The 57671-nt window shown below is 45.3% G+C and carries 43 protein-coding genes and 5 tRNA genes (1 of these 48 running past the window's edge); 35 read left to right on the top strand and 13 right to left on the bottom strand.

The annotated features are described in order from the left end of the window. The 4 genes from L2717_RS08600 to ettA all read right to left on the bottom strand — a co-directional run. Nucleotides 1-1662: the 5' portion of a multidrug efflux RND transporter permease subunit gene (locus L2717_RS08600; RefSeq protein WP_220773338.1), read on the bottom strand. Its footprint begins 1479 nt before the window's first position; 1662 of the gene's 3141 nt are visible here — the first part of the coding sequence; its start codon is at nt 1660-1662; the stop codon falls past the left edge of the window. Next, on the bottom strand, nt 1662-2789 hold the full coding sequence (locus L2717_RS08595; RefSeq protein WP_220773337.1) for an efflux RND transporter periplasmic adaptor subunit: 1128 nt from the start codon (nt 2787-2789) through the stop codon (nt 1662-1664). The genes L2717_RS08600 and L2717_RS08595 overlap by 1 nt, the downstream gene beginning before the upstream one ends. A gap of 195 nt (nt 2790-2984) precedes the next feature. Then, entirely contained in the window at nt 2985-3803 is an 819-nt protein-coding gene (locus L2717_RS08590; RefSeq protein ID WP_220773336.1) for a substrate-binding periplasmic protein, read from the bottom strand. 521 nt (nt 3804-4324) lie between these two features. After that, entirely contained in the window at nt 4325-5992 is a 1668-nt protein-coding gene (ettA, locus tag L2717_RS08585) for an energy-dependent translational throttle protein EttA (RefSeq protein WP_220773335.1), read from the bottom strand. Nucleotides 5993-6181: 189 nt separating this feature from the next. Here ettA and glyA point away from each other — a divergent pair, with 189 nt between their 5' ends. The 9 genes from glyA to L2717_RS08540 all read left to right on the top strand — a co-directional run bounded on the left by glyA (nt 6182) and on the right by L2717_RS08540 (nt 13850). Beyond that, nucleotides 6182-7435 (top strand): serine hydroxymethyltransferase, encoded by a 1254-nt coding sequence (gene glyA, locus L2717_RS08580; protein ID WP_107883474.1) that lies wholly within the window; start codon nt 6182-6184, stop codon nt 7433-7435. Nucleotides 7436-7704: 269 nt separating this feature from the next. Then, on the top strand, nt 7705-8154 hold the full coding sequence (gene nrdR / locus L2717_RS08575) for a transcriptional regulator NrdR (protein ID WP_076496475.1): 450 nt from the start codon (nt 7705-7707) through the stop codon (nt 8152-8154). 132 nt (nt 8155-8286) lie between these two features. After that, on the top strand, nt 8287-9441 hold the full coding sequence (gene ribD, locus L2717_RS08570; protein WP_220773334.1) for a bifunctional diaminohydroxyphosphoribosylaminopyrimidine deaminase/5-amino-6-(5-phosphoribosylamino)uracil reductase RibD: 1155 nt from the start codon (nt 8287-8289) through the stop codon (nt 9439-9441). Nucleotides 9442-9452: 11 nt separating this feature from the next. After that, nucleotides 9453-10109, top strand: a complete 657-nt coding sequence (locus L2717_RS08565; protein WP_220773333.1) for a riboflavin synthase — start codon at nt 9453-9455, stop codon at nt 10107-10109. 66 nt (nt 10110-10175) lie between these two features. Beyond that, entirely contained in the window at nt 10176-11279 is a 1104-nt protein-coding gene (gene ribBA, locus L2717_RS08560; protein WP_220773332.1) for a bifunctional 3,4-dihydroxy-2-butanone-4-phosphate synthase/GTP cyclohydrolase II, read from the top strand. A gap of 130 nt (nt 11280-11409) precedes the next feature. Then, nucleotides 11410-11889 carry a 6,7-dimethyl-8-ribityllumazine synthase gene (gene ribH, locus L2717_RS08555; protein ID WP_006082639.1) on the top strand — a complete coding sequence of 160 codons (480 nt, stop codon included), beginning with the start codon at nt 11410-11412 and terminating at the stop codon, nt 11887-11889. A gap of 11 nt (nt 11890-11900) precedes the next feature. Further along, nucleotides 11901-12305: a transcription antitermination factor NusB gene (gene nusB / locus L2717_RS08550; protein WP_076496480.1), complete on the top strand. Its 405-nt coding sequence runs from the start codon at nt 11901-11903 to the stop codon at nt 12303-12305. Between the two features lie 78 nt (nt 12306-12383). Continuing rightward, entirely contained in the window at nt 12384-13340 is a 957-nt protein-coding gene (gene thiL / locus L2717_RS08545) for a thiamine-phosphate kinase (protein WP_248938031.1), read from the top strand. Nucleotides 13341-13355: 15 nt separating this feature from the next. After that, nucleotides 13356-13850, top strand: coding sequence for a phosphatidylglycerophosphatase A family protein (locus L2717_RS08540; RefSeq protein WP_220775044.1), 495 nt, complete (start codon nt 13356-13358; stop codon nt 13848-13850). Between the two features lie 80 nt (nt 13851-13930). Here L2717_RS08540 and recN read toward each other — a convergent pair whose 3' ends face one another. Together recN and L2717_RS08530 are read right to left on the bottom strand one after the other, a co-directional pair. Next, nucleotides 13931-15589 (bottom strand): DNA repair protein RecN, encoded by a 1659-nt coding sequence (gene recN / locus L2717_RS08535; protein ID WP_220775046.1) that lies wholly within the window; start codon nt 15587-15589, stop codon nt 13931-13933. A gap of 127 nt (nt 15590-15716) precedes the next feature. Beyond that, entirely contained in the window at nt 15717-16679 is a 963-nt protein-coding gene (locus L2717_RS08530) for an AEC family transporter (RefSeq protein WP_220773485.1), read from the bottom strand. A 316-nt stretch (nt 16680-16995) separates the two neighbouring features. On the opposite strand from L2717_RS08530, the gene L2717_RS08525 reads away from it, so the two are divergent. Further along, the gene (locus tag L2717_RS08525; RefSeq protein WP_220773486.1) at nt 16996-17895 is read left to right on the top strand and encodes a LysR family transcriptional regulator; all 900 of its coding nucleotides are present in this window, start codon (nt 16996-16998) and stop codon (nt 17893-17895) included. A 17-nt stretch (nt 17896-17912) separates the two neighbouring features. Here the strand turns inward: L2717_RS08525 and L2717_RS08520 are convergent, their stop codons facing one another. The 3 genes from L2717_RS08520 to barA all read right to left on the bottom strand — a co-directional run bounded on the left by L2717_RS08520 (nt 17913) and on the right by barA (nt 21664). Beyond that, nucleotides 17913-18146 (bottom strand): DUF3319 domain-containing protein, encoded by a 234-nt coding sequence (locus L2717_RS08520; protein WP_220773487.1) that lies wholly within the window; start codon nt 18144-18146, stop codon nt 17913-17915. Between the two features lie 139 nt (nt 18147-18285). Beyond that, a complete protein-coding gene (locus L2717_RS08515; protein WP_220773488.1) occupies nt 18286-18885 on the bottom strand; it encodes a YjaG family protein in 600 nt (199 codons plus the stop codon). Continuing rightward, complete coding sequence (gene barA / locus L2717_RS08510; protein ID WP_220773489.1) at nt 18860-21664, bottom strand: two-component sensor histidine kinase BarA; 2805 nt, start codon at nt 21662-21664, stop codon at nt 18860-18862. The genes L2717_RS08515 and barA overlap by 26 nt, the downstream gene beginning before the upstream one ends. Nucleotides 21665-21764: 100 nt before the next feature. Here barA and rlmD point away from each other — a divergent pair, with 100 nt between their 5' ends. Together rlmD and relA are read left to right on the top strand one after the other, a co-directional pair. Then, nucleotides 21765-23117, top strand: coding sequence for a 23S rRNA (uracil(1939)-C(5))-methyltransferase RlmD (gene rlmD, locus L2717_RS08505; RefSeq protein WP_220773490.1), 1353 nt, complete (start codon nt 21765-21767; stop codon nt 23115-23117). A 149-nt stretch (nt 23118-23266) separates the two neighbouring features. Then, entirely contained in the window at nt 23267-25480 is a 2214-nt protein-coding gene (relA, locus tag L2717_RS08500) for a GTP diphosphokinase (protein ID WP_220773491.1), read from the top strand. A gap of 392 nt (nt 25481-25872) precedes the next feature. Here relA and L2717_RS08495 read toward each other — a convergent pair whose 3' ends face one another. Further along, nucleotides 25873-30642, bottom strand: coding sequence for a DUF3320 domain-containing protein (locus L2717_RS08495; RefSeq protein ID WP_220773492.1), 4770 nt, complete (start codon nt 30640-30642; stop codon nt 25873-25875). Between the two features lie 686 nt (nt 30643-31328). Between L2717_RS08495 and L2717_RS08490 the strand changes: the two genes are divergently transcribed. Both L2717_RS08490 and L2717_RS08485 read left to right on the top strand, forming a co-directional pair. Then, a complete protein-coding gene (locus L2717_RS08490) occupies nt 31329-32303 on the top strand; it encodes a DUF1852 domain-containing protein (protein ID WP_220773493.1) in 975 nt (324 codons plus the stop codon). 119 nt (nt 32304-32422) lie between these two features. Beyond that, nucleotides 32423-33484: a methionine synthase gene (locus L2717_RS08485; protein WP_220773494.1), complete on the top strand. Its 1062-nt coding sequence runs from the start codon at nt 32423-32425 to the stop codon at nt 33482-33484. Nucleotides 33485-33666: 182 nt separating this feature from the next. Here L2717_RS08485 and L2717_RS08480 read toward each other — a convergent pair whose 3' ends face one another. After that, nucleotides 33667-35373, bottom strand: coding sequence for an amidase (locus L2717_RS08480; protein ID WP_220773497.1), 1707 nt, complete (start codon nt 35371-35373; stop codon nt 33667-33669). Between the two features lie 74 nt (nt 35374-35447). Then, nucleotides 35448-36560, bottom strand: coding sequence for an agmatine deiminase (gene aguA, locus L2717_RS08475; RefSeq protein WP_220773495.1), 1113 nt, complete (start codon nt 36558-36560; stop codon nt 35448-35450). A 477-nt stretch (nt 36561-37037) separates the two neighbouring features. Between aguA and mazG the strand changes: the two genes are divergently transcribed. The 11 genes from mazG (at nt 37038) to rpoS (ending at nt 47466) form a co-directional block, all read left to right on the top strand. Next, nucleotides 37038-37934, top strand: coding sequence for a nucleoside triphosphate pyrophosphohydrolase (gene mazG / locus L2717_RS08470; protein ID WP_220773496.1), 897 nt, complete (start codon nt 37038-37040; stop codon nt 37932-37934). Between the two features lie 116 nt (nt 37935-38050). Then, nucleotides 38051-39688 carry a CTP synthase gene (gene pyrG / locus L2717_RS08465; protein ID WP_107883454.1) on the top strand — a complete coding sequence of 546 codons (1638 nt, stop codon included), beginning with the start codon at nt 38051-38053 and terminating at the stop codon, nt 39686-39688. A 223-nt stretch (nt 39689-39911) separates the two neighbouring features. Next, the gene (eno, locus tag L2717_RS08460; RefSeq protein WP_220774879.1) at nt 39912-41207 is read left to right on the top strand and encodes a phosphopyruvate hydratase; all 1296 of its coding nucleotides are present in this window, start codon (nt 39912-39914) and stop codon (nt 41205-41207) included. Between the two features lie 99 nt (nt 41208-41306). Next, on the top strand, nt 41307-41606 hold the full coding sequence (ftsB, locus tag L2717_RS08455; RefSeq protein WP_220774880.1) for a cell division protein FtsB: 300 nt from the start codon (nt 41307-41309) through the stop codon (nt 41604-41606). A gap of 12 nt (nt 41607-41618) precedes the next feature. Further along, nucleotides 41619-42371 carry a 2-C-methyl-D-erythritol 4-phosphate cytidylyltransferase gene (ispD, locus tag L2717_RS08450; protein WP_220774881.1) on the top strand — a complete coding sequence of 251 codons (753 nt, stop codon included), beginning with the start codon at nt 41619-41621 and terminating at the stop codon, nt 42369-42371. A gap of 31 nt (nt 42372-42402) precedes the next feature. After that, nucleotides 42403-42888: a 2-C-methyl-D-erythritol 2,4-cyclodiphosphate synthase gene (ispF, locus tag L2717_RS08445; RefSeq protein WP_220774882.1), complete on the top strand. Its 486-nt coding sequence runs from the start codon at nt 42403-42405 to the stop codon at nt 42886-42888. A gap of 20 nt (nt 42889-42908) precedes the next feature. Further along, nucleotides 42909-44042: a tRNA pseudouridine(13) synthase TruD gene (gene truD, locus L2717_RS08440; RefSeq protein WP_220774883.1), complete on the top strand. Its 1134-nt coding sequence runs from the start codon at nt 42909-42911 to the stop codon at nt 44040-44042. Continuing rightward, nucleotides 44039-44788 (top strand): 5'/3'-nucleotidase SurE, encoded by a 750-nt coding sequence (gene surE, locus L2717_RS08435; RefSeq protein WP_220774884.1) that lies wholly within the window; start codon nt 44039-44041, stop codon nt 44786-44788. The genes truD and surE overlap by 4 nt, the downstream gene beginning before the upstream one ends. Continuing rightward, nucleotides 44785-45420, top strand: coding sequence for a protein-L-isoaspartate(D-aspartate) O-methyltransferase (locus L2717_RS08430; RefSeq protein ID WP_220774885.1), 636 nt, complete (start codon nt 44785-44787; stop codon nt 45418-45420). The genes surE and L2717_RS08430 overlap by 4 nt, the downstream gene beginning before the upstream one ends. Nucleotides 45421-45511: 91 nt before the next feature. Then, nucleotides 45512-46408, top strand: coding sequence for a peptidoglycan DD-metalloendopeptidase family protein (locus L2717_RS08425; RefSeq protein WP_248938028.1), 897 nt, complete (start codon nt 45512-45514; stop codon nt 46406-46408). A gap of 80 nt (nt 46409-46488) precedes the next feature. Continuing rightward, on the top strand, nt 46489-47466 hold the full coding sequence (rpoS, locus tag L2717_RS08420; RefSeq protein WP_220773576.1) for an RNA polymerase sigma factor RpoS: 978 nt from the start codon (nt 46489-46491) through the stop codon (nt 47464-47466). A gap of 152 nt (nt 47467-47618) precedes the next feature. Here rpoS and mutS read toward each other — a convergent pair whose 3' ends face one another. Next, complete coding sequence (gene mutS, locus L2717_RS08415) at nt 47619-50189, bottom strand: DNA mismatch repair protein MutS (RefSeq protein WP_220773575.1); 2571 nt, start codon at nt 50187-50189, stop codon at nt 47619-47621. A 398-nt stretch (nt 50190-50587) separates the two neighbouring features. Between mutS and recA the strand changes: the two genes are divergently transcribed. The 10 genes from recA (at nt 50588) to L2717_RS08365 (ending at nt 57659) form a co-directional block, all read left to right on the top strand. Next, complete coding sequence (gene recA / locus L2717_RS08410) at nt 50588-51655, top strand: recombinase RecA (RefSeq protein WP_220773574.1); 1068 nt, start codon at nt 50588-50590, stop codon at nt 51653-51655. 17 nt (nt 51656-51672) lie between these two features. Next, nucleotides 51673-52143: a regulatory protein RecX gene (locus tag L2717_RS08405; protein ID WP_373316151.1), complete on the top strand. Its 471-nt coding sequence runs from the start codon at nt 51673-51675 to the stop codon at nt 52141-52143. Nucleotides 52144-52652: 509 nt separating this feature from the next. Next, a complete protein-coding gene (gene alaS / locus L2717_RS08400) occupies nt 52653-55277 on the top strand; it encodes an alanine--tRNA ligase (protein ID WP_220773573.1) in 2625 nt (874 codons plus the stop codon). Nucleotides 55278-55286: 9 nt separating this feature from the next. Beyond that, a complete protein-coding gene (locus tag L2717_RS08395; protein WP_220773572.1) occupies nt 55287-56543 on the top strand; it encodes an aspartate kinase in 1257 nt (418 codons plus the stop codon). A gap of 118 nt (nt 56544-56661) precedes the next feature. Beyond that, complete coding sequence (gene csrA / locus L2717_RS08390) at nt 56662-56859, top strand: carbon storage regulator CsrA (RefSeq protein WP_076496509.1); 198 nt, start codon at nt 56662-56664, stop codon at nt 56857-56859. 204 nt (nt 56860-57063) lie between these two features. Next, a tRNA-Ser gene (locus tag L2717_RS08385) sits at nt 57064-57155 on the top strand. Between the two features lie 22 nt (nt 57156-57177). Next, nucleotides 57178-57254, top strand: a tRNA-Arg gene (locus L2717_RS08380). 38 nt (nt 57255-57292) lie between these two features. Next, nucleotides 57293-57369: transfer RNA gene (locus tag L2717_RS08375), tRNA-Arg, on the top strand. An 87-nt stretch (nt 57370-57456) separates the two neighbouring features. Beyond that, nucleotides 57457-57533, top strand: a tRNA-Arg gene (locus tag L2717_RS08370). 49 nt (nt 57534-57582) lie between these two features. Then, nucleotides 57583-57659: transfer RNA gene (locus tag L2717_RS08365), tRNA-Arg, on the top strand. The last annotated feature ends 12 nt before the right edge of the window (nt 57660-57671 follow it).

The following is a 57671-nucleotide window of genomic DNA, read 5'->3' as shown; positions in this document are numbered from 1 at the left end:
TTCCTGTGGTGCGAGTTGCGCCGGTACTTGTTGCATTAACCAAGCGCTACCACCAATACAGGCGAGGATGACCAAAGGCGCGAGTAGACGTAGTTTAATCGCCTTGGTTACCGCCACACGATAGACTCTTTCCATGCGGGCAAAACCGCTATCAACCCAGCGGTTAAAGCGATTGGGTTTGACGTTGGCCTTGAGTAACTTGCTGCTCAACACAGGTGTAAGTGTTAGAGCGACGAGGGATGAAAACAGTACCGAGACTGCCAACATCACCGAAAACTCAGTAAATAGCAGACCGACCATGCCATCCATAAAGGAAATAGGTAGAAACACCATGACCAAGACTGCCGTGGTTGCAACAACGGCAAAGCCAACTTCACGGGTACCTTTATAGGCTGCGAGTAAGGGCTCTTCGCCTTTTTCGATATGGTGAAAAATGTTCTCAACCACCACAATTGCATCATCGACCACCAGTCCGATAGAGAGGATTAATGCCATTAGTGTGAGTAAGTTAATCGAATAACCTAGCATATTGGCGGCAATAAACGCCGATATTAATGAGACGGGTACTGTCACGGCAGGGATTAAGGTCGCCCGTGCTTGCCCGATAAATATATACAGCACCAGTACAACTAAAGCACCCGTCACATAGAGGGTGCTATAAACCTCGTTAATGGAACGGTCGATAAATACGGTTGAATCAAAGTCGACAATAAGGTTCGTACCTTCTGGTAGAAAGTCCTGCACCCGATCCACTTCTTTATGTACTTCTTGGGCGACGAGTAGCGGGTTGGCATCGGATTGAGAAATAATGCCTAAGCTGATATTAACTATGCCATCGCTTTTAAAGGTAGAGTTTTCGTTTTGTGCACCTACGGCAACATCGGCAACATCTTTTAAATAAATCGGGGTGCCGTCACTTGCCGTGCGCACAACCAGATAGTCAAAATCCTTTGCAGTGTAGTATAAGCGTTTAGTGCGGACTGACATCACAGTGGTGTCGTTACGTACTTGGCCGCCGGGTGTCTCGATGTTTTCCTTACGCAAGGCACTGGTTATATCTGTCACGGTAACATTGCGCCCAGCCATTTGCTCAGGCCTGAGCTTGACGTACATCACCTTGTACAAACCGCCGGAAATACTGATCGAACTTACGCCATTGATAAGGCTAAATCTATCTTCTAATACACGTTGGGCGTAGTCAGTTAATTGCGTGCGATCCATCACGCTGGAGCTTAAGTTTACATAAACCGAGGGTTCTCCAGAGCCATTGTCCTTGGAGACGATAGGATCTTTCGCATCCTCAGGAAGCCTACGCTGGGCACGGGCTACTGCATCACGTACGTCACTGACCCCTTCGGTTAAGTTCCAACCGAGGAGGAATTGAACTGTGATACGTGAGCTACCATTACGTGTGGTCGAAGTGATTTCGTCGATACCACTGATGCCTGTCAATTCATCTTCTAGGGTCTTAGTGATCTGGCTTTCCATAATTGCCGCTGATGCACCCGAGTAACTGGTGCTGATAGTGACCACAGGGCTTTCAACATCGGGCATTTCCCGTATCGACAGTTTAGTGAATGATACGATACCAAATACACACAGCAGTAAGCTTAAAACGATGGCAACGACGGGGCGTTTAACTGAAACATCGGACAGCCACATTATTTAGTCTCCGCAGCTTTAGTGCCTGAAAGTTCGGCGGTATTTGAGGGTTTTGCGGCATTGGCTGATGTTTTGGTATCAAGCGTCACTTCATTAATAAGCAAGCCATCGCGCATATTAACCAGACCTTGCACCACAACTTTATCTCCGACGTTTAACCCTTTTTCAATTAAGACTTGGTTGTCGATACGTGCGCCGAGCGTCACTTCGGTGCGGTGAGCAATATGATCGGCACTCACTACGTATACATAGCGTTTAGTTCCTGAGTATTCAAGCGCTTGTACCGGCACCATAGGCGCTGAAATAGCAGGGAAGGTGATAGTCGATGACATCATCATGCCCGGTTTTAAGCGATTATTAGGATTATCAAATTGCACTCGCACTTTAAGGTTTAAGGTTTCTTCATTAACACGGGGATCAATGGCGACAACTTTGCCGGTAAAGGTTTCACCTGGCCAAGCACGGCTGGTCGCTGACACTTGCATGCCAATACTCAACTGCGACAAAAAATGTTCTGGCACGTGTAGGTCAAGGCGCATGCTGGATAGGTCATCCAAAGACATTAGCTCAGTCCCCACGCTAACCATTTTGCCTTCGCTGAAATTAATCAGACCTGTGTTACCTGCAAACGGCGCTGTGAGGTAGTGATAATGTAAATCAGCTTGGGTTGAGGCTAAACGAGCTTGCGCGACATCGACACTGGCTTTTTGGGCATCAATCTCGGTTTGGGTAATGGCGTTGCGGCTAATGAGTTTCTGAAATTCTGTGAGTTTACGTTTTTCATCATTGAGGAAAGCATTCGCCTCAGCCACAGCTGCTTGGGCTTTAATATCGTCGAGTTCGACGAGTAACTGACCTTTTTTTACCGCTTGATTTGAGGTTACCGCGATTTGTTTAATCTTACCTGTCACCTGCGGCGCGATGATCACAGCGCGCTCGGCAGCAAGCTTGCCTATTAATGAAACGGATTGTGCCAGCGGATATTCAATCACTTCCCCCGTGACCACTGGGACGGTGCGCATTAAATGTGCTGCACTTTCAGGTTTAGCTGCTTGCAAGACATCACTGAAACTCACCGCAGTGACGATAACTGCAAGCAGGGCAATGGCAATAATGGTTTTTTTCATTGTAATTATTATCTCGTGCAAAGGCAGTTAAAAAAGACGATCACTTTAATGCCGCTATTCTAGTGAATAACGTCTGCGAGTTGGGTAAAAGTTTGTAAATTTTAGCGAACGAAAATGAAAGAAATTGTGTTTTTTGGCATTAAGCGCCATAAAACGTCTATTTAGCCACCTTTGGACAGCTGATTATGAATAGCGTTATGGGCGGTTCTCGGGAGAAATTTTAATGATGGGCTGGATAGGCTTTTTTTCGATAGGAGGTTGAACGGTATCAAGTTGCGAATATTGGCTTAATATTTCAGCTAAACGACCATCCTTACGCATACTCTCTAGACCTTTATTAAACTCAGCGACCAGTTGCGAGTGGTCGGCTACCGCTAACGAAATACCTAAGTGGAACACTTCATTTGCAACAGGCTGACCCACTTGCTCAAAGGCATTGGCATATTCAGCTGGACCTTCTTCGATTAAATACCTTGCGATATTATGCGCGACTAAGACTAAATCAATCCGTTTTAATAATAGCCTTTTGAAATTCATCTCATCGGAGTTGGCTTCTTCAGTCATCAGGCCTGCGGCAAAAATTTCGGGCGGATTAGCATAACCGCGACCAATCCCAATCGTATAAGGTTTGAGTTCGGCAAGTTTACTGAAGCTTAACGCGCTATCTTTACGTTTGTAAAAGACAATCTGCACGGGTTGAATTGGCGCTGAAAAGTCGACCCATTGTTCACGGTCTTTGCGATACCACATTCCTATCATCCCATCAGCTTTACCATTTTTAACCAGTAATGTCCCTCGCGCAAAAGGATAAAATTTAATGTTGGCACGGTAACCTTGGCGTTCAAATGCTTCTTTTACTACCTGAGATACACCGCCCTGTTCGGGTAAGCCTTCGGCGTAAAAAGGCGGGTAATGAGTGGCGGCTAAATGGATTTCTCTGCCCGCAAATGCAGGATGATAAAAACCGAACATCAATAAGCACAGGCTTGATAAAGTGGATAATTTTTTCCCCATTTCTACTCCAACAACAGATTATGTTTAAATTAAAGTACTTCGCTTGGTTATTAATCGATATGTTTAATTAGGCTTCGCGCATCATGATATTAGGGCTGGTCTATTGTCATGCTACAAGGTAACCCACTCATCATTATAAAGGCTACGGCAGAGTTTATTCGGCTTAATGAGTCATAACTCACCAGATTCACCTTCATTAATGATGCTATGTATCACTATGATTTTATTGTGCTATAAACCGATAACTTACATCTGCTATGCGTGTCAGCCGATATGTTAGAGTTTAAAATAGCTTAGTATATTATCTATACCTGACTCTTTTAGCTCATCTTTAAAAAACAGATGTAACCTGCGCTCAGGATAATGATGGATATGCGGGTGGTCTATTTTACTAGTTTGAAATAATAACCGCGTAAGTTTTATATAAATTCACTAACCTTATAAAGAGCCAAATAAAAAGGAGCTTAGACCTAAACGTCTGAGCTCCTTTTTTACTTAACTTTTGTATTTTTAGCTATGACTTACTTAACCATGCGCTTGTATTTTAAGCGGTGCGGCTCAACCACATCGGCGCCATAGGTATTTTTCAACCATGCCGAGTATTCGGTGTAGTTACCTTCATAGAAGTTCACTTGGCCTTCATCGCGGTAATCTAAAATGTGGGTCGCAATACGATCTAAGAACCAACGGTCATGCGAAATCACCATAGCGCAACCTGGGAATTCTAGAATTGCTTCTTCCAATGCGCGCAGAGTTTCAATGTCTAAGTCGTTGGTCGGTTCATCGAGCAGCAATACGTTACCACCGGCTTGTAGCAGTTTAGCTAAATGTACGCGGTTACGTTCACCACCAGACAGCGTGCCGATAATTTTTTGCTGATCGCCACCACGGAAGTTAAAACGGCCAACATAGGCACGGCTTGGGATTTCCATGTTATTGATGCGCATGATGTCTTGACCACCTGAGATCTCTTCCCAAATGGTGTTCTTATCATTCATCGAATCGCGGAACTGCTCAACGGATGCCAGTTGCACGGTTTCGCCCAGTTCAATCGTGCCGCTATCTGGCGTTTCTGCGCCCGATAACATGCGGAACAGGGTCGATTTACCCGCGCCGTTAGCACCGATAATGCCGACGATAGCGCCTTTAGGCACTGAAAATGACAGGTTATCAATCAATATACGGTCACCGTAAGACTTGGTCAGGTTATTCACTTCAATAACCTTGTCGCCTAAACGTGGTCCGGGTGGAATAAACAACTCGTTGGTTTCGTTACGCTTTTGGTAATCGTTAGTGTTCAGCTCTTCAAAGCGCGCCATACGGGCCTTGCCTTTTGACTGACGGCCTTTTGTGCCTTGACGCACCCATTCTAATTCTTTAGCAATGGTTTTTTGGCGGGCACTTTCGGTAGAAGATTCTTGCTTTAGACGGGCATCTTTCTGCTCAAGCCATGAAGAATAGTTACCTTCCCACGGAATACCTTCACCGCGGTCGAGCTCTAAAATCCAGCCAGCGGCATTGTCGAGGAAGTAACGGTCGTGGGTGATCGCCACCACAGTACCGGCGTATTCCTGCAAGAAATGCTCAAGCCAAGCTACAGATTCGGCATCCAAATGGTTGGTCGGTTCGTCCAGTAATAGCATTTCTGGCTTTTCAAGTAGCAAACGACAAATCGCCACACGGCGACGCTCACCACCCGATAACACTGCAATTTTTTCATCCCAATCTGGCAGACGCAGGGCGTTAGCGGCGCGCTCAAGGATATGCTCTAAGTTATGCGCATCTTGGGCTTGGATAATCGCTTCAAGCTCGCCTTGCTCTTTTGCTAAGGCGTCGAAATCGGCATCTGGTTCGGCGTAGGCAGCATAAACGGCATCAAGACGAGTTAGGGCATTTTTTGCTTCCGATACGGCTTCTTCAATGGCTTCTCGCACGGTTTGAGTCGGATCAAGTTTAGGTTCCTGCGGTAGATAACCTATTTTCAATCCCGGCATTGGGCGCGCTTCGCCTTCAATCTCAGTATCGATACCGGCCATAATGCGCAGTAGTGTCGATTTACCTGAACCATTAAGGCCTAATACGCCAATTTTGGCCCCGGGGAAAAAGCTTAAAGAAATATCTTTAAGGATCTGCTTCTTAGGCGGAACAATCTTACCCACCCGTAGCATGCTATAAACAAACTGAGCCATTTTTCTCTATCTTAAGTGACTAATGATGCGGCTGATTCTACTTGATTACGCGCCGAACTCAACTCGACAATGAGCTAAGTTCAAGCTAAAACGCTAGGAATTTCATGTTTCAAATACTGGGATTGTGGCCGCGTTCCGAGTAGAATACCGCGCAACCCTACTTACAATAATTGGCAGCTGGAGTAAGCAATGCTGAAAAAAGATATGAATATCGCAGATTATGATCCGGAACTGTTTAAAGCAATTCAGAACGAAACCCTGCGTCAAGAAGAGCATATTGAACTAATTGCTTCTGAAAACTATACCAGCCCACGCGTGATGGAAGCGCAAGGTTCACAGCTCACCAACAAGTACGCTGAAGGCTATCCAGGCAAGCGTTATTACGGTGGTTGTGAGTATGTGGACGTGGTTGAAACCTTAGCGATTGAACGTGCAAAAGAGCTTTTTGGCGCGACTTACGCGAACGTACAACCTCATTCAGGTTCACAGGCAAATAGCGCTGTTTACATGGCATTGTTAAAACCGGGTGATACCGTACTGGGCATGAATTTAGCCCACGGTGGTCACTTGACCCACGGTTCACCGGTTAACTTCTCTGGCAAGCTCTACAATATTATCCCTTACGGCATCGATGAGTCGGGTCAAATTGACTATGACGAAATGGAACGTATTGCGATTGAACATAAGCCTAAAATGATGATCGGCGGTTTCTCTGCTTATTCAGGTATCGTTGATTGGGCCAGAATGCGTGAAATCGCCGACAAAATCGGTGCTTACTTATTTGTGGATATGGCACACGTTGCTGGCCTTATCGCTGCGGGTGTTTATCCAAACCCAGTACCGCACGCACACGTTGTGACCTCAACGACCCACAAAACCTTAGCCGGTCCCCGTGGTGGCGTGATTTTGTCAGCAGCTGATGATGAAGACTTATACAAGAAGTTGAACTCTGCAGTATTCCCAGGTGGTCAAGGTGGCCCATTAATGCACGTTATCGCTGGTAAAGCGGTAGCGTTCAAAGAAGCGCTAGAGCCAGAATTTAAAGTTTACCAGCAGCAAGTGGTTAATAACGCTAAAGCGATGGTTGAAGTGTTCCTTGAGCGCGGTTACAAAATCGTCTCTGGCGGAACTGAAAATCACCTAATGCTAGTTGACCTAATTGGTCGCGACTTAACCGGCAAAGAAGCCGATGCCGCTTTAGGTAGTGCTAACATTACGGTGAACAAAAACTCAGTGCCAAACGATCCACGTTCACCTTTTGTTACATCAGGTGTGCGTATCGGTACGCCAGCGATTACACGTCGCGGCTTTAAAGAAGCAGAATCAAAAGAACTGACAGGTTGGATTTGTGACATCCTCGATGATGCCCATAACCCTGCCGTGATTGAGCGTGTGAAAGGCCAAGTGTTGGCACTGTGCGCACGTTTCCCTGTTTACGGCTAATTTGCCCGTCATCTACGCTTAATTAGATGACAGGCTGAGATCGACTACTGAGACTTATATTTAGCATCAGGTACTTAACATTAGGTACTTAGCGCTAGGTACTTACATCAGGTAGTTAACCTCAGCCCATAAATAGGATAAAATCCCATGGCCGCATCTAGCGGCCATTTTTATTGGTAAAATCTTAGGCCTAAATCAATTGAGTTTGGCTGAGACTTAGCAAACAAGGCTATTTACGGCTTTATCTTTATTTACAGGCAGGAGGTTCAATGTATTGTCCATTTTGCAGCGCGACAGATACTAAAGTTATCGATTCCCGTTTAGTGGCAGAAGGCCATCAAGTGCGCCGTCGCCGAGAATGCACCGAATGCCATGAGAGATTTACCACTTTTGAAGGCGCTGAGTTAGTGATGCCGCGGGTGATTAAGCGCGATGGTTCACGCCAACCCTTCGATGAAGAAAAACTCCAAGGTGGCATGCTGCGCGCCGTTGAAAAACGCCCCGTGTCTATGGATGAAATTGAACAAGCGCTCAGTAAAATCAAATCGACCCTGCGCGCGACAGGTGAGCGAGAAGTGCCGTCAGAAATGGTGGGTAACTTGATGATGGAGCAATTAATGACGCTCGATAAAGTAGCATATATACGCTTTGCTTCTGTGTATCGCGCCTTTGAAGATGTATCCGAATTTGGCGAAGCGATAGCCAAACTGCAAAAGTAGTTATTCAGCTTTGCAGCCTTTAGGTTAGGCGTTTGGTCACATAGATTTGAAAGATGGCTTTTATTAAATAGCTTTAACAGACTGATTTTATTAGCAAGGTGAAAGACGAAACCTTTAACAATAGGGTTAAACATGAGCTTGAACATAAGTTGGTCGGTGCTGGATATTCAAATGATGAGCCGCGCGATTCAATTGGCGCGTAAAGGCTTTTACACCACAAGGCCTAATCCTAGTGTTGGCTGCGTTATTGTTAAAGATAACCACATTGTCGGCGAAGGTTATCATCAAAAAGCGGGAGAGCCCCACGCTGAAGTCCATGCGCTGCGTATGGCGGGTGAAGAAGCGCGCGGCGCAACGGCTTATGTGACTTTAGAGCCCTGTAGCCATTATGGCCGCACGCCGCCCTGCGCCTTAGCGCTGATCAATATTGGCGTTAAGCGTGTGGTGGTAGCGGTGGAAGATGCTAATCCACAAGTCGGTGGGCGCGGTATTCAAATGCTACGCGACGCTGGCATCGAGGTTGATGTCGGCTTACATCGCCATGAAGCTTATGCCTTAAATGCGGGCTTTATGAAACGTATGGAATTAGGACTGCCAAGAGTTACAGTCAAATTAGCGGCAAGTCTTGATGGTAAAACAGCACTGTCTAACGGTGTATCTAAATGGATCACTGGCCCTGAATCACGCCGCGACGTGCAGCGCTTACGCTTACGTGCTTGCGCGCTGGTAACGGGGATTGAAACCATACTGGCGGACGACCCTTCGCTCAATGTGCGTTATCAAGAGCTGGGCAGTTTAAAAGACAGGGTAACTGAGGCGCAATTACTGCAACCATTAAGAGTGATACTCGACAGTCGTGCCCGTTTGCCGTCAACAGCCGCTTTTTTGTCTATCGCATCGCCAATATTGTTGGTGTCGACCGTGGCATATCCCGCAGCGTTTCAAAAACAATTGCCCTCCCATGTGAGTTGCCTTGTGTTACCCGCAATGGCAGGTCGCGTGTCATTACCTGATCTATTACGCTATTTAGGCCAAAGTTGTAATCAAGTGCTGGTGGAAGCGGGCGCAACCTTAGCGGGCGCGTTTTTAGCAGCGGGGCTGGCCGATGAGTTAGTGCTATACCAAGCGATGAAAATCCTCGGTGGGCAAGGGCGTAATTTATTACAATTGCCCGATTATCAAACCATGGCGCAAATTCCGGCATTAACCGTGGTCGATGAGCGTAAATTAGGGCCAGATACCCGTTTGACCTTGAGCCTTATGCCAGATCCCTCTTTATCTAACTAAGTGAGTTAACCATGTTTACTGGGATTATTGAAGCCGTTGGCACCCTGCGCAAACTGGAGCGTAAAGGCGATGATATTCGTCTTACCGTGGCGAGCGGCAAATTGGATTTAAACGATGTACGCTTAGGCGACAGTATTGCTACTAATGGCGTGTGCCTAACAGTGGTGCAGCAATTAGCTGACGGTTATGTGGCTGATGTCTCAGCCGAAACTGTAAGCCTAACGGGTTTTGCGAACTATAAAGTAGGCACTAAGGTCAATTTAGAAAAAGCCGTCACCCCAACTACGCGTTTAGGGGGACACATGGTCAGTGGCCATGTGGACGGTATTGCTACGGTTGAGCAGCGGCTTGTTCGCGGTCAAGCCATTGAGTTTTGGTTAGCGGCACCGGCAGAGCTTGGGCGCTATATTGCCCACAAAGGTTCTATCACCATTGATGGCGTGAGCCTAACGGTGAATGAAGTTGACGGCAGTCGTTTTCGCTTAACCATAGTGCCGCATACCGCAGGAGAAACCACCTTAATTAGCCTGCAAGCGGGTGATAAGGTGAATATCGAAGTAGATTTAATTGCCCGTTATCTTGAGCGCTTGATGAATTACGATGGTAAAGACAACAAGAGCGGTGGCGTAACGATGGACATGTTAGCCCGTGCCGGCTTTGTGCGTTAGTGCACTGGCAATCGTACTGCTAAGGTGTAAAATTTCATAACAACAGCAAAATCATAAGGTCCTACAATGGCGCTGCACAGTATAGAAGAGATCATCGAAGATATTCGTCAAGGTAAAATGGTTATTTTGATGGATGACGAAGATAGAGAAAACGAAGGTGATTTGATCATGGCGGCCGAAATGGTAACGCCAGAAGCGATTAATTTTATGGCGAAATATGGCCGTGGATTGATTTGTCAAACGATGACTAAAGCCCGTTGTCAGCAATTGAATCTGCCTTTAATGGTGACAAACAATAACGCCCAGTTCTCGACTAACTTTACTGTGTCTATTGAAGCGGCGACAGGTGTCACTACGGGTATTTCGGCCCACGATCGCGCTGTAACAGTCAAAGCGGCTGTGGCTAAAGAGGCTAAAGCGTCTGATTTAGTGCAACCTGGGCATATCTTTCCGTTAATGGCACAAGATGGCGGCGTATTAACCCGTGCAGGCCACACTGAAGCCGGTTGTGATTTAGCCCGTCTTGCGGGACTTGAGCCATCGGGCGTTATCGTTGAGATTTTGAACGAAGACGGCACCATGGCACGTCGCCCAGATTTAGAGGTTTTCTCTGAGTTGCACGGTATTAAAATTGGTACTATCGCGGCATTAATTGAATATCGCAATACCACAGAAACCACGGTTGTGCGTGAGGCTAAATGCAAGTTACCCACCCGTTTCGGTGAGTTCGATATGGTGACCTTTAGAGACACCATCGACAATCAACTGCATTTTGCTTTAATTAAAGGAGAAGTGAAGAGCGATTGCTTAGTGCGAGTACATTTGCAAAATACCTTTAATGACTTACTGCATTCTGAGCGTGATCAGCAACGTAGCTGGCCACTTGAAAAAGCGATGCAGCGTATTGCAACCGAAGGTGGAGTCCTCGTTTTATTGGGTAGCCAAGAACCAGCCAGTGAAATACTTGCTAGGGTAAAAGCTTTTGAAGCTGAAGATCAAGGTCAAGCACCCGCTTCTGCCAAATGGCAGGGGACTTCGCGCCGTGTTGGTGTGGGTTCGCAAATCCTCGCCAGCCTTGGCGTGACTAAGATGCGCCTGCTCAGCTCGCCTAAACGTTACCATTCACTTTCAGGCTTTGGCCTTGAAGTGACTGAGTATGTGGCGGACTAAAACCCAAAGTTACACTGAAGTAAAATTAACAATTTCTGATAATTTGCATAGGGCTCTGGGCAATGGGCTGTGATATCATGTCGCCACTTTTCGCCCCGAGCTGGGTGCTTTAGCTAAATTAGGTAAGATAATGAACGTAGTTCAAGGTAATATCGAAGCGAAAAATGCCAAAGTTGCGATTGTAATTTCGCGTTTCAACAGCTTTTTAGTTGAGAGCTTGCTTGAAGGTGCACTTGACACGCTGAAGCGTTTTGGCCAAGTCAGCGACGACAATATTACTGTTGTCCGTGTACCAGGTGCTGTTGAGTTGCCGCTAGCTGCGCGTCGCGTAGCTGCCAGTGGTAAATTCGACGGTATTATCGCATTAGGTGCGGTGATCCGTGGTGGTACTCCTCATTTTGATTTTGTTGCAGGCGAATGTAATAAAGGGCTAGCTCAAGTTGCTTTAGAATTTGATCTACCTGTTGCCTTCGGTGTTTTGACCACAGATACCATAGAACAAGCTATTGAACGTTCAGGTACTAAAGCGGGTAATAAAGGCGGCGAAGCTGCTTTAAGCCTGTTAGAAATGGTCAATGTTCTGCAAGAACTTGAACAACAGTTGTTATAGTAGGAAAAATAATGAAGCCTTCTGAGCGCCGCAAGGCCCGCCGTTTAGCCGTTCAAGCCATCTATTCATGGCAACTAAGCGGGAATAATATTGCCGATGTCGAGCATGAGTTTTTAACTGAACAAAGTCTCGACGGTGTTGATGTAGCTTATTTCCGTGAGCTATTTTCAGGCGTTGCAACGAAGAAAACTCAATTGGATGATCTGATCATCCCGCATCTGGAACGCCCGATTGATGAAGTGTCTCCAGTTGAGAAAGCCATTGTTCGCTTAGCGACCTATGAGCTGACTTTCCGCAAAGATGTGCCGTATAAGGTTGCGATTAACGAAGCGATCGAATTGGCGAAATCTTTCGGTGCGGACGAGAGCCATAAGTTTGTGAACGGACTGCTCGACAAACTGGTTGCACGTAAGTAACAAAGACAAACGGTATCTTAGGATACCGTTTTTCATTGCTAACAAAGGTGGCCGATGTGAGTCGTGCCAAACTGTACAGTGAAAGAATTCCAATTAATTGAATATTATTTTAGCAATCGCGGCCCCACTCGCCGTGATGTCAAGCTAGGCATCGGCGACGATTGCGCTTTAGTGCAACCGGCAGAAAATAAGTCGATTGCTATCTCCTGTGACACCTTAGTCGAAAATGTCCATTTCTTCCCCGATATGCCTCCAGCTGCCTTAGGTTACAAAGCCTTAGCGGTAAATTTATCTGATTTGGCAGCCATGGGCGCAGAGCCCGCATGGATGACGCTTGCTTTAACGCTGCCTGAAGTCGATGAAACTTGGCTCAGTGGTTTTAGCGAGGGTTTATTTGAAGCCGCCGATTACTATGGCATTGCTTTGATTGGTGGCGATACTACTCGCGGTCCACGCGCGATTAATATTACCGTGCACGGCCAGGTTCCGCAGGGTAAGGCCCTCACGCGACATGGTGCTAAAGCGGGTGACTGGATTTATGTCACTGGCACGCTTGGCGATTCAGCTCTAGGTCTAGATATTATCCGAGGCGCTCAACAAGCCAGCGCAGAAAACAAAGCATTTCTTGTCAATCGTCATTATTGTCCGACACCAAGAGTGTTAGCGGGCCAAGCGTTACGATCGTTAGCCTCTAGTGCGATTGATCTTTCTGACGGTTTGATTTCAGATATTAGCCATATTCTTAAAGCTGCAGCGGTAGGAGCGATTGTTGATGTTAATTGCATTCCGTTATCACAGGCGATGAGAGAGACTGTGAGTGAGGAGCAAGCCCTGGGCTATGCACTGACGGGCGGCGAAGATTATGAATTGCTGTTTACGGTGCCTGAGTCCCAAAAAGGCGCTCTTGAAACAACGTTGAACCATACGGGGACTAAATTTGTCCGTGTAGGGCAAATTTGTGCCGGCAGTAAACTCAAATTACAACTCAATGGTGAGCCCTTTACCCCACCATATTACGGTTTCGAGCACTTTTAAGCGAAGATCATGTTCATGAAATGGTTGTCAAAGGATAAGGCGTTAACTCGTCTGTCATTAAAGAACCCTGTGCATTTTTTAGCACTCGGTTTTGGTAGTGGACTCGCCGCTAAAGCGCCCGGCACTTTCGGTACCTTGGCTGCAATTCCCCTGTATTTGCTTATGGCGCCATTACCGCTGACTTGGTATCTCGGTCTAACCTTAATCAGTGTCTTAGCAGGATTTTATATTTGTGGTAAAGCCGCAAATGATATGGGCGTACACGATCACGGTGCCATTGTGTGGGATGAAGTGGCTGGGCTACTAATCACTATGATAGCAGCGCCAGCAGGCTGGATTTGGCTATTAGTCGGGTTTGGTCTATTTCGCTTTTTCGATATCATTAAGCCTTGGCCGATTCGTTGGCTCGACGCCAAAGTTGAAGGCGGTTTTGGCATAATGATCGATGATGTTTTAGCCGGCGTGTTTGCCTTTATTTGTTTGCAAGGGCTAGTGTGGTGTTTTAGCTAACAGCTAGCCCTTTGTTTTGACTTTAGTTATATGTTAATTTAGTTCTTTCGTCGTGTTATCCCAGACTCTCTTCTTTCCAACTATTGCAGCAGTTCTCTAGCGTTTGCTAGCGTATTACTGGTGATAGTATCGCCGCCTAATAGTCTGGCGAGTTCTTGTATGCGCTGCTCACGATCGAGTGACTTCATGGTTGTTTCAGTGCTGCCCGCTTTATTAAACTTATCGACAAACATATGTTGGTGCCCATTGCCCGCAACTTGGGGTAAGTGAGTTACACACAATACTTGGGTCGACTCGCCTAAGCTACGTAACATACGGCCAACCACTGCGGCGGTTGGGCCAGAGATACCCACATCTACCTCATCAAAAATCAACGTTGGGGTGGCGACTTTTTTAGCCGTAATGACTTGAATACCTAAACCTATTCGTGAAAGTTCACCGCCTGAAGCCACCTTAGAAATGGGTTGTAAAGGCTGGCCTGGGTTAGTGGTCACCATAAATTCGATATTGTCACTGCCATTGATGGACATCTGCTCTGGGTGGAAATTGACTTCGATAGTAAATTTTCCCTTGGGCATATTCAATTCGTGGATTGACTGAGTAACGAGTTTATCAAGCTCTTTGGCATATCTTGCGCGGCTTTGGCTGAGCTTTTGTGCATTACTAAGATAAGCGGCTCTGCTGGCATCGACTTGTAACTGAATTTCTTCGAGTTTACTTTCATCGCTGTCTAAGGTGCTCAGCTCTGCCTTTAATGACAAATGATGTTCGGCCAGTTTATTTGGGCTGACATGGTGCTTACGCGCCAGTTGCATGGCTTTTGATAGCCGTTCTTCTAAATAGGCAAAATGGGTTGGATCGAGTTCAAGCTTACTCAAATAGTGCTGTAATTCACCGGCACTTTCTTGTACTTGGATCAGTGCATCATTCAGCATAGTGCTGATATTACTTAATGCCGGATCATAGCTTTGCAAATCTTCGGCGAGGGAAACAACTCGATTGAGCAGTGATTCTATATTGCTCTCTTCACCTTCAGTGAGTATGTCTAAGCTTGCCTGACAGGTATCAATGAGCTCTGTGCCATTGGCCAGTCGTTTGTGCTCTTGTTCAATTTCATCGAACTCATCGACTTTAAGATCAAACTCATCAAGTTCTTCTACTTGATATTGGACTAACTGTTTACGCGCAATACGTTCATGCTGAGAGGCTTCTAGTTGTTTTAGGTCGGCTTCAATTTGCTTACAGCGCTGAAAACTCGCACTAACGGTATCAATCAGTAATCTATGGTTTGCATAGCTGTCGAGGAGAGTGAGTTGATGCTCACTCTTTAGCATTGCATGGTGAGCATGCTGGCCGTGAATACCTATGAGTAACTGACCCAGCAATTTGAGTTGTGTCAATGGTACTGGATTACCATTGATATAGGCCCGTGAGCGACCATCACTACCAATCGTTCGACGTAGGATACACTCATTGTCGAGCTCAAGATCGTTATCCTCTAACCAACGTTTGGCCAATGGAATATCATCCAAAGAAAAGCGCGCACTGACCTCTGTTTTATTGGCTCCAGGGCGAATGCTACTGGCATCGGCTCTATTGCCTAGACATAGGCCTAAAGCGTCGATAGCGATCGATTTTCCTGCCCCTGTCTCACCTGTAATGCTGGTCATACCGGGACGAAAATCTAATTCTAAAAATCGGACGATAGCAAAGTTATTAATGCTGAGTTGGCAAAGCATAGCGAATTCCTGTCGAAAACACACCAAACCACTGTATTGATAAACAGTATATACTGATTTTATATACAGTAAAGTGGCTTGAGTAAATAATCGGCATTATCGGCAGTGAATATTTTTAATCTATTGATTAAGAATGGGTTCTAACTAGACTTTCTAAGATGGGTAAACTAAAAAAAGTCACTAATGTGCCAAATAAAATACCTTGAGCACTGCTAGATGCTTGAGTATTGTAGCGCTGAGCGAGTAAGTAGGCGCTAGCCGCAGTAGGCAATGCACTTAAAATCACACCCATAATTAAATAGTCACCAGTCACCCCAAAACTTTTAAGCATAAAATAGATAAGTAAAGGCTGAATCGCCAGTTTGAACAGGTTGATAAGGCTAAGTTCTATAACGTTTTTAAGGCTAAATACCTTACTATCTTTTTGATAGCGCATTGCTTTGGCGAGTACCATGCCGATAGCAAATAGTGCACAAGGGCTTGAGGTATTGCCTATCTGCTGGATCATCAGTGCGAGTCCTGAGGGCAATTTTATTTCTAGCGCTGAAATACTCACGCCAATTAAGCTACCAATTACAATAGGATTTTTACCTATCGCCATTGCTATGATTATCAAAGCGTGGTGTTGTCTTTGCGTATTTGTCGCCAGTTCCATTGACACTAAAGCCACAGCAAACATCAGTACAGATAATAAGCTGGCAATTGCCGCCGCGACTAAAGCACTTTGTTGTTGCGGGAACAGAATGATAAGCAGCGGGATACCAATAAAAGCCGTATTACCGAAGGTGGCATTGAGTGCTCGAATGGCGGCAATGGCATGTTGCTGAGGATCCAACAGCAGTGAAAGCCCAAGACAAATAAGATAAGTGATGATCATAGCTGTGCTGTAGCCGGCAATAAAACCCCATTGTAGGATCTCGTTAATCGGTTGCTGCGCAAGGGCGATGAGCATGATTGCAGGGAAGGCAATATAATAAACGTACTGGTTTAACACTTGATCCGTATCCACGGGCAAGAGTTTTAGTTTTTGTACCAGCGTGCCGAGTAACATGATCCCGAATACGGCAAACAGAGGGGTTAAAATCGTCATTCCCTCACTCATCCTTACAATTAAATGGTGATAAACTCACTGCGGTTATTTTTACTGGCGCATTAATTCTTTATTGCTACGTTGCCGTATTTGATTTTTTGTCCGTTACGTTAATCCAAAGTGAGCGCTAGAGCAGCAAAACTTGCCACAAAATAACATACCATTTTAGCGCAAAGCTATTGCGCTAAGGTCGTAGAAGTAATAATTTGCCGTTTAAAACACAATTACTTAGCCATTTAATCACTTAATGAACTTGATCAGCTTCTATTGTTTCCCTGAGTGTCCTAAGCGGCCGTTATAAAAATGAGGACATAAAATGCGTGATGATTTAGGGGCTGAACTCCAGCTTATTTACCTTTTTGTCCACTTAGTCAATGCAGGCAGTTTTTCGTTGGCAGCGAAGGATTTAGACATGCCCATCGCCACTGTTAGTCGTAAATTAGCTAAATTGGAGGAGAAACTCGATAAGCAGCTCTTTATGCGCAGCACCCGTAAACTGCGTCTGACTGAGGAGGGACTTGCGTTATTTAAGCGCTATCAGAGTGTGGTGACTCAATTTGACGAATTAAGTGGCCTAGGCAGCGATAAACTTGAGGGAACCTTGCGTATCGCAGCGCCAATCTCGATTATTTCTATCGTCTTTATTAAAGCCTTAAATGAATTTGGCCGTTTGTACCCCGATATCAATTTGCATATTTCCCAGAGCAATGAGTTAGTGGATTTAATTGATAAAGGTATTGATGTGGCGATTGTTGGTGGGGCGCAGCCCGATTCCTCTTGGGTTTCCAGTACCTTAGGTGAGCTCGATTATTGCTTGTTCGCCACGCCTGAATATTTAGCTCAGTCACCTAAACTTGAGCATCCTAATGATCTTGAGGCCCATCAACTGATTAAAGTTTGGCCCTTATTTAATTGGCATCTAAAGCATGCAAACGGTGACTCTTTTTATTTTAATGGTTCGACTAAGTTAACCTTAACAGATTTACACGGGGCGATTCAGGCTACATTGGATCATGGCGGTATTTTGTATGGCCCAGAACTCTTTGTTAAACAGCAGATTAAAGATGGGCTGCTAAAAGTGTTATTACCCGAATGGGTGGGAGAGCAGAGACGAATTTCGATTTTGTATCATCAGCGCAGTCAACAGCCACTCAAGGTAAGAGTCTTTATCGAGTTTATGCAGTCAAAGGCACCAGAGTTATTTTCTATGTATTAAGAATGTAACTAATATTACTATCCTTTTCGGGGCGTTACGGTATTTTTAGTCATAGTGTTTTGTGTTTGTTTCGCATCTTGAAGACTCGAACGTGTCGCAGGTAATATGCCTAATTCCAAGTAGTACGCGACTAAACGGCGTAATTCGAATAAAGAACCAATACGGTGTTGATCTTTAATCGTTAGTTTCCAACTGTCGGTATGTCCTTCGCTATTAGTGAAGATAAATCCTTGATAAATCAGTTTTCTCATTGAAATAACTCCAAATTAGCCGAGGGTCATTGTGAGCGATGGTACTTATTCGTTATGAGGTTTCTTTACAATAGGATGTGCAGTGAGGGCATAGATTGTTTTTTAATCAGTGCTTGAGTTGCCCCAAGCACAGATTTAATTAAGCGATGCTAATACCGATATTCGATACACCAGCCTCAATAATATCTTTGCGTAAACCCTTTACCAGTTCTGTGGTAATTTTAGGATTTTCTTCGATAATTTCGAGTAGCGAATTTTGTAGCTCTTTCTCTTCTTCCATGACTTCGTGGGCAAAAACAAAATCATCTAATGCCTCGTCGACTAAATCGACATCACTGATAGCTTCAATATAGTGAGCCACAGTGCTTGAAGAAAGTTTACTGATATTAATGATATCTTCTTCAAGTTTATCTTGAATCGCACTCAATAATGTTGAAATCGCAACCACAGCATCCATCGCGGGGTGAGCACCATAGGCTTCAAAATTAGCAGGATCTGGGGTGTTATCCTCTAGGCGCTGTAAATGCACATCAATATTAAATTTGAGCTTAGAGTCATACTGGGACTGCCACAGTAACTCTAATGCCGTGCTTAATACACTAGGGTCACCAAACTCACAGACTTCGGAAAATAGCTGATAGTTAGGCAGCATACGTTGGCAAAGTGCAGTAGCAAAGAGTTGTTTTTGTGGCAGTGTTAACGCCTTTAGACGTTTAAAAAAGCCCGTTTTTTTGGTCATCTGTTATTTCCGCTGATAGCTGTGATATCACTTGATTTGCCGCCGATTCTACCTTAGTTAACTCATCAAGTAACTCTAGTATTTCGGGTTCGAGATCTTCGACTGCACTTCCCCGTTTTAGTGCTGATTCAATTTCTTGGCATAATCTTTGTGTGGTAGGCACGCCGCAATAGCAGCTCGCTCCATGTAACTTATGAATCGTGCTAAGCATAACGGCATGATCGTTTTGATTTAATGCCGTTTGGATTGTTTCTACGGTTTCTGGCAGAGAGTCGAGTAACATTCTTAGCATATCTAAGGCGAGGCCAGCCTTATGATTGGCTTGAGTTAAGCATAAATCCCAGTTCAAAGTATGCAGATCAAAATGGGTAAACTTAGGCCTGGTGATCCAGCGATGGATAACGTCTTTAAGCGCAGCTTCATCAATCGGTTTGGGTAAGTATCCATCCATACCACTGCCTAATATCAGTTCTCGTTCTTCGGCAATTGCATGTGCTGTCACGGCGATAATCGGTGTGTTGCGGTTCATCGAGCCTTGACGAATGAGTTTTGTCGCACTGATACCATCGGTGCCCGGCATCTGAATATCCATAAAAATCAGATCGAAAGTACGGGTTTTGGCTTGCTTAACCGCTTCATTACCATTGTTGACTGCGACCACAGTTGTCACCAGTTCGCTTAATAAGGTATCAATTAGTTTTAAGTTGGCAAAGTTATCATCCACCGCTAATACGCTTAAGGACTGGCGTGCTGCCGGCGCAGTTATTGTAACGGGAGTGATAATGTTGTACTCCATCGGCGGGTAAATTAAGTTGTGGGCAAGTTGGTGCTCACTTATTGGTAGCGATAGCACCACATCGGCATTGGGACGAATAAACTGGGTCAAGATGTCTTGTTCTTGGCAATCGAATAACACCACAAGACAGTCTGTTTTAGTTTTTGCAAACGTTAAAGTGTCCACTAATTGCGCTGGATTACTGAACCCATGACAACTTAGCAGCACATAATCATATTTGCCTTCAACAGTGTTGAGCGTAGCTAATAGGCTTGGAATATGTTGGTGATGGGTGACACTGGTATCCCATTGTTGGAGTTGGCGACTTAATACTGAGTGAGTCAGTACGCGGGGTTCGTAAAGCAACACGGTTTTATTTTTGAGTTTTTCAAGCGGCAGTGAATCCACCATTTGAAACTGGCCTAAGCCGAGTGGCAAACTAAACCAGAAGTTAGAACCTTTCTCTGGCGATGAGGTAAAACCAATATGGCCGCCCATTTGATTAACTAAGCGTTTAGTGATGATAAGACCAAGCCCTGTACCGCCAAAGCGGCGCGAAATGGAGGAGTCGGCTTGACCAAAAGCTTGGAATAAAAAGTCTTGTTGGCTCTCATCAATACCAATACCCGTGTCCACCACATCACAGCGCAGTACCACTTGCTCATCCGACTGGCTTTGCAGTTCGATTTTAACCATCACACTGCCAGAGTCAGTAAATTTAATGGCGTTACCGACTAAGTTATTAATAATTTGGCATACACGCATAGCATCGCCATGGACGCTATCAGGAACATCGGCAGCAATATCGACGACTAGTTCTAGGCCCTTAGCCTGAGCGCTTGTTGAAATCAATGTTATTGCATCACTTATAGTTTCTCTAAGACCAAAGGGCATGTTTTCTAACACCATTTTACCGGCTTCAAGCTTAGAGAAATCGAGGATATCATTGATGATACCTAAAAGATTAGTGGCACTGCGCTCGATGGTTTTAATGTAATCCAATTGGCTTGAATGCAGAGGCGTTTTAATCAGTTGCCGGGCAAAGCCGATAACGCCATTAAGCGGAGTACGTAACTCGTGTGACATATTGGCTAAAAACTCAGATTTAATCCTGCTGCCTTCTAAGGCGCGTTTTTTGGCTAAATCTAACTCGACGTTTTGGATTTCAATCTGCTCTAAGGTTTCGCGTAAGTCTGAGGTGGCTTGGTCGATATTTTGTTGCATTTCATCATGGTATTCCGACAGCGAACCCGCCATGGCATTGATACCGCGCTTGAGTAAATCGAGTTCACCAATCAAATTACCGTTTAAGCGCGCATCTAATTTACCCTCACGGATTTTCGCGACAACGCGCACCATTTCAGTAATGGGGCGAGTCACATTTTTTACTAGGCGGAAAGTAAAGAGTAAGTTCAATTGCACGCCAATCAACACGATAATAAAGGCCGCAACGGCGGCTCTATGTTGTTCGAGTAAGGCGCGCTCTTTATTGATAATAATTGAAATGTAGCCTAATAACGGCCCATTATCTGTGGTGACATCGAAACTTGCGGGAACCATGAGTGAAGGCGTAATAGCAAAAATGGGTGTGCGTAAAATAAGGCTGTCGCCCACCTGTTCTACTTCTGTTTTATGCAGGGTATTGAGGGCTTCTTTATAGCGCATGGTTTCAAAATCTTTGTGGTAGTGTGAGGTCACAAAGAGTTGGTTATTGATATCAAAAATGGCGATGGATTTTACTAACGTCGACTTATTAAGTTGCGCCGCGGCGAGTAAGCGCTTGGTTGCCTCGCGATCCTTTGCCGCTAAACCGACTTCACTGGCAATGGACAGCGGTTCAATAATATTGCTGCCCTGTTCGATGAGCGTATCTTCGAGCTCATAAAAGCGGTTTATGGTAAAGTAGCTCCCTAAAAGGATACCGACCAAGATTGTTGGCGCCAGCGCCAGCATAAGAACCCAAGAACGTAGGCTGTATTTGGTCATGTTTTTTACAGGGTTCATAGCAGCGGCGGTTTTTCCCATGATATAGATGAAGATAATTTTATAAGACTGCCAGAAAGAGGGCGGTCTTTGCCAGTATTTTATTGATTTAGAGACCGAAATGGCGCAATTTTTTAAAGCAAAACCCAATAGTTCCAAACAGTTGTCAGCTAAGTTGTCGTTGAGCGTAAATCAGCTTGATCACTTAGGGGCTGGTATCGCACAACATCAGGGTAAAGTCGTGTTTATCCCTGGCGCATTACCTAATGAAGTGGTGACTGTTCAGTTTACTGAGCAAAAGAAAAATTATGCCCGCGCTAAGCTTATCAACATAGATACAGCCAGCGCTGAGCGAGTAACGCCCGAGTGCCCACACTATCACACCTGTGGTGGTTGTGACTTGCAACATATGTCATTAGCGGGTCAACGCGAGCATAAAGAAGCCGCGCTGTTGGATATTATGGCTAAGTTTGCCGGTGCCGAAGGTGGCGCTTTATCGCCTGCATTAACGGGTGAGGGCTGGCATTATCGTCGCCGCGCCCGACTTGCAACCTTATTTGATAAAAATACCAAGCACTTAAGTTTAGGTTTCCGTGCTGCTAGCAGTAGCAATGTGGTGCCTATTAGCCAGTGTCCAGTGTTAGCTAAACCGTTATCCGATTTAATTGTGCCGTTTGCTAAGTTGCTGAATCAATTATCAGCTAAAGCGAGCTTAGGCCATCTTGAATTGATTGCTGCCGATAATGGTCATTTCGCCGTGCTACGCGTGACTAAGATTTTAAACGATAAAGATATCGCTAAGCTGTCAGCTTTTGCTGAGTTACATCAAATTCATATTTGTCTGCAGGACAATGAAGGCCAGTTTCAAGGTATTGGCGCTGAGTTAGTGTTACCGGTTTATCAGTTGTTAGATGAAAATGCACCGTCCAATGCGGTGAGTTTAAGCTTTACGCCCGGTAACTTCGTGCAAGTGAACGGACAAATAAACAAGGCTATGGTCGCTCAGGCGATGGATTGGCTAGCCCCCACCACGGGTGAGCGCATTTTAGATTTATTTTGCGGCATGGGAAATTTCAGTTTGCCCTTAGCAAAAATGGGCAGCGATGTGATTGGCGTCGAAGGGGTTGCTGAAATGGTGACGCGGGCTCGCGTCAACGCAAAAGCCAATAATCTTGATAACTTAACCTTTTATCACGGTGATTTAAGTGCGGATTTATCCCTTGAGCCTTGGATGGGGAAAATCGATAAATTACTGCTCGATCCCGCCCGTGCGGGTGCTTTTGAAAGCTTGCAATGGCTGAAAAAAATGAAACCGCGAAAAGTGGTGTATGTTTCTTGCAACCCAGCAAGTTTAGCCCGCGACAGTGCCGTATTGTTAGATCATGGTTATAAACTACAACAGTTGGGGCTTATTGATATGTTCCCGCAAACACATCATATTGAAGCGATGGCACTGTTTGAGTTAACCAAGTAAATTGAATTATTTAGGTAAGTAATTCGTTGGAAAAATATAAAAACGAAATATTTACTCCAGTTAGGTTTGACAAGTTCACGCCAATGCTGAAGATAGAAGAGCTTAAGTGGTGCCCACTTTCTCTGAGCACAGATAAGGAAATAAAGTAGATGGTCTCTGTTCGCGAAGCGCATTTTAATGATCCTGACTTTCAATTAGAAGATTGGGTGGCTCGCTATGTTGGTCATGCCGATGAAGCGCAGATGCTGCTCTCCTTAATTGGGCAGATTGATGCCTTGCCCGCTCAAAGCCCCGCAGCGAAGAGAGAACTACTCGAACGTGCCCGCGAGATGGTCGAAATCCTTGCGCCGATGAATATGGATATCGAAACCTTACAGGCAGCGATTCTATTTGTGGTGTTAGATGCAGGCTTATTGACCGAAGAAGCGATTCAAGAGAAATTTGGTGAGCCGTTGGCTCGTCTGGTCGCGAGTGTCGTGACCATGAATGCCATTGGCGCGCTGAAAATTAATCCAAATAGTCGCTCAACCGAACCGCAAATCGACAATATCCGCCGCATGTTACTGGCAATGGTCGAAGATGTGCGCGCTGTGGTGATTAAACTGGCTGAGCGTGTGTGTTTGCTACGCGCAGTAAAAAATGCCGACGAAGAAACAAGAGTATTGCTGGCCCGCGAAATTGCCGACATTTATGCGCCACTGGCCAATCGTTTAGGTATTGGTCAATTAAAGTGGGAACTGGAAGATATATCGTTTCGTTATTTGCATCCAGACACCTATAAAGATATCGCTAAGCAGTTAGATGGCAAACGACTCGATCGTGAAATATTTATCGACAAGTTTGTTAGCCAGCTACAACAACGCCTTGATGAAGATCAAATTCGCGCTAAGGTCTATGGTCGGCCAAAACATATCTACAGTATCTGGCGAAAAATGAAGGGCAAGCACCTTAAATTTGACGAGCTGTTTGACGTGCGCGCGGTGCGTATTGTGACTGAACGCTTACAGGATTGTTATGGCGCATTAGGTGTTGTACATACCCTTTGGCATCATATTCCGCGCGAATTTGATGACTATGTGGCTAACCCTAAGCCTAACGGTTACCAATCAATTCACACCGTAGTGGTGGGGCCTGAGGGTAAAACCGTTGAAATTCAAATCCGCACCCAAGACATGCATGAAGATGCAGAGCTGGGCGTTGCGGCGCATTGGAAATACAAAGAAGGCCATCATTCTGGTAAACAAAGTGGCTACGAAGAGAAAATTAACTGGCTGCGTAAAATTTTGCAATGGCAAGAAGACGTGGTCGAAAGTGGCAACTTGGTTGAAGAAATTCGCAGCCAAGTGTTTGAAGACCGAGTTTATGTGTTCACCCCAAGTGGTGAGGTCGTTGACTTACCTCTGGGCTCAACCGTGCTCGATTTTGCTTACTATATCCATTCTCAAGTTGGGCATAAGTGTATTGGCGCAAAGGTCGATGGCCGTATTGTGCCGTTCACCTATCAGGTTGAAACGGGCGAGCGTATCGAGATCATTACCTCGAAACAGCCTAACCCTAAGCGTGACTGGCTCAATCCCAATTTAGGTTATATCCGTACTTCGCGAGCGCGTTCGAAAATCCAGCATTGGTTTAAGCAGCAAGACAGAGATAAAAATATTATCGCTGGTAAAGAAATGCTGGAAACTGAGTTAGCTCGGGTTTGCCTTAAAATTAAAGACGCCGCCATTGCCGTTGAGCGCTTTAATATGGCGAGTATGGAAGACTTACTGGCGGCCATTGGCGGCGGTGATGTGCGTCTACATCAAGTGGTTAACCATATTCAAAGCCGATTGCGACTTGATGAAGTATCGGAAGAAGATGCCGTCGAAGAGCTTGTAAAGAAAAGTCAAAATAAACCTATTTCAAACAGCCGCGGCCAAGGCCAAGTAGAGGTCAATGGTGTCGGTAATTTACTTAACCATATTGCCCGTTGCTGCCAGCCCGTTCCCGGTGATGAAATTTTTGGTTTTATCACCAAGGGGCGTGGTATTTCGGTGCATCGCGCTGATTGCGAACAAGTTAAAGAGTTAATGCGAGTTCACCCTGAGCGCGGTGTTGAAGTGGTTTGGGGCGAAAATTACTCTGGTGGCTACCGCATGCGTTTGCGGGTATTGGCCCACGATCGCAGCGGATTATTACGTGACCTAACCTCAGTGCTAGCTGCTGAGAAATCCAATGTATTGGCTATGAGCTCGTCATCGGACACTAAAAACCAGACAGCGGCGATAGAGTTAGAATTAGAGCTCTATAACCTCGATGGTTTATCGCGGGTGTTATCTAAACTGACACAAGTCGATAGCGTGATAGAGGCAAGACGGCTTTAAGTATTATTCACTACAGTAAAAAAGCGGCAGGGCGAATTTCACCTGCCGCTTTTTTATTTTATGGGGAATTGTGCGGCATGGCCGTACGTCATTTCAGCTATTGAGAGCTTAGCTTGTTCTTATACCATGGATACAGGGGCGCCATGGCATCCACTCACCGACACGGTGAATAGAAACCTACGGTTTCAGAACTTATGAACGAGAGCTATGGATGGCGAACTGGCAGTTAAACAGAGATGTTGTTCAAGTCCATCCTTGGATACTCGACCGCCCCGTCCGTGGGGCGATCATCTCGTTAATTTCTTGATTGGCAGCCTATTCCCATTCGATGTCTTGCAATAAAAAGTGTTACGGGTGTTCCCACTTTTCTCTAATTGATATTTTATCTTTTTTCAGGGCAACGAAGGCTTGGCTATTGATATTTTCAACCGCTCATTGTCACAAAACAGCACATTTTTATCACACTGAATCTGTGCCAACTTGCTCATTCGCTCAGCTGCCTGAGCTGTTGCCCGTTGAAAGCCTAATAGGCCCAGAGCTGCAGAAGCAGCATCCGTCACGCTAATGGCATGGGCGTCTTGTACTGTCAGCAATAAGGCGTTGGTGAGCTCGGCATCACAGACGTTTTCCAGCTTACGGGTCGCGGTGTCGACGCTGTTCCAGTTTCTTAACTTGACTGTACTGCGGCCATGCGGCCATAACACTTCATCGCTATCTAGCTGGATTAATCCTTTGGCAACAGCGCCTGTAATGGCCTGGTCTACAGTGCGTTTAATTTTGGCGCCAACCCGTGTCAAGCCAGCAGCATTAGCTAAACGAGTAGCAACTAGGCTGGCGAATATTGGGTATTCGGTTTCAACAATACGCTCCACTGCATACACCAACATACTTAAAGGAATGGCGCTGAAATCATCGACATGCGGAATATTGAGCTTAGACACATCAGCTTTTTTATAGGGCGTAGTGCAGGCTTCAAATTCTGGTTGTTCTTCTTCAACCCGCATTATTGGCGTTGCAATGGTCTCTGGCGCAGCAACTTTGTGTTTCACTTGTCTGGTACTAGTGGCTTGTGCTGCCATTGTTACCATCAGTTCGTCATGTTGGGTTATGGCTTTGTCTATGAGTACTTTCAGGCGATGTAATTCTGCCTCTGGATCTCGAAACCAGTCAGTGGACCAAATGCGTTTAAAGCTCCAGCCAAGGCCTTCCAGTACACTTTGCCGCAACCTTTCGCGGTCGCGTGCCGAAGTTGCTCCATAATAGCCAGCGCCGTCATATTCCAGCGCCAATACAAATTTACTGGGGTCTTCAGGATGCTTGATGGCTAAGTCGATGTAGTAACCTTGACTGCCGACTCGGGTGGCTACCTGATACCCTAAACGTTGAATTGCCTGATGCAGTAGGGCGCCAAAAGCAAAGTTTTGTTCCTGCTGTTTTTCATAGGCTTTGTTCAATTGGCCTGATTCGGCAAACTGCAAAAAGATTTGCAGTGAACGCACACCAAAAGGGCTGTCTGCGCCAACTTTCAGTTCATCACCTTTGAAGTTGGCAAACACTTCCATTGCCAATCGCGCACGTGAAATCAGTACGTTTAACCGCCGTTCGCCGCCTGGTTTGTTCAGAAGGCCAAAATTCTGGCTCAGCTGGCCTGTGCTGGTTTTGCCGTAACAAATGCTGATCAAAATAACGTCGCGTTCGTCACCCTGCACGTTCTCCAGGTTCTTTACAAAAAACTCATCACCACCTGCATGTTGCGCAAAGAATTCGTCAGTTTCTGGCTGTAAGCGTCGCTCTTTTTCCAGCTCAAGCAAGATAGCATCTCGCTGCGAAAGGCTAAACGCAACCACGCCTAACGATAGGTGAGATTTAGTTAAAGCGTGATTCAGTACTGCTGCAACAACAGCTTTTACTTCGCCAGTATTAGTGCGAGAGCTGCCTTTGTCGTAATGCGTTTCAGGTAAATAATGAAACTTCAGCCCTGTTGCATCGGGGTGAAAGCCTGGGCTTGGAAAGGCCACTAACTTGTTTTTATAAAACTGGTCGTTGGACACTGCGATCAGTGAATCGTGGCGAGAGCGGTAGTGCCAGCGCAGCATTTTGCTTGCCGCACCACGGGCTTCCATTAATGCCAGAATACTTTCCATTTCTGCGGTGGCGCTGCTTTCCAGTTCCTCCTCTTCCAGTTCAACGGCTTTACCAAACAGGTTGCTTGGTGGCATTTGCTTACTGTCACCTACCACAATTACTTGCTGCCCGCGCAGCATTGCGCCTAAGGCATCGGGTGCTGGAATTTGACTCGCTTCGTCAAAAATCACCAGGTCAAAATCTAACGCACCTTGTTTTAGGTAGGTGGCGATGGACATAGGGCTCATCATAAAAATAGGTTTTACTTGCTGGATCACGTTACCTGCTTCAGCCAGCAATTTCCTAATAGGAATATGACGTTTTTTCTTACCTAGCTCACGCAGTACTAATTCCATTTCACCTTTAGCTGTTTTCTTCGGCAAGCGCTCGTACAGACTATTTACTAAAAACTCTTGGGCGAAAAATAAACTGTTACCATCAATACGTTTAAAGTCGCGTAGGCTTTGTTCATGTTTATTGCGGTCAAATTGCCGTATTGCTTCTGAGCTGTCATAGGCATTGTTAACCAGACCAGAATAATAGCTAAGTTCGAATACCGTCATTAGCAAGTCTGAGGCTGCATGCCATGAGTACGCCAGTTTAGTGAAGTCCTTAATGTTATAAGGCTCAAACGCCTTAATAATCTGGTTGTAGCGCGCAAAATCGTAAAATAAGGCTGAGTTTTTCCAGCCATCTAACAAAGTATTGAGCTGCGCAAATTGCATTGCTGCTAAATCATGGTTTGGATTGCTGTCGGGGATTTGTATCAGCTCTTGCAGCGTTTGTGCTTGCACTGCAATAGCGTTACAAAGTGCAGTCAGTGAGTTTTTCTGGTCACGCAGCAGCTTTTTATCAACACCTTTATCAATCAGTTCAGCCAATGACTGCGACAATTCAACACGGTTTACCTTTGCATAAAAGGTGTTTATCCAGCTGTGAATTTGCGTTAATTCATTGTGCTCCGAAAATTCGCCTTGCCACTGCGGGCCAAAAGCTTCAGATAACAGGGGGTGGTAGCTAGTTAGCTCTTTTTTCGTGCTTTGGTAAGTTAAAGCAGTATCTAATGCAGTAAGCCAGTCGGTAGACGAAGTGGGCAGAGCGCCAAGCCAAAGCCCTGCTAGCTGTGCTTTGGCTTGGCGATAGCTGGACGACAGGAAGCGCCACCATTTATCTGTTTTGCAAATCAAGCCTTGGCGAATACTCAGCAAATCGGCATCCAGCGCCTGCGTGATAAAGTGCTGTTCGCAGCTGGCTTTGAGTGATAAGAAATTGGCCAGACAAGACAGGCCGTTATCGATCCGCTTTTTTTCTAAAGCCCATATGGGGATATTTACTTTAATGCTTTTAAGATCCGGTACTTCGGATAGCCAGCTCGTTGTTGAAATCAGCGGTGCGACTTGTTGCAAGCTTTGTGGTTTATCAAGCTGCAGAAAAACACTGACGGTTTGAGTTTGCGTATCAAGTTGGCTAAGCAACTGGCATATTTCTGCCAAGGTAGAGGTTAATGCCTGCTGCAATGCAGGTGAAAAGTCAGTGCGACCAGACCTCGCAAATGGATGCGCTGCAGGTATGCCAATGCGTGCTAGGTGCTGTACTAATTCCGTAACCAGTTTCCTCGCATTACTGTATTCCTCAGCTGTCCATTGTTCGAAGTAGCTAAAGGGGAGGGCTGGTAAGGAGTTGTCGGGATCCTTTGTTTTCAATTGCAGCAATGAGCCCAACGCTTCAATGTAATTGATACCGCTACGCAGAATAGGGGCTCGGATGGCATGCACATAAGCATCCAGCGAGGCTTTTGATTCCGCTAAATCTGAAAACTCTTGCTCCCGGTTTGCTGTTTGTGGCCGACCTTGCTCAAGTGACTCAGCAATAGAACCAAGCACAGATTTCTTGGTACTTTTGTGACTATGTAGTTCGAGTACGGCGTAGCCCATATGAGTTTCATCAAGGCGTTTTTTCACCACCTCAAGTGCTGCCATTTTTTGTGCAACAAACAGCACCTTTTTACCCAGCGCAACCGCTTCGGCAATAATGTTGGTGATAGTTTGGGATTTACCTGTACCTGGCGGCCCTTGAATGATCAGGTCCGCGCCAGATTTCATCGCCAAGATTGCTTCAATCTGGCTGGAATCGGCGTCTTTTACCAAGTGGAGTTTTTCTGGATGATTCAGATCTGCTGGATTGATCTCTGCATCGTGGGGAAAGCCATCACGAAATAAGCGGCCAATCAAAGATAACTGTGATGGTTTTTTTCCTTCCGGCCAGCCTGTAGGGTCCAAGTCCATGTACATTTGAAACTTGCCAAAAGAGAACAGCCCTAAACCAATTTTATCTTGATGCACCCGCCATGAAGGTTGCGCTGTAATCGCATCAGCTACCGCCTGATAATAATCTGTGATGACCATCTCATCAGAATAGGCGGGAAGCATTAACTTAAACTCAGTCCTTAGTTTTGCTGCTAAGGTCAGGTTTGAACCCAGATCTTCGCCTGTGTAGCGTAATTTGAAGCTATCTCTGGCTGATGAGCGCATTAGTTGAACAGGGATCAGAATTAAAGGCGCATATCTTGAAACCGATGAGTTTGTTGGCTCATTCCACTGTAAAAAACCAAGTGCTAAATACAGAACCTCGACACCTTGCTCTTGCAGCATGGTATGGGCTTCGGTTTCCAGTTTCAGCAGGGCTTTATCCAGCTTGGCGGGCACTAATCCGGTTTGTAGGTATTTGTCGGTGAAGCGGGCCGCTCCCTTTTTCTGTTCGAGGTATAAATCAAGAGGTGGCAATTCCGAATCATCGTCGGTCTGAAAGAATGATCCTTCATCTTCGCTGTCGGCAATTTTTTGTTGATAAGCTTCTGGCAATGGTAAAAAGCTGAGTGTGTTTTCTTGCTCAACCAGCATTTCAAATATCTTGGCAGATTGCTCATCAATAATGTCGAGGGCTTTACTACCACTGCGGTAATTCAGCTGAGGGTTGGATCGAAGACCCATATCAAGTAATTCCAGACGCGCACGTTCCAGTTGCTGCTCAACAACCATAAAAATCCATCTCCGAGATATGCTGAACAGCAATAGTTTTCACTAGGTTTTTGCTGGTGGCGTTGGTTAAAAATCTACCATATCAATGGTTGTTTCTAAAAGCAATCTTGCGGATTATTAGAATGATAAGAACAAGTCGTGCAGGAAGTGAGTGGCTGGATATTAGTGTTAGGGGCCGTTAATAAATTTAACGATATTAGCTAAAGTTGATGGTGCTATTCGCATGAGATTACTGCTCATCTAATGACTCATCAAGAAAAATGTGTCCCAGCATTTCTGGGTATACTCTTTTGCCAGCAAATTGCCTAATCGGCCAGCCTTCTTGGAGCTATTAAGCTCTAAGGAATGATTTAAGCAGTAACGCCATGCTAATTGATCATGAATATGGCTCATGTTCTAGGTGAAATAAAACCGTTTTTGTTCATGTGCCGAACCACGTATAAATGACTCCAAGCGAAATATTAGACAAGCTTGAAGTTGCACCCTAGCTAAGCCATTAGGACTTAAGTCATCGGTGCTTAAGTTAAAAGCAAATAGCCCCAAAAGACTGTGAGACAACTGAGTGAGAATCTCAGGACAGAACCTCAGACAGAACATGAATAATGTCTATCAGAATCAGGTCTAGAAGCTAAAAGCGCAGGGTATAAACTCAGATTTGAAATCAGACAATTGGATACTGGATCACTATGAATAACCATTTTACATTTACGATTAACAGCATTTGTCTTGATGAAAATTATTATCCGTCAGATAAGACGCGTATCACCACCAATTTTGCTAATTTGGCCAGAGGTAGTCATCGCCAAGCGAATTTACGTAATGCGTTAAAGATGATTGATAATAGTTTTAATGCCTTAGCGCATTGGGATAACCCCAAGGCTGATCGTTATACTGTCGAACTCGAAATCATCTCCGTTCATATGGATGTTGATGGTAGTGGCCAAACTTTCCCATCGATTGAAATTTTAAAAACTAATATTGTTGATAGTAAAACCAATAAGCGCATTGAAGGCATTGTCGGCAATAACTTTTCTTCTTATGTCCGTGATTATGACTTTAGTGTCTTGCTGGCAGAGCATAACAAGGGCCAAGCCAAATTTAGTATCCCAGATAATTTTGGTGAACTGCACGGCAAGCTTTTTCAGTATTTTGTTAATTCAGATGCTTATAAACAGAACTTTAATAAGCCACCGGTTATCTGTCTCAGTGTGTCGGACAACAAAACCTACCATAGAACTGAAAATCAGCATCCCGTATTAGGGGTTGAATACCAACCCAATGAGTCTTCTTTAACTGAGCAATATTTCCAAAAAATGGGCTTGCAGGTACGCTATTTTATGCCACCCAATAGCGTGGCGCCGTTAGCCTTCTATTTTTTTGGTGATTTACTCAATGATTACACTCACCTTGAATTGATAAGCACCATCAGCACTATGGGCACCTTTCAAAAAATCTATCGTCCTGAGATTTATAATGCCAATGCTGTTGCCGGAAAATGCTACCAACCTAATTTGAAAAACCTAGATCATTCACTCACTCAAATTGTTTATGACCGAGCAGAACGTAGCCAGTTAGCGAATGAGCAAGGTAAATTTGCTGCGGAGCACTTTATCAAACCCTACCAAACGGTACTTGAGCAATGGTCAGCTAATCATTTGTAATCGCTCAGCTTAATCGCATCGTTTAACTGCTCTGTTTACGGCGCTATTTAATCGCTTGATTAGATTGTTATATTCAATCATTACGTTAAAAGCTAATCCCAATTTACGGTATCAATATTATGACTAAATCAGTTAACAAAACACTTAGCAAAACACTGTTACCGACTTCAACTGCTGGCAGTTTGCCTAAACCTTTATGGCTTGCAGAGCCTCAAACACTTTGGTCGCCTTGGAAATTACAAGGTGAAGAGTTAGTTGTCGGTAAACACGATGCACTGCGTTTGTCATTACAAGATCAACAGCACGCAGGTATTGATATTGTTAGTGATGGCGAGCAAACGCGGCAACATTTTGTTACTACCTTTATTGAGCATCTCAATGGCGTTGATTTTTCCAAACGTAAAACCGTAAAAATTCGTGACCGCTATGATGCGAGCGTACCCACGGTTGTTGGCCCAGTGAGTCGCCAAAAGTCTGTTTTTGTTGAAGATGCCAAATTTTTACGTCAGCAAACCACGCAACCAATTAAATGGGCGCTACCTGGTCCCATGACCATGATAGATACGCTTTATGATGACCATTATAAAAGTCGCGAAAAGCTCGCGTGGGAATTTGCCAAAATTCTGAATGAGGAAGCCAAAGAATTAGAAGCGGCGGGTGTTGATATTATTCAATTTGATGAACCTGCTTTTAATGTGTTTTTTGATGAGGTCAATGATTGGGGCATAGCGTGTTTAGAGAGAGCGATTGAAGGGCTTAAATGCGAAACCGCGGTACACATTTGTTATGGTTATGGCATCAAAGCCAATACCGATTGGAAAAAAACCTTAGGCTCAGAATGGCGCCAATATGAAGAGGCTTTTCCTAAACTGCAAAAGTCGAATATCGATATTATCTCGCTAGAATGTCATAACTCCCATGTGCCAATGGAGCTACTTGAGCTCATTCGCGGTAAAAAAGTCATGGTTGGCGCGATTGATGTCGCAAGCAATACCATAGAAACGCCAGAAGAAGTTGCAGACACGCTGCGAAAAGCCCTTAAATTTGTTGATGCCGACAAACTCTATCCTTGTACCAACTGCGGCATGACGCCTTTATCCCATCACGTCGCAAGAGGTAAACTCAATGCCTTAAGTGCAGGCGCTGAGATAGTCAGAAAAGAACTCTTGGCACTAAAATAAGACGCGTTAAGTGCTGCTGTATGTTTTACCGCAGCATGTTTTATAGCAGTATGAGTCCAGCTTTGTTGAAGGGATATTGACGTTGGTGTTAAAAAAACGGGATTGGTATCTTGATACCAATCCCGTTGTTCATTTCTAAACTCTTACATTTAGTGCTTAGGCTTAGTACTTTGCCTCAGCGCTTATTCACCAAGTTTTGGCGTACGCGCGGGGATCATGCGTTTACTACCAGTTGCTTCAAATGCAGCTGCAAACTTAAGCAGGTTGTTGTCATCATAGGCTCGGCCTGCGAAGGTTAAACCCACTGGCATGCCAATATCAGCCATCACGCCCATAGGCACTGTCACCGTTGGTACACCTAAATGACGAATCGCTAGGTTGCCGTTAGCGACCCAAATACCGTTGCTCCACGCAATATCAGCAGAAGCAGGATTAATGTGTGCATCTGCAGGGCCAATATCTGCCATGGTTGGAAACAGCACAGCATCGAGTTTGAGTGTATCCATCCAGTCTTCGAGATCTAGCTTGCGGGTTTTCTCTAAGCCGCGTAGACCATCGGGTATGCTGTCAATCTGGTCATAGGACTTAAGGCCTCGTTTGGCCATGTTGACGTACTCATCCATACCAGCGGCGAGATCGCCCTCACGGTTTGGTAGCGTGCCTAAGTCGTGCGGAAAAATTAAATGCCCCACCACATCTTCAAGCTTGTTGAGTTTAGGGTCATTATTGGCACGCAAGAATTCATCAAACGCCCAGCCCGAGAGTTCCCACAGCTCATCATTGAGGAACTCAGGCGTGACGATACCGCGATTAAACACGGTTGGCGTACCTGGTCGGTCACCTTCGCAATTTGATACCAGCGGAAAATCAACTTCAATGACTTCCGCGCCCGCAGCTTCTAGCGCTTGGCGCGCCGCTTCCCAGAGATCGATTACTGATGATCGAGTATTGATGCGCTGACCTGTCGGGCCGCCAATACCAGAGTTTTCGCTGGTGCCCGCCAATTCATCCTTATTGATGTACATGCGCGGCACACCGAAACGCTTACCTTTAAGCGTGTCGGTTTGAGCGGCAAGCTCCAGATAAGATGCTGGACGGACGCTTGATGCTTTAGGAATTTCGACCCAAGGCTGTAGACGCCAGAGGTCGCCACGGGTGATAGGGTCATCCGCCACGATAACGTCAAGCACTTCGAGCATGTCTGCCATAGTACGAGTGTAAGGCACGACCACATCCATGGTCGGTGTTAACGGCCAGTTGCCGCGCACAGAAATCACCCCACGTGACGGGGTATAGGCGCACAGCCCATTGTTTGATGCCGGCCCACGCCCGCTCGACCATGTTTCTTCGGCAAGGCCGAAAGCTGAATAACTGGCAGCGGTACCTGTTCCTGCACCGTTAGAAGATCCCGAGGCAAAAGGTGCAGTAAGATACTCAGCATTGTATGGGCTTTCAGCGCGGCCGTAATGACCGCGCTGCATACCGCCATTGGCCATTGGTGGCATGTTGGTTTTACCTAAACAGATAGCGCCCGCAGCGCGTAGGCGCTCGACGGCAAAGGCATCGTATTGGGCAACTAAATTCTTAAACGCAGGGCTGCCAGAGGCCGCAGTCAGCCCCTTAACCAGATAGCTATCCTTGGCGGTGTAAGGAATGCCATCAAGTGGGCTAAGTGGTTCACCACGCGCTCGGCGTGCATCGGAAGCTTCTGCTTCTTTTAACGCATCGGGATTACGCACCACCAGCGCATTGAGCTTAGTCTGTGTCGCAGGGCCATCATAAGCCTCAACCCGCGCAAGATACGATTGCACCAATTCAACCGCTGTAGTGCGGCCCGATTCAAGTGCCGCCCGCAGCTCGGCAATAGAAACTTCTGTTACTTCAAACATTTTACTGCCTCCCGCTGAAAACCAATGGTGTTGCAACAACAGTGACATTAATTGTCATTCTGTGCTCCTTGAGATTACTTTCCAGAGGGGATCTGCTGGGTAATACAATGGATGTTGCCGCCACCTAATAAAATCTCGCGGGCAGGCACACCGACAATCTCATACTCAGGAAAAATTTCTTGCAGTTTTTGGGCGGCGATACCGTCGGTTGCAGGATCCAGTAGCGGGAAAACGATACGATTATTGGTGATTAAAAAGTTCACATAAGAACCCGCTAAGCGCTCACCCGCTGTGCGTGGTACGCCAGTGCCTTCTGTTACGCCTTGTGATTCCTCTTCTGTGCAATACAGCGGGCCCGGTTGTGGCAATAGATGGGTTTTTAACTTACGACCCTGTGCATCCACGGTGTTTTGCAGCACATCGAGTGCAGCTTTTGAGCGAGGATACTGGGGATCTGTTTCATCATCTGTCCAGTGTAAAACCACTTCGCCAGGGCGAGCAAAACAGCACATATTGTCAATATGCCCGTCGGTTTCATCCATGTACACGCCTTCTTGCAACCAGATAAACTGCTTAACATTTAAATAATCACGCAGTAATGCTTCAATCTGTTCTTTGGTTAGATCTGGGTTTCGGTTGGCGTTGAGTAAGCACTCGGCACTTGTCATACAGGTGCCTTCACCATCGACATGAATGGATCCCCCTTCAAGGATCAACGGCGCGTTGTAACGGGCAAAACTATGCTGCTTAAGCATCTGCTCTGCGACTTGCTCATCCTTGTCCCATGGCGAGTACAAACCACCGTTATCACCACCCCAAGCATTAAAGCCCCAGTCAACACCACGGCATTCGCCCGTGGCATTCACCACTATGGTCGGTCCGGTATCGCGAGCCCAGCAATCGTTGCTATTCATTTCGACTAAAGTGACGTGGGCAGGCATAACCGTTTTTGCCTCTGCCAAAAACGCCTTGGGCACACCCATATAAACAGGTGTCGCCGCGCCGATGGCATCGGCGACCTTAGCAAAGGTTGCCTGAGCATAAGCCCCTGCAGCGCGCCAGTTGTCGGGGCGATATGGCCAAATCATCCACACCGCTTGCTGCGCTGCCCATTCAGCGGGCATGTGGAAACCATCTTGATATGGCTTAGTTGCTAACTGCGTGGCATTCACTGTCACGTTTGTCATGAGTTTTGTCTCCAGTAATGCTGAAAAACTATCAGGGCGCGTCCTACCTAGGACGACAGAATAGAAATACACCTAACATCAATCAAATGAATAAATTGAATAACCGCATTCATTATGTAAAGAGTTAGGTCGACATTGCCACGTATGCACTTGGTGAGTTGTAGCTTCGTTGACATATTGCTGTATATCTTATCATTTAAGACGGCTTGCGCTAAAGACTTGTATGCAGGACATAGATGAGAATTTATAGGGCAAGTTTATTGCTTATTTAGATGAGTGCCATCACGAGATGGGGTAAATACTCTTTAGTTAAAATAAGTCACTCAGAGCTGATCTTTGAATCAAAATAGCGCTTTTATGTTACCTAACTTATCATTACCCTTTTATTTTAGTGTTCAGCTAAAGCTGCTGAGGCGTATTCTGGTTGTTTTTCTCAGTATGAGCACGTTTTAGTATTTATCTTTAAAGGATATCAGCATGACTTCCCATACTGCCCCATCAACCTCATTTTCGACTACCGAACCTTTTACTACCAAGCTTTCAACAACGGATGTTGAACCGCTGCTTAAGATTATGGAGACATTGCGCGACCCACAAACAGGTTGTCCGTGGGATAAGGCGCAAACCTTTCAAACGATAGTGCCTTTTACCTTAGAGGAAGCCTATGAGGTCGCTGACACCATAGAGCGTTTAGCGTGGGATGAGTTACCCGATGAGCTAGGGGATTTGTTATTTCAAATCGTATTCTATTGTCAGCTAGGTAAAGAGCAAGGCAAATTTGATTTTGCCACTGTGATAGAGAAAATCAGCGACAAGCTCACTCGCCGTCATCCCCATGTATTTGATGATAAAAATTTACAAATTGGCGATAGTGCCCAAGCGATGAAAGCCAATTGGGAGGCGATTAAAGCGACTGAGCGTGAACAAAAGGCGCAGCAAGTGGCGGGTGAAACCCAAGCTGATATTGTGGTTTCAGCGTTAGATAATATTCCTCGTACCCAACCTGCGCTGTCGCGCTCAATCAAAATTCAGCAGAGGGTGGCGCGAGTCGGATTTGATTGGGCCGAGCTTGAGCCTGTGGTCGCTAAAATCCACGAAGAAATCGATGAAGTGTTGCATGAAGTCAATCAACCCGAGCAAGACCAAGCAAAAGTGCAGTCCGAAATGGGCGACTTATTATTTGCAGTGGTGAATTTAGCTCGTCATCTTAAGGTCGACCCAGAGCAAGCATTACGTCAAGCCAACCTTAAATTTGAACGCCGTTTTCGTGGTGTTGAACAGTTGGCGAGTGACAGCGGTAAAAGCATGCAAGAGCATACATTAATGGAGCTAGATACCTATTGGGACCAAGTAAAAGCAACCGAGCCAAGATAAACGGCAAATTATCCCGATTGGTGTTTGTCGAATCGCCTCGTCTTTGGTATACTACTGCCCCGTCCTAGTGCTTTCTTACAAGCACGTATTTTCAAACTCATTTTCTCAGGTTCAGCATGACTACAAGGTATATCTTCGTTACTGGTGGCGTGGTTTCATCACTAGGTAAAGGCATTGCAGCAGCGTCATTAGCGGCAATTTTAGAGGCCCGCGGTCTCAATGTAACCATCATGAAACTGGACCCTTACATTAACGTTGATCCGGGTACCATGAGCCCAACCCAACATGGCGAAGTATTTGTTACTGAAGACGGTGCAGAAACAGATCTCGACTTGGGTCACTACGAGCGTTTCATCCGTACTAAGATGAATCGTCGTAACAACTTCACTACCGGTCGTATTTACGAAGAAGTATTGCGTAAAGAACGTCGTGGCGATTATTTGGGCGCAACCATTCAGGTTATCCCACACATCACTAATGCGATTAAAGAAAAAGTATTAGCAGGTGGCGAAGGCCATGATGTAGCTATCGTTGAAATCGGTGGCACTGTGGGTGATATCGAATCCTTGCCATTCCTTGAGGCTATTCGTCAGCTCGGTGTTGAGTTGGGTCGCGATCGTACTCTGTTCATGCATTTAACCTTAGTGCCTTTCTTAGGTGCTGCTGGCGAAGTGAAAACTAAGCCAACGCAACATTCTGTGAAAGAACTGCGTTCAATCGGTATTGCCCCAGACGTGTTAGTTTGTCGTGGCGACCGAGCGGTACCTGCTAATGAAAAAGCCAAGATTTCGCTATTCTGTAACGTTGAAGAACGTGCGGTTATTTCATTAAAAGATGTTGATAGTATTTATAAAATCCCAGCCTTGTTACGTTCACAAGGTTTAGATGATTTAGTGGTTAAGCGTTTCGGTTTAGAATGCCGTGAAGCCGACTTGTCTGAGTGGGAAAATGTGATTTATCAAGAAGCTAATCCAAACGGCGAAGTCGTAATTGGTATGGTGGGTAAATACATTGAACTGCCAGATGCCTATAAGTCAGTCAACGAAGCATTAAAACATGCGGGCCTTAAAAACCGTGTGTCTGTGACGATTAAGTACATTGATTCACAAACCGTAGAAGCCAAAGGCGATGAAGTTTTACAAGGCTTAGACGGTATCTTAGTACCAGGCGGTTTCGGTGAGCGTGGTGTTGAAGGTAAGATACTTGCGGCAAAATTTGCCCGTGAAAACAAGTTACCTTATTTTGGTATTTGTTTAGGTATGCAAGTGGCTCTAATTGAATTTGCGCGTAATGTTGCTGGCATGGCCGATGCACATTCAACTGAATTTAATAAAGAAACACCATTCCCTGTGGTCGGTTTGATTACTGAATGGATTGACGAAGAAGGTAACCTAGAACAACGTCATGAGACGTCTGACTTAGGTGGTACTATGCGTTTAGGCGCTCAGTTGTGTCATTTACTTGATGGTTCTAAAGCCGCGCAAGCCTATAAAAGCAATAGCTGTGTAGAACGTCATCGTCACCGTTATGAAGTGAACAACAAATATAGAGAACGTTTAGAGCAAGCTGGCATGATTTTCAGTGGCTTGTCTTCTGATCGTAAACTGGTGGAAATGATCGAATTAAAAGATCATCCATGGTTTGTTGCGGGTCAATTCCACCCTGAGTTCACCTCAACTCCGCGCGATGGTCATCCATTGTTCGAAGGGTTTATTGCTGCGGCAAGTGTGCATCAAAAACGTGATTTAAAATAAGAATATTTGAGGCCGGACCCGCGACAGTGGGGCCGGCCTTTTGCTACACTCATCTGCTCGTTAACGATAAAACTTAATACCTCTGGGTATAACTCTGTGTATCAACGTCATCAGTATTGAAAGTAAGTTACAAATAGTATGTTGATGATTCAGTGCTATGTGGGAGATTTATTCCTATAGGTATTAATTTTTCTTTTATTTTTAAACTTAAATCGAGGGTGTTATGGCTAAGATTATTAATGTGATTGGTCGCGAGATTATGGATTCTCGTGGTAACCCAACTGTTGAAGCTGAAGTGCATTTAGAAGGCGGCTTTGTAGGTATGGCCGCTGCGCCTTCTGGCGCATCAACCGGTAGCCGCGAAGCGTTAGAATTACGTGATGGCGATAAAGGCCGTTATTTAGGTAAAGGCGTATTAACCGCCGTTGCTAACGTAAATGGTCCAATCCGCGCGGCATTACTGGGTAAAGATTCGACAGCTCAAGCCGAGCTTGATCAAATCATGATCGACTTAGATGGTACAGAAAACAAAGATAAGTTAGGCGCAAACGCGATTCTAGCTGTGTCTTTAGCGGCGGCAAAAGCGGCTGCAGCATTTAAAGGTATTCCTTTATATGCCCACATCGCAGAATTAAACGGTACACCAGGCCAGTATTCAATGCCTGTACCTATGATGAACATCTTAAATGGTGGCGAGCACGCCGATAACAACGTTGATATCCAAGAGTTCATGGTGCAACCTGTTGGCGCAAAAAGCTTCCGTGAAGCACTGCGCATGGGCGCTGAAATTTTCCATACGCTGAAAAAAGTGTTACACGACAAAGGCCTGAGCACTTCTGTGGGTGACGAAGGTGGTTTTGCACCTAACTTAGCGTCAAACGCTGATGCGTTAGCGATTATCAAAGAAGCGGTTGAGCTGGCCGGTTACAAGTTAGGAACGGATGTGACGTTAGCGCTTGATTGCGCAGCATCTGAATTCTACAAAGACGGCAAATACAATTTAGCGGGCGAAGGCAAAGTGTTTGATTCGCACGGTTTCTCTGATTTCTTAAAATCATTGGCCGATCAATACCCAATCGTATCGATTGAAGATGGTTTAGATGAATCAGATTGGGATGGTTGGGCTTATCAAACTCAAATCATGGGCGATAAGATCCAATTAGTAGGCGACGATTTATTCGTTACTAACACTAAAATCTTAACCCGTGGTATTGAAAACGGTATTGCTAACTCAATCCTTATCAAGTTTAACCAAATCGGTTCACTGACAGAAACCTTAGCCGCTATTCGCATGGCGAAAGAAGCGGGTTACACGGCAGTGATTTCACACCGTAGTGGTGAAACTGAAGATTCAACCATTGCTGATTTAGCCGTAGGTACTGCTGCAGGCCAAATCAAAACCGGTTCACTGTGTCGTTCTGATCGCGTGGCTAAGTACAACCAATTGCTGCGTATCGAAGAGCAATTAGGTGAAAAAGCCCCATACCGTGGTTTGAAAGAGATCAAAGGTCAGGCGTAATTTAACGTTTGATTTAAAAAGGCCACCACTTGGTGGCCTTTTTTGTTGTACTATCTGCGATATATTTTTTAAATCTAAGATACTGACGTTAATTCCGCCATGAAATTTTTTGTCATTACACTCATAGTGCTACTCGCTTTACTGCAATTTCGACTTTGGTCGGGAGATAATAGCTTGCCCGAATATTTCGTCCTGCAAAAGCAAATTGCCGCTCAGCAAGAGGGGAATGCCAAACTCAATGAGCGTAACCAAGTGCTTAAGGAAGAAATTATCGACTTGAAAAGTGGCTCTGAAGCCATTGAAGAACGTGCGCGCAACGAACTCGGTATGGTGAAAGAAGGTGAAACCTTTTATCGCGTCGTGGGTGGTGATCGCTCAGTATCTAATCCATCTCAGTAATGTGGAGTTAGGATGACAGCGTTAGAATGTCTCGATCATGGATTACCCACATCAGCTGATCTTGTACGTCAATCTGAGCATGCTGTGGTAGCGATAGTACCCGCTGCCGGTATTGGCAGCCGTATGGGCGCGGATAGACCTAAACAATACCTTGAAGTATGTGGCCAAAGTATTCTTGCTCATACCCTAGATAGACTACTTTTCCACTCACAAATTTCCCAAGTGATTGTTGCTTTACACTCCGATGATAATATTTTCGATTCTCTGCCACAGGCCGTACACCCTAAATTAACCAAAGTATTAGGCGGTGGCGAGCGCGCCGATTCTGTGTTGGCAGCCTTGCAGCTTGCACCGCAAAACAGTTGGGCTTTAGTACATGACGCGGCAAGACCGTGTTTAACTGTGAGTGATATCGATAAGTTACTCGCATCTCGAGTGCAATTCCCCCAAGGCGCAATTTTAGCCATGCCAGTACGAGACACCATGAAGCGTGCAAATCAACAGGGCGAGATAGGTAGCACGGTTTGCCGTGATAATTTATGGCATGCACTGACGCCGCAGTTGTTCAAGGCGCAGCAATTAAAAGGGTGCCTCAATGCGGCGATAGCAGCAGGGGTGGTCGTGACTGATGAGGCTTCGGCAATGGAATGGGCGGGGATATCACCTGGACTCGTTTCTGGCCGTGCCGACAATATTAAAGTGACGCACCCTGATGACTTGGGATTGGCTGAGCTGTTTTTAATGCGCGCATTAACGTCGCAGTAATCAAAACTAAACAATAAATTAGGAACAATAAATGAAGATCCGTATTGGTCATGGTTTCGATGTTCATAAGTTTGGCGCGGCGCAACCCCTCATTCTCTGTGGTGTTGAAGTCCCCTATGAAACTGGCCTAATGGCACATTCTGATGGCGATGTAGTGCTACATGCTATTTCTGATGCAATTTTAGGTGCATTGGCGCTGGGTGACATAGGTAAACATTTTCCTGACACAGATGCTGCCTATAAAGGGGCTGATAGCCGTGTATTGCTACGTCATTGCTATGCTTTAGCCCAAGCTAAAGGGTTTGAACTGGGTAATCTCGATGTCACCATCATAGCTCAAGCTCCTAAAATGGCGCCGCACATTGAGGCTATGCGCCAGATATTGGCCGCCGATTTAACCGCGCAACTTGACGACATTAACGTTAAGGCGACCACAACTGAACTGCTAGGATTTACCGGACGTAAAGAAGGTATTGCAGTGGAAGCTGTAGTACTGATGGTCCGTAAACACGATTAACTTGAGAGTAAAAGAGTCCCATGAGCGAATTACATTATCTGTATGGCAAGCCTTTAGGTACAGCAGATCTAAGAACCCAAAATAGCGATTTTATCGTGAAAGAGATTTTACCTTTTAGCCCAACGGGTGAAGGTGAACATCATATGCTGCATGTACGTAAAGAGGGTTTTAATACAGTACAAGTGGCTGAGATGATCGCTAAGTTCGCTAAAGTGCATCCAAAAGAAGTCACTTACGCTGGGCAAAAAGATAAAAATGCCATCACGGAACAATGGTTTGGTGTGCGTATACCGGGTAAAGAAACACCGCTTTGGAACGATCTTAATAACGAGCGTTTGACCATTTTATCAAGCAGCCGCCACAGTAAAAAACTACGTATTGGTGCTTTGCTGGGCAACCGCTTTATTTTAACGCTACGAAATGTCACCCACGTTGAAGACATTATTAGTCGTATCGAAAAAGTCGCTCAGATTGGAGTACCCAATTATTTTGGTGAGCAGCGTTTTGGTCACGATGGTAAAAACTTAGTCTTTGGTCGCCAAATGATGGCGGGTAAAAAAGTTAAAGATAGAAATAAGCGCAGCATGTATTTGTCTGCCGTACGCTCAAATTTATTTAATACCGTTGTGTCATACCGTTTAGCCAACCATGGCACTAAGCCTCTCGCGGGTGATTGTGTGATGTTAGCGGGTAGTAAAAGCTTTTTCGTGACGCCTGAATGGGATTTGGTCGTGCTGAAACGTCTGATTGAAAAAGATATTCAACTATCAGCACCATTGTGGGGTCGCGGCATGATGTTGCCTCAAGGCGAAGCCGCTGCGGTAGAAACTTTGGCTTTGACTGAGTTAGCTGAAGATTGTTATGGTCTTGAACATGCAGGATTAGAGCAGGAGCGTCGTCCATTGCTCCTTGAGCCGCAAGCGCTTAAGTATGAGCAAACAGCAGAGGGCTTAATACTAGAGTTTGTGTTGCCTGCTGGCAGTTTCGCGACATCGTTATTGAGAGAATTAGTTAATTATCAAGATGTGAAAGAGCAGCAATGGCAAGCGACACTGGTGCAAGAGCCTGCATCTGAGGCTACGAGTGTTGACATAGCGACTAATACGATAGCACCTAACACTGAAGCATCATCTAGCACTGAAGCTGCATCATGATCCGTATCCTTGTAAGTAATGATGATGGAATTCATGCGCCGGGTATCAAAGCGTTATCCGAGGCAATGGCTGAAATTGCCACAGTATTGACTGTGGGGCCTGATCGTAATTGTTCGGGGGCAAGTAACTCATTAACCTTGACTAATCCATTAAGAATTAATAGGTTAGATAGTGGTTATATTTCAGTCCACGGTACACCGACCGATTGCGTTCATTTAGCGATTCGAGAATTGTATGATGGCGAGCCCGATATGGTGGTTTCAGGCATCAATGCTGGCGCCAATATGGGCGATGATACCTTGTATTCAGGTACGGTTGCCGCGGCAATGGAAGGGCGTTTTTTAGGTTTTCCTGCCGTTGCCATTTCGCTTGATGGCCGAAAGTTTGAGCATTATCAAACTGCGGCTGTATATGCACGGCGGATAGTGCAAGGATTGCTCGCTCATCCTTTGGCGAAAGACCAGATTTTAAATGTCAACGTACCTGATTTACCACTTGAGCAAATCAAAGGCATAAGGGTCACTCGCCTTGGCGCTCGAGATAAGGCCGAGGGCGTTGTACGCACCCAAGATCCTGCAGGAAGAGAGATATTTTGGCTTGGACCTCCGGGGCAAGAGCAGGACGCGAGTGAAGGTACTGATTTTCATGCCATCGCTAATGGTTATGTTTCTATAACACCTTTGACGGTAGATTTGACCGCTTATGGACAAATATCGGCATTACAAAATTGGGTAGATAAAATATGACTCGAGTTGCCTTAACATCGGCAGTGAATTTAGCTAAAAAGCTTCATGAAGCGGGCATCCGCAATCAAGCCGTGTTAAAGGCAATATCGTGTACACCACGGGAAATGTTTCTCGATAATGCTTTAGCCCACAAAGCCTATGAAAATACCGCTTTGCCAATTGGGCAAGGGCAAACTATCTCCCAGCCTTATATTGTGGCTCGTATGACGGAGTTGCTGCTGCATAAAATGCCGCAGCGTGTGTTAGAGGTCGGCACGGGATCGGGCTATCAGGCGGCAGTGTTAGCGCAGTTAGTCCCACAACTGTGTACCATTGAGCGGATAAAAAGCTTACAAATTCAAGCTAGGCAGCGTTTAAAGCGCTTAGACTTACATAATGTATCATTCAAATACGGCAATGGTTGGTTAGGTTGGTCTAATCGCAGTCCGTTTGATGCCATTATGGTGACAGCGGCAGCGGCGACAATCCCCGAGGCGTTATTGTCACAACTCACTGAGGGCGGTGTGTTAGTTTTACCAGTCGGGGAAGATACCCAGCAATTGATGCGGATTACCCGAACAGCAGATCGCTTTAGCTCTGAAATTATCGAAACGGTTAAATTTGTGCCACTGATTAACGGGGAGCTGGCTTAATCTGGCATTATGGCCTTGTCCTATATCAATATTTTTTCGGCCGCACTTTTCTCATCATAAACAGTAATCCAACCCTATCAAGGAGTTTTTATTGTTAAATGCGGGTTTACTCTTAAACCTATGTTTTGTATTTCTGCTTGTAGGCTGTAGCTTTCAGGCCAGTCGTCCTGCACCTGTCGAAAATGCTTCCCATAGCTATGCTAAAAATGGCAGAGGCCACATTAAATCGAATTCATATAAAGTTAAAAAAGGTGACACGCTTTACTCTATTTCGTGGGCGGCAGGAAAAGATTTCTCTGAAATAGCTAAATTAAACCAATTAGATAACGCTTATACAATTTATCCCGGACAGGTGTTATCTCTCACAACGGTTAAGAATAGCGTTAAGTCAAAACCACCGACTATAGATAGCGGAGCCACGACGACTAAGGGCGGGCAGGGAGGTAAAGGTATTGCAGATCAGTCTGTTAAGTCGATTTCTAAAGCAGATGCCCGGTTAAAGCAAGAACAAAAAATAACACTTGATCAGAAAGTAAAGCCTGCGTACCCTGTAACAAGTTCAAAACAAATTGTTAACGATGTTCGGGGCGCACCTACTTCTACACTGCCAGCGAGCGTGAGTCAGTGGGAGTGGCCAGTAAAAGGAACATTAATAGGAACTTACTCTGCCAATGAGCAGGGAAATAAAGGAATTAAGATCGCTGGCAATCGAGGAGATATCATCAAAGCTGCTGCAGATGGGCGGGTGGTATATGCAGGAAGTGCTCTTCGGGGTTACGGTAATTTAGTTATTATTAAACACAGTGACGATTATCTGAGTGCTTACGCTCATACGGATACGATCTTAGTTAAAGAGAAGCAACATGTCCTCGCTGGACAAACCGTTGCAAAAATGGGTAATACAGGTGCTAATCGGGTAATGCTACATTTTGAAATTCGTTACCATGGAAAATCTGTAAACCCACTTACTTATTTACCTAAACAATGATTGTTTGGGGCCTTGTTGGCAAATGGAGGATATAAAATTGTAATAATTCAGCAATTTAATTAGGTTTGGGAGATTTAATCATGAGCCGCATAAATAGCACTGCCGCAAAAGCACTAGTCGATTTTTCCATTGAAACCACAGACATTGATCTGGAAAAAGACGCGAACCCCGATTTAGTCCAAGAGCTAGGTATAGAACAACAGGTTCAAGAAGACCTACAAAAAAATCTTGATGCCACTCAGCTTTATCTAGGTGAGATCGGTTTTTCCCCGTTGCTAAGCGCAGAAGAAGAAGTTTACTTTTCCCGTAAAGCTTTAAAAGGCTGTGCCAAATCCCGCAATCGCATGATCGAAAGTAATTTACGTCTGGTAGTTAAGATTGCACGTCGTTACAACAATCGTGGTTTAGCCCTGCTTGATCTTATTGAAGAAGGCAATTTAGGCTTAATTCGCGCCGTTGAGAAGTTTGATCCCGAAAGAGGTTTCCGTTTTTCAACCTATGCGACTTGGTGGATTAGACAAACCATTGAACGTGCCATTATGAACCAAACTCGTACTATCCGTTTGCCAATTCATGTTGTTAAAGAGCTGAACGTGTACTTACGTACTGCCCGCGAGTTAGCTCAAAAACTCGATCACGAGCCTACAGCCGAAGAAATCGCTGAAAAATTACAGGTTTCTAGTTCAGATGTTAGTCGTATGCTTAAATTGAATGAAAAAATTACCTCTGTGGATACCCCATTAGGCGGCGATAGCGAGAAGGCATTACTGGATATTTTAGCCGATGATGATAGCGTTGGTCCTGATTATAAAGTGCAAGATGAAGACATCTCTAACTCAATTGTTAAGTGGCTTAATGAGCTAAATACTAAGCAAAGAGAAGTATTAGCCCGTCGTTTTGGTTTGTTAGGTTATGAACCTTCTACGCTTGAAGATGTGGGGGCTGAAATTGGGTTAACTCGTGAACGCGTGCGCCAAATTCAAGTAGAAGCGCTAAAACGTTTACGGGACTTATTGGGATCACAAGGCCTATCGGTTGAGGCTTTATTTAGAGACTAAGGGCAGTTTTCTGCTTCTCTTTGGATAATCGCCAGCCATCCTATTGGCACTTGATGCGGTAAATAAAGTAAAACGCCCACGATTGTGGGCGTTATTGTTTTTACATTTCCATCAATATCAGCTTATCCAGCGTATTAATTCAACCAAGCCGTTTAGCTCAAACGCTTCAGCTCATAGAGTAAATCAAGTGCTTGTTTTGGACTTAGATTATCTGGGTTAATACTGCTTAACTTCGTTAACGCTGGGTTTTCAAGAGGCTCAGATAGCGCGAGTAAGCTTTGGATTGGCATTTTTGCGCCTTCTGATTGATGATCACGGCTCTCTAATTGTTGTAGCTTATGTTTGGCTGCTTTAATCACTTTACTGGGGACACCAGCCAGCGCTGCAACTTGCAAACCGTAACTTTTACTGGCCGCGCCTTCCTGTACTGCGTGCATAAAAGCAATGGTGTCTTCGTGCTCAATCGCATCAAGGTGCACGTTATAAATACCGGTAATGAGTTCAGGTAACTGAGTAAGCTCAAAATAATGTGTTGCGAATAAGGTCATGGCGCCGACCTGCTGGGCTAAATATTCTGCTGCTGACCAAGCGAGTGATAAGCCATCATAGGTGGATGTCCCGCGGCCAATTTCATCTATTAACACTAGGCTACTAGCCGTTGCATTGTGCAAAATATTTGCAGTTTCAGTCATCTCCACCATAAAGGTTGAGCGGCCAGATGCCAGATCGTCTGATGCACCAATACGCGTAAATATGCGATCGATTGGGCCAATAAGGGCATATTCTGCTGGAACAAAACAGCCAATATGTGCCATAAGCGTAATCAAGGCCACTTGGCGCATGTACGTTGATTTACCACCCATATTAGGGCCCGTAACAATCAACATGCGTCTTTGAGGGTGCAAGGTGACTGGGTTAGCGATAAAAGGCGTTTGGCTGACGCGCTCAACCACAGGGTGACGACCAGCATTAATCTGCACGCCAATATCTAGGCTTAATTCAGGGCAGGTGTAGCCTAAGGTTTCTGCGCGCTCGGCAAAGTTACTTAGCACATCAAGCTCAGCTGCTGCCCGTGCAAAAGCTTGTAATTCATGTAATTTGGGTAAGATTAGATCGAATAACTGTTCCCATAACTGCTTTTCGAGTGCCAGCGCTTTACCTTGGCTCGACAACACTTTTTCTTCGTACACCTTAAGTTCGGGCGTGATATAGCGCTCCATATTTTTAAGGGTTTGACGGCGTTGGTAATCAAGCGGTACTTGTGCTGATTGTAGGCGGCTTACTTCAATGTAATAACCGTGTACGCGGTTATAACCTACTTTAAGTGTATTGATACCGGTACGTTCTTTCTCTCTGGCTTCGAGTTGTACTAAATAGTCACTCGCACCTTCACTCAGTGCCCGCCATTCATCTAATTCGCTGTCGTAGCCTTCACGGATCACGCCGCCATCGCGAATGAGCATAGGTGGATTATCCACTATCGCGCGCTCGAGTAGCGTTTGTTGCTCAGGAAATTCGCCCAAGTATTGACATAATTTGACTGTATGCGGTGCGCTTAGTGTACTTAAACTCAGTTGCAACGCAGGCAAAAGACTCAGTGCTTGGCGTAAACGGGCAAAATCCCTTGGACGCGCGGTGCGCAGGGCGAGTCTTGCCATGATACGTTCAATATCGCCAAGGGCTTTTAGCTGTTCATGCAGGCTCTCGTACGCGGCGTTATCGAGCAGTTCTGATATAGCCTGTTGGCGAGCGCGAATTTGATTTGGATCGCGCAACGGTTGATGGATCCAGCGCTGCAACATGCGGCTGCCCATAGGCGTAGCTGTGTTATCTAAAACGGCGGCTAAGGTATTATCGCGCCCACCGGCAAGATTTTGGGTGAGTTCTAGATTACGACGCGTTGCGGCATCCAGTACTATGCTATCGCTTTGATTGAAGCGAGTAATGGCATTGATATGGGGCAGAGCTGTGCGCTGGGTATCTTTGACATATTGCATCAAACAACCCGCCGCCTGTAAGGATAGACGTGCGTCAGCGACCCCAAAACCATGCAAGTCTTTCGTACCAAACTGGGTCAGCAATAATTTAAGACTAGTGTCGTAATCAAACTCCCATTCCGGGCGACGGCGTTTGCCCTTAAAGCCGCTGAGCAGCCTAAGCTCACCAAAATCTTCACTGTAGAGAATTTCTACAGGGTTTGTGCGCTGTAACTCAGCTTCTAACGACTCTATAGTGTCAAGTTCAGCAATGACAAAACGTCCAGATGACACATCTAACGTCGCATAACCAAAGCCAATTTTACCTTGATAAACCGCCGCTAACAGGTTGTCTTGGCGTTCTTGCAGCAGTGCTTCGTCGGTTAATGTTCCTGGCGTGACGATACGCACGACTTTACGTTCAACCGGCCCTTTAGAGGTTGCTGGATCGCCAATTTGTTCGCATATGGCAACCGATTGGCCAATTTGAACTAATTTTGCAAGATAACCTTCTACAGCATGGTAAGGGAGTCCTGCCATGGGAATTGGGTCGCCACCACTTTTACCACGCGCAGTAAGTGAAATGCCCAATAATTCAGATGCTCGTTTAGCATCATCATAAAACAACTCGTAAAAGTCACCCATTCGGTAGAAAAGCAACATGTCGTGATGTTCTGCTTTCATCGCCAAGTATTGACGCATCATAGGGGTATGTTTTTCTAAATCATTGGTATCAATTGCATTCATTAAATCGTTATCGTCCGTTGTGGCTGCCTAAAGGCGATATCAGTTTGCTATGGTCATTAAGCGCTATGTTAGCAGAAGACCGCAGTATAAGTTTTAGCTTTAAAATTCACTCAAAATTAGTTACGCCAATCTTAGCAATAATTTATCGAAAATTGCGCCCTTAAGCATGCATATTCGGTAAGGTGATAGCTTATCTGATTTTATATTCGCTAAAACCTTAACCAGATTGAAAAATATCCTAAGCTAAAAATAATTCAGCCACAGGTCTTGATACTGTATGATTGTACAGTATACTAGTCAGCAGAATTAAGGCAAAAAGCCCTGCTTTTTGAATTACCCGTTTTTAAATTGAATATCACTTTTGACAGCTTATGGCTTGTCTTAATGAGGGAACTGGAATGAAGGTCGATCCAAATAAAGAGAAAGCACTTGCTGCAGTATTGAGCCAGATTGAAAAACAATTTGGTAAAGGCTCCATCATGAAGCTGGGCGAAGATCGCTCAATGGATGTTGAGACCATTTCTACCGGTTCTCTGTCTCTGGACGTCGCTCTGGGTGCGGGTGGTTTACCTATGGGTCGTATTGTTGAGATCTATGGCCCTGAATCATCGGGTAAAACGACATTGACGTTAGAAGTGATTGCCGCAGCGCAACGTCAGGGGAAAACCTGTGCTTTTATCGATGCTGAGCATGCACTAGACCCTATTTATGCAAAAAAATTAGGTGTAGATATTGATAACCTACTTTGTTCACAACCAGATACGGGTGAGCAAGCACTGGAAATTTGTGATGCATTAACTCGCTCTGGCGCTGTTGATGTCATTGTTGTCGACTCAGTGGCTGCCTTAACGCCTAAAGCTGAAATTGAAGGCGAAATTGGTGATTCTCATATGGGCTTAGCGGCACGTATGATGAGCCAAGCGATGCGTAAGCTTGCGGGTAACTTAAAGCAATCTAATACGTTACTTATTTTCATCAACCAAATCCGTATGAAGATTGGTGTGATGTTCGGTAACCCAGAAACGACCACGGGTGGTAACGCACTGAAGTTCTATGCTTCTGTACGCTTAGATATTCGCCGTACTGGCGCGATTAAAGATGGCGATGAAGTTATTGGTAACGAAACACGCGTTAAAGTCGTTAAAAACAAAATTGCAGCCCCCTTTAAGCAAGCCGAATTCCAAATTCTCTATGGCCAAGGTATTAACCGTACAGGCGAGTTAGTCGATTTAGGTGTAGCGCATAAATTGGTTGAGAAAGCGGGTGCTTGGTATAGTTATAAAGGTGAGAAAATTGGTCAAGGCCGTGCCAATGCAGGACGTTTCTTAACTGAAAATCCAGCGATTGCTGCTGAAATTGACGCTACTTTACGTGAATTGTTGCTCAGCAAAGGTGGCATACCTGCTACTGATAAAGTATCACATAGCGATGATAATGTTGATTTAGAGACAGGCGAAGTATTCTGAGCCAGTCTGCCCGTCAAATCGCGGTCGCGCTGTTAGCGCGCCGCGATTATTCCCGCCTACAAGTCCGCGATAAACTGCTTGAAAAAGGCTTTGATCTCATCGATATCGAACCCGCACTCGATGCTTGTGAGTCATCAGGTTTTATCAATGACAATCGTTATGCCGAGCTATTAGTGCGTAGCCACATTAGTCGAGGCCACGGTGCAATTCGAATCCGCCAAGCTATTGCGCAGAAAGGCCTATCTAAAGATTGTATTGAAGCGGCTTTGACGAATAGTGATTGTGATTGGTTTGAGCTTGCAAAAGACAAAGCGATAAAAAAATACGGTATTCCACGCGTCACAGAGGTTAAGGGCTCAACGGCTCGCGATCTTATTGCTAAGGAGAAAGCTAAACGGGTACGTTTTTTAATGGGCCAAGGTTTTAGCTACGATCAAATTAGTTATGCATTAGCTGTAGATCCTAATGATCTTGACGAGAATAATTAATAACCCAGTTTAAAAAATAGCGGTACAAAATAGCAGTATAAAAAGCTCATCCCCAAATATTCACATTTTGAGACTTTCTCACCTCATCCCGCTGTATATCTATTCGCTTAAACATTGCCGTTATCACTAAAATGACAGAGTCTTCGATTAGCATTTTTTGCATGTTTTGCTTCTCACCATCCTATCCTGACATCTGGTGTCCACTCGCTAATAAAGCACTGAGTGCTGCATTGGCAATGGGTCACTTATCCCGTTAGGTTTTATAAATGGCCGTAATCTAGACATATAGCGTGGATCCCATTTGTGCAGGACGATTAATGAGCTTACCTAAAGCGCGTTAAATAGTGGGTTAAATTCCCGTTAAATCGGCCGTTTTGGGCTGGTTTGGCGATATATATCCCTAATCAACACTGGTCGTTGCTTCTCAGTCTGCTTATAATGCTGGGCAAATAGAAATACGGCTAGCCTAAGGCTTAGCTGGTAATGCTTACCCAATTCAGGACGATTTCATGTATCAAACTACAGCAGAGCTAAGAAGCGCTTTCCTCGAATTTTTCCGCAGCAATGGCCATCAAGTTGTGGACAGCAGTTCATTAGTGCCAAGCAACGATCCGACACTTTTATTTACCAATGCGGGCATGAACCAATTCAAGGACGTGTTTCTTGGCATGGACAAACGCAATTATACGCGTGCGACCACTGCTCAACGTTGTGTACGTGCTGGTGGTAAGCATAACGATTTAGATAACGTAGGCTACACCGCACGTCATCACACCTTTTTTGAAATGCTGGGTAACTTCAGTTTTGGTGATTATTTTAAAGAAGAAGCGATTCGTTTTGGCTGGACGTTCTTGACCGAAACGCTAAAGCTGCCGAAAGAGCGTCTGTGCGTCACTATTTATCAAACAGATGATGAAGCCTTTGAAATCTGGAATAAAAAGATTGGTGTTGCTGCCGAAAATATTATCCGTATCGGTGATAACAAAGGCGCAGCTTATGCGTCAGATAACTTTTGGCAAATGGGTGATACTGGCCCTTGCGGTCCATGTTCTGAAATTTTTTATGACCATGGCGATCACATTTGGGGCGGCCGTCCTGGTAGTCCTGAAGAAGATGGTGACCGTTTCATCGAGATCTGGAATATCGTTTTCATGCAGTACAACCGCCAAGCATCGGGTGAAATGCTGCCTTTACCTAAGCCATCAGTTGATACTGGCATGGGGATTGAGCGTATTGCCGCGATTATGCAAGGCGTTCACTCTAACTACGAAATAGACATATTCCGTACTTTGATCGCTAAAGCGGCAGAAATCATCGGCGTCAGCGATTTATCTGAAAAGTCGCTACGAGTGATTGCCGATCATATTCGTTCATGTGCCTTTTTAATTGCTGATGGCGTGATGCCATCGAACGAAGGCCGTGGTTATGTACTGCGCCGCATTATTCGCCGCGCTGTTCGCCATGGCAACAAGTTAGGCGCGACCGAAGCATTCTTCTATAAGCTAGTGCCGTCTTTGATCGCTGTGATGGGTGATGCTGCAACAGGGCTCGCTGAAACTCAAGCCATTGTTGAAAAAGCATTAAAAGCAGAAGAAGAGCAATTTGCCCGTACGCTTGAACGTGGTTTAGGCATTTTAGATGCTGCCTTAAACGAGTTAAAAGGCACAACATTAGATGGCGAAACCGTATTTAAGTTGTATGACACCTATGGCTTCCCAATGGATTTAACCGCTGACGTATGTCGTGAGCGTAATATCATTGTTGACGAGGTAGGTTTTGACGTCGCCATGGCTGAGCAACGTAGCCGCGCACAAGCTGCCGGTAACTTTGGTGCAGATTATAACGCGGCGCTGAAAATTGATGCGCAAACTGAGTTTTGTGGTTATACCGAATTAACCGGCCAAGCTAAAGTTACAGCGATTTATCAAAACGGTGAGTCAGTGACGGCTATCAAGGCGGGTGATGAAGCGGTTGTGGTGCTTGATGTAACACCTTTCTACGCTGAATCTGGCGGTCAAGTGGGCGATAAAGGCCAATTGGTTGCTAGCGGTATTGAGTTTACGGTTAACGACACACAAAAATATGGTCAAGCCACGGGTCATCAAGGTGTTTTATCTGTGGGTAGTTTAAGCGTTGGCCAAGTGGTTGAAGCTAAAGTCGACAAAAAGCTGCGTCACCGCACTCAACTCAATCATTCAGTTACCCATTTGCTACATGCTGCGCTGCGCCAAGTGCTTGGTACACATGTCACGCAAAAAGGTTCTTTGGTTGACCCTGATCGTTTACGTTTTGACTTCTCTCATTTTGAAGGCGTTAAAGCGGCTGAATTAAAACAAGTTGAAGAATTAGTTAACACTCAAATTCGCCGTAACCATGAACTTAAAACCGCTGAAATGGGCATCGACGAAGCCAAAGAGAAAGGCGCTATGGCACTCTTTGGTGAGAAATATGACTCACAAGTGCGTGTTGTGACTATGGGGGATTTCTCCATCGAATTATGCGGAGGTACCCATGTTGGCCGCACGGGCGATATTGGTTTATTTAAAATCACTTCAGAAGCGGGTATTGCAGCGGGTGTGCGTCGTATCGAAGCGGTTACCGGTGCAGCAGCAATAGCTTATGTGGCACAACAACAAGCTGAACTGGAAGAAGCTGCAGCCTTATTGAAAGGCGATGCCAACTCAGTGGTCGCTAAGTTAAAAGCGCAGCTCGACAAAATGAAGCAACTCGAAAAAGAAATGGCGCAGTTGAAAGATAAGTTAGCCGCGGCAGCGAGTGCTGACTTAGTCGGTGATGCTGTGGTGATCAATGGCGTTAACGTACTCATTAAAAAGTTAGATGGCGTTGAAGCAAGCTCATTACGCGGTTTGCAAGATGAATTAAAACAGAAATTGAAATCGGCCATTATCGTTCTTGGCACTGCGCAGGAAGGTAAAGTAAACCTGATCGCTGGCGTGAGTAACGATCTGATCAGCAAAGTGAAAGCAGGTGAGTTGGTTGCTATGGTCGCTGCACAAGTCGGCGGTAAAGGCGGCGGTCGTCCTGATATGGCTCAAGCGGGCGGTAGCCAACCAGAAAATCTGGATGCGGCATTGGCTCAAGTATTACCTTGGATTACTGAGCGTCTAGCTTAAGAGGTTGCTGTGCCCCAAAAACGAAAGCTTAGTGGTAGCAAGCTTTTTGTGAAAAAGTTTGGCGGCACTTCGGTGGGTTCTATTGAACGTATCGAAGCGGTCGCTGAGCAAATTACAAAGTCAGCTCACAGTGGTGAACAACAAGTATTAGTCTTATCTGCTATGGCAGGAGAGACTAATCGCCTGTTTGCCCTCGCTGCACAAATTAATCCACGTGCCAGTGCGCGCGAATTAGATATGTTAGTGTCAACCGGTGAGCAAGTGAGTATTGCCCTGATGTCGATGGCGCTGCAGCGCCGCGGTATTAAGGCTAAATCTCTGACTGGCGATCAAGTGCAAATTCATACTAATAGCCAATTTGGTCGCGCCAGCATTGAGCGAGTCGATACTGAGTATCTGCAATCTCTGCTTGATGAGGGTGTGGTGCCAATCGTCGCTGGGTTCCAAGGGATAGATCCTCACGGTGATGTTACAACATTAGGACGTGGCGGTTCAGATACCACCGCCGTTGCATTAGCGGCCGCTTTAGGCGCCGATGAGTGCCAAATCTTTACCGATGTTGCAGGGGTATTTACCACGGATCCTAATATCGATAGCAGTGCCCGCCGCCTCGATGTGATTGGTTTTGATGTCATGCTCGAAATGGCTAAGCTTGGCGCTAAAGTATTGCATCCCGATTCGGTTGAATACGCCGAACGTTTTCGGGTGCCGCTGCGGGTGTTATCAAGCTTTGAAGCTGGGCAGGGCACGTTAATTCAATTTGGCGATGAGTCAGAATTAAGTATGGCTTCGTTAGTCCAAGGCATTGCAGTGAATAAAGCATTGGCGACACTGACGATAGAAGGGCTGTTTACTACCAGTGAGCGCTATCAAGCCCTATTAGGGTGCTTAACTCGGTTAGAAATCGATGTAGAGTTTATCTCGCCATTGCGGATACATGAAGACTCTCCCTCTGGTCGAGTGAGTTTTATGCTCGCTGAAGCAAAGGTGGAGACTTTGCTTAATGAGCTCGAAGGATTAAGCGAAAGCCTTGCTCTTGGACCATTGATTATTGAACGGCAACGTGCAAAAGTATCTTTAGTTGGCAAAGGTTTACAGGCGAAAATAGGATTGTTAGCTAAGATGTTAGAAGTCTTGGGTAATGAAACTATTCATGCTAAGTTACTCACGATGTCAGAGAGTAAATTGTCAACCGTTATCGATGAAAGGGACTTACAGAAGGCGGTACGAGCGTTGCATCACGCTTTCGAGCTAAATAAGGTGTAATTAAATAACCGTTTGCGTATTGAATACTATTAATTTGTACTAAGCTGACCTTATAATAAGCCCATCTACCGGATGAGTGCCGTGTGTAAGCTGAATTAAGAAATAAAGGAGCTATCGAATGCTGATTTTGACTCGTCGTGTTGGCGAAACATTGATGATTGGTGATGAAGTCACCGTTACAGTGCTAGGTGTAAAAGGCAATCAAGTGCGTATCGGTGTAAATGCACCTAAAGAGGTTTCAGTTCATCGTGAAGAAATCTACCAACGCATCCAATCTGAAAAGTCAGGTACACCGTCGGAAGATGGAAACTTTTAATACTTTGTTTAGGCAAGAGTATAGCGGTAACAGAAGAGTCAGTTTTTAGCTGGCTTTTTTATTTTTAAGTTTAAAAGATTGGCGCAAATCAATACATTGGCTTGATATAACAGCAATGTGATTAAAAACAGTTCAAATGGAATCTGTTTCAGAAAAAGGGTTTGACTTATTTTCGTCAAACAGTAATATGTGCGCCAAGAAAACGGAGAGGTGGCCGAGTGGCCGAAGGCGCTCCCCTGCTAAGGGAGTATGGGCTTTAACTCCCATCGAGGGTTCGAATCCCTCCTTCTCCGCCATTTCTTACCGATAGAAAATAATGCGCGTGTAGCTCAGCTGGATAGAGTACCTGGCTACGAACCAGGCGGTCGGAGGTTCGACTCCTTCCACGCGCACCATTTTTTATTCAAGTGTGATATAAGATTAGATACAAGTCGCGCGTGTAGCTCAGCTGGATAGAGTACCTGGCTACGAACCAGGCGGTCGGAGGTTCGACTCCTTCCACGCGCACCATCTCTGCATTAGTTAATCTTTAACTCATCAGTTTTGAATTTCAATTAGAAATTTTGTAAATAGTTGCTTATAGCAAAGTATTAAAATGCGCGTGTAGCTCAGCTGGATAGAGTACCTGGCTACGAACCAGGCGGTCGGAGGTTCGACTCCTTCCACGCGCACCAATTTAAGTTAGTATGATTACGGTCGTACTAATGTTTTACCGTTTAACATGCGCGTGTAGCTCAGCTGGATAGAGTACCTGGCTACGAACCAGGCGGTCGGAGGTTCGACTCCTTCCACGCGCACCAATTTAAGTTAGT

Origin of the sequence: Shewanella glacialipiscicola (genome assembly GCF_023283485.1) — a bacterium.
In the GTDB taxonomy this organism is placed as follows: domain Bacteria; phylum Pseudomonadota; class Gammaproteobacteria; order Enterobacterales; family Shewanellaceae; genus Shewanella; species Shewanella glacialipiscicola.
The sequence above is the reverse complement of the archived record's forward strand: the minus strand, read 5'-3'. Positions and strand labels throughout refer to the sequence as shown.

Excerpts from the sequence above, each read along its gene's own strand:
- L2717_RS08595 (WP_220773337.1), bottom strand. The coding sequence starts at position 2,789 with ATGAAAAAAACCATTATTGCCATTGCCCTGCTTGCAGTTATCGTCACT.
- L2717_RS08590 (WP_220773336.1), bottom strand. The coding sequence starts at position 3,803 with ATGGGGAAAAAATTATCCACTTTATCAAGCCTGTGCTTATTGATGTTC.
- ettA (WP_220773335.1), bottom strand. The coding sequence starts at position 5,992 with ATGGCTCAGTTTGTTTATAGCATGCTACGGGTGGGTAAGATTGTTCCG.
- glyA (WP_107883474.1), top strand. The coding sequence starts at position 6,182 with ATGCTGAAAAAAGATATGAATATCGCAGATTATGATCCGGAACTGTTT.
- nrdR (WP_076496475.1), top strand. The coding sequence starts at position 7,705 with ATGTATTGTCCATTTTGCAGCGCGACAGATACTAAAGTTATCGATTCC.
- ribD (WP_220773334.1), top strand. The coding sequence starts at position 8,287 with ATGAGCTTGAACATAAGTTGGTCGGTGCTGGATATTCAAATGATGAGC.
- L2717_RS08565 (WP_220773333.1), top strand. The coding sequence starts at position 9,453 with ATGTTTACTGGGATTATTGAAGCCGTTGGCACCCTGCGCAAACTGGAG.
- ribBA (WP_220773332.1), top strand. The coding sequence starts at position 10,176 with ATGGCGCTGCACAGTATAGAAGAGATCATCGAAGATATTCGTCAAGGT.
- ribH (WP_006082639.1), top strand. The coding sequence starts at position 11,410 with ATGAACGTAGTTCAAGGTAATATCGAAGCGAAAAATGCCAAAGTTGCG.
- nusB (WP_076496480.1), top strand. The coding sequence starts at position 11,901 with ATGAAGCCTTCTGAGCGCCGCAAGGCCCGCCGTTTAGCCGTTCAAGCC.
- L2717_RS08540 (WP_220775044.1), top strand. The coding sequence starts at position 13,356 with ATGAAATGGTTGTCAAAGGATAAGGCGTTAACTCGTCTGTCATTAAAG.
- recN (WP_220775046.1), bottom strand. The coding sequence starts at position 15,589 with ATGCTTTGCCAACTCAGCATTAATAACTTTGCTATCGTCCGATTTTTA.
- L2717_RS08530 (WP_220773485.1), bottom strand. The coding sequence starts at position 16,679 with ATGACGATTTTAACCCCTCTGTTTGCCGTATTCGGGATCATGTTACTC.
- L2717_RS08525 (WP_220773486.1), top strand. The coding sequence starts at position 16,996 with ATGCGTGATGATTTAGGGGCTGAACTCCAGCTTATTTACCTTTTTGTC.
- L2717_RS08520 (WP_220773487.1), bottom strand. The coding sequence starts at position 18,146 with ATGAGAAAACTGATTTATCAAGGATTTATCTTCACTAATAGCGAAGGA.
- L2717_RS08515 (WP_220773488.1), bottom strand. The coding sequence starts at position 18,885 with ATGACCAAAAAAACGGGCTTTTTTAAACGTCTAAAGGCGTTAACACTG.
- barA (WP_220773489.1), bottom strand. The coding sequence starts at position 21,664 with ATGAACCCTGTAAAAAACATGACCAAATACAGCCTACGTTCTTGGGTT.
- rlmD (WP_220773490.1), top strand. The coding sequence starts at position 21,765 with ATGGCGCAATTTTTTAAAGCAAAACCCAATAGTTCCAAACAGTTGTCA.
- relA (WP_220773491.1), top strand. The coding sequence starts at position 23,267 with ATGGTCTCTGTTCGCGAAGCGCATTTTAATGATCCTGACTTTCAATTA.
- L2717_RS08495 (WP_220773492.1), bottom strand. The coding sequence starts at position 30,642 with ATGGTTGTTGAGCAGCAACTGGAACGTGCGCGTCTGGAATTACTTGAT.
- L2717_RS08490 (WP_220773493.1), top strand. The coding sequence starts at position 31,329 with ATGAATAACCATTTTACATTTACGATTAACAGCATTTGTCTTGATGAA.
- L2717_RS08485 (WP_220773494.1), top strand. The coding sequence starts at position 32,423 with ATGACTAAATCAGTTAACAAAACACTTAGCAAAACACTGTTACCGACT.
- L2717_RS08480 (WP_220773497.1), bottom strand. The coding sequence starts at position 35,373 with ATGTTTGAAGTAACAGAAGTTTCTATTGCCGAGCTGCGGGCGGCACTT.
- aguA (WP_220773495.1), bottom strand. The coding sequence starts at position 36,560 with ATGACAAACGTGACAGTGAATGCCACGCAGTTAGCAACTAAGCCATAT.
- mazG (WP_220773496.1), top strand. The coding sequence starts at position 37,038 with ATGACTTCCCATACTGCCCCATCAACCTCATTTTCGACTACCGAACCT.
- pyrG (WP_107883454.1), top strand. The coding sequence starts at position 38,051 with ATGACTACAAGGTATATCTTCGTTACTGGTGGCGTGGTTTCATCACTA.
- eno (WP_220774879.1), top strand. The coding sequence starts at position 39,912 with ATGGCTAAGATTATTAATGTGATTGGTCGCGAGATTATGGATTCTCGT.
- ftsB (WP_220774880.1), top strand. The coding sequence starts at position 41,307 with ATGAAATTTTTTGTCATTACACTCATAGTGCTACTCGCTTTACTGCAA.
- ispD (WP_220774881.1), top strand. The coding sequence starts at position 41,619 with ATGACAGCGTTAGAATGTCTCGATCATGGATTACCCACATCAGCTGAT.
- ispF (WP_220774882.1), top strand. The coding sequence starts at position 42,403 with ATGAAGATCCGTATTGGTCATGGTTTCGATGTTCATAAGTTTGGCGCG.
- truD (WP_220774883.1), top strand. The coding sequence starts at position 42,909 with ATGAGCGAATTACATTATCTGTATGGCAAGCCTTTAGGTACAGCAGAT.
- surE (WP_220774884.1), top strand. The coding sequence starts at position 44,039 with ATGATCCGTATCCTTGTAAGTAATGATGATGGAATTCATGCGCCGGGT.
- L2717_RS08430 (WP_220774885.1), top strand. The coding sequence starts at position 44,785 with ATGACTCGAGTTGCCTTAACATCGGCAGTGAATTTAGCTAAAAAGCTT.
- rpoS (WP_220773576.1), top strand. The coding sequence starts at position 46,489 with ATGAGCCGCATAAATAGCACTGCCGCAAAAGCACTAGTCGATTTTTCC.
- mutS (WP_220773575.1), bottom strand. The coding sequence starts at position 50,189 with ATGAATGCAATTGATACCAATGATTTAGAAAAACATACCCCTATGATG.
- recA (WP_220773574.1), top strand. The coding sequence starts at position 50,588 with ATGAAGGTCGATCCAAATAAAGAGAAAGCACTTGCTGCAGTATTGAGC.
- alaS (WP_220773573.1), top strand. The coding sequence starts at position 52,653 with ATGTATCAAACTACAGCAGAGCTAAGAAGCGCTTTCCTCGAATTTTTC.
- csrA (WP_076496509.1), top strand. The coding sequence starts at position 56,662 with ATGCTGATTTTGACTCGTCGTGTTGGCGAAACATTGATGATTGGTGAT.